Origin of the sequence: Mycobacterium sp. 852002-51163_SCH5372311, from assembly GCF_001667115.1 — a bacterium.
In the GTDB taxonomy this organism is placed as follows: domain Bacteria; phylum Actinomycetota; class Actinomycetes; order Mycobacteriales; family Mycobacteriaceae; genus Mycobacterium.
In genome coordinates this window covers 1-57,671 of record NZ_LZIJ01000183.1, presented here as the reverse complement: position 1 = coordinate 57,671, position 57,671 = coordinate 1, and the positions used below count along the sequence as shown (strand labels likewise).

The 57,671-nt window shown below is 67.1% G+C and carries 54 protein-coding genes (1 of these 54 running past the window's edge); 19 read left to right on the top strand and 35 right to left on the bottom strand.

Going from position 1 to position 57,671, the window contains the following annotated elements; genetic code table 11:
- Window positions 1-1,344, top strand: the 3' portion of a protein-coding gene (locus A5791_RS21540; protein WP_067241177.1) for a glycoside hydrolase family 65 protein. Its footprint begins 1,017 nt before the window's first position; 1,344 of the gene's 2,361 nt are visible here — the last part of the coding sequence; its start codon lies beyond the left edge, outside the window; its stop codon occupies window positions 1,342-1,344.
- A gap of 145 nt (window positions 1,345-1,489) precedes the next feature.
- On the opposite strand, the gene A5791_RS21535 is transcribed toward A5791_RS21540, so the two are convergent.
- Window positions 1,490-2,056, bottom strand: coding sequence for a TetR/AcrR family transcriptional regulator (locus A5791_RS21535; protein WP_067241174.1), 567 nt, complete (start codon window positions 2,054-2,056; stop codon window positions 1,490-1,492).
- Between the two features lie 58 nt (window positions 2,057-2,114).
- On the opposite strand from A5791_RS21535, the gene A5791_RS21530 reads away from it, so the two are divergent.
- Window positions 2,115-3,017: a TauD/TfdA family dioxygenase gene (locus A5791_RS21530; RefSeq protein WP_067241172.1), complete on the top strand. Its 903-nt coding sequence runs from the start codon at window positions 2,115-2,117 to the stop codon at window positions 3,015-3,017.
- A 1-nt stretch (window position 3,018) separates the two neighbouring features.
- Here the strand turns inward: A5791_RS21530 and A5791_RS21525 are convergent, their stop codons facing one another.
- From A5791_RS21525 to guaB, 3 genes are all read right to left on the bottom strand, one after another.
- Window positions 3,019-4,755 (bottom strand): GMC oxidoreductase, encoded by a 1,737-nt coding sequence (locus A5791_RS21525; RefSeq protein WP_067241170.1) that lies wholly within the window; start codon window positions 4,753-4,755, stop codon window positions 3,019-3,021.
- A gap of 82 nt (window positions 4,756-4,837) precedes the next feature.
- Window positions 4,838-5,965 (bottom strand): GuaB3 family IMP dehydrogenase-related protein, encoded by a 1,128-nt coding sequence (locus A5791_RS21520; protein ID WP_067241167.1) that lies wholly within the window; start codon window positions 5,963-5,965, stop codon window positions 4,838-4,840.
- Between the two features lie 3 nt (window positions 5,966-5,968).
- Entirely contained in the window at window positions 5,969-7,576 is a 1,608-nt protein-coding gene (guaB, locus tag A5791_RS21515) for an IMP dehydrogenase (RefSeq protein WP_067241164.1), read from the bottom strand.
- Between the two features lie 211 nt (window positions 7,577-7,787).
- Between guaB and A5791_RS21510 the strand changes: the two genes are divergently transcribed.
- The gene (locus A5791_RS21510; RefSeq protein ID WP_067241274.1) at window positions 7,788-8,198 is read left to right on the top strand and encodes a DUF5319 domain-containing protein; all 411 of its coding nucleotides are present in this window, start codon (window positions 7,788-7,790) and stop codon (window positions 8,196-8,198) included.
- 6 nt (window positions 8,199-8,204) lie between these two features.
- On the opposite strand, the gene A5791_RS21505 is transcribed toward A5791_RS21510, so the two are convergent.
- From A5791_RS21505 to A5791_RS21495, 3 genes are all read right to left on the bottom strand, one after another.
- A complete protein-coding gene (locus A5791_RS21505; protein WP_067241162.1) occupies window positions 8,205-9,098 on the bottom strand; it encodes an anti-sigma-D factor RsdA in 894 nt (297 codons plus the stop codon).
- Entirely contained in the window at window positions 9,091-9,666 is a 576-nt protein-coding gene (gene sigD / locus A5791_RS21500) for an ECF RNA polymerase sigma factor SigD (protein WP_067241159.1), read from the bottom strand. The genes A5791_RS21505 and sigD overlap by 8 nt, the downstream gene beginning before the upstream one ends.
- A gap of 82 nt (window positions 9,667-9,748) precedes the next feature.
- A complete protein-coding gene (locus A5791_RS21495) occupies window positions 9,749-10,579 on the bottom strand; it encodes a hypothetical protein (protein WP_156661538.1) in 831 nt (276 codons plus the stop codon).
- Window positions 10,580-10,962: 383 nt separating this feature from the next.
- Here A5791_RS21495 and A5791_RS21490 point away from each other — a divergent pair, with 383 nt between their 5' ends.
- Window positions 10,963-11,259 (top strand): WhiB family transcriptional regulator, encoded by a 297-nt coding sequence (locus A5791_RS21490; protein ID WP_067241157.1) that lies wholly within the window; start codon window positions 10,963-10,965, stop codon window positions 11,257-11,259.
- A gap of 63 nt (window positions 11,260-11,322) precedes the next feature.
- Here the strand turns inward: A5791_RS21490 and A5791_RS21485 are convergent, their stop codons facing one another.
- Entirely contained in the window at window positions 11,323-11,943 is a 621-nt protein-coding gene (locus A5791_RS21485; protein WP_067241155.1) for a TetR/AcrR family transcriptional regulator, read from the bottom strand.
- A gap of 85 nt (window positions 11,944-12,028) precedes the next feature.
- Between A5791_RS21485 and A5791_RS21480 the strand changes: the two genes are divergently transcribed.
- The 3 genes from A5791_RS21480 to A5791_RS21470 all read left to right on the top strand — a co-directional run bounded on the left by A5791_RS21480 (window position 12,029) and on the right by A5791_RS21470 (window position 13,341).
- Window positions 12,029-12,712, top strand: coding sequence for a hypothetical protein (locus A5791_RS21480; RefSeq protein ID WP_067241153.1), 684 nt, complete (start codon window positions 12,029-12,031; stop codon window positions 12,710-12,712).
- 90 nt (window positions 12,713-12,802) lie between these two features.
- Entirely contained in the window at window positions 12,803-13,030 is a 228-nt protein-coding gene (locus tag A5791_RS21475; protein WP_067241150.1) for a ribbon-helix-helix domain-containing protein, read from the top strand.
- Window positions 13,027-13,341, top strand: coding sequence for a toxin (locus A5791_RS21470; protein ID WP_067241148.1), 315 nt, complete (start codon window positions 13,027-13,029; stop codon window positions 13,339-13,341). Before A5791_RS21475 ends, A5791_RS21470 begins: the two co-directional genes overlap by 4 nt.
- Window positions 13,342-13,425: 84 nt before the next feature.
- On the opposite strand, the gene A5791_RS21465 is transcribed toward A5791_RS21470, so the two are convergent.
- From A5791_RS21465 to A5791_RS21455, 3 genes are all read right to left on the bottom strand, one after another.
- Window positions 13,426-19,923, bottom strand: coding sequence for an AAA family ATPase (locus tag A5791_RS21465; protein WP_067241146.1), 6,498 nt, complete (start codon window positions 19,921-19,923; stop codon window positions 13,426-13,428).
- Between the two features lie 2 nt (window positions 19,924-19,925).
- Complete coding sequence (locus tag A5791_RS21460) at window positions 19,926-20,993, bottom strand: phosphotransferase (RefSeq protein WP_067241144.1); 1,068 nt, start codon at window positions 20,991-20,993, stop codon at window positions 19,926-19,928.
- 68 nt (window positions 20,994-21,061) lie between these two features.
- Window positions 21,062-21,460 (bottom strand): nitroreductase family deazaflavin-dependent oxidoreductase, encoded by a 399-nt coding sequence (locus A5791_RS21455; protein WP_067241141.1) that lies wholly within the window; start codon window positions 21,458-21,460, stop codon window positions 21,062-21,064.
- Between the two features lie 87 nt (window positions 21,461-21,547).
- Here A5791_RS21455 and A5791_RS21450 point away from each other — a divergent pair, with 87 nt between their 5' ends.
- Both A5791_RS21450 and A5791_RS21445 read left to right on the top strand, forming a co-directional pair.
- Window positions 21,548-22,126 (top strand): TetR family transcriptional regulator, encoded by a 579-nt coding sequence (locus A5791_RS21450; protein WP_067241138.1) that lies wholly within the window; start codon window positions 21,548-21,550, stop codon window positions 22,124-22,126.
- Between the two features lie 24 nt (window positions 22,127-22,150).
- On the top strand, window positions 22,151-23,146 hold the full coding sequence (locus A5791_RS21445) for an LLM class flavin-dependent oxidoreductase (protein WP_067241135.1): 996 nt from the start codon (window positions 22,151-22,153) through the stop codon (window positions 23,144-23,146).
- A 15-nt stretch (window positions 23,147-23,161) separates the two neighbouring features.
- On the opposite strand, the gene A5791_RS21440 is transcribed toward A5791_RS21445, so the two are convergent.
- A complete protein-coding gene (locus A5791_RS21440; RefSeq protein WP_231995976.1) occupies window positions 23,162-23,539 on the bottom strand; it encodes a hypothetical protein in 378 nt (125 codons plus the stop codon).
- Between the two features lie 202 nt (window positions 23,540-23,741).
- Between A5791_RS21440 and A5791_RS21435 the strand changes: the two genes are divergently transcribed.
- Window positions 23,742-24,575: a mycofactocin-coupled SDR family oxidoreductase gene (locus A5791_RS21435; protein ID WP_067241129.1), complete on the top strand. Its 834-nt coding sequence runs from the start codon at window positions 23,742-23,744 to the stop codon at window positions 24,573-24,575.
- Between the two features lie 175 nt (window positions 24,576-24,750).
- Complete coding sequence (locus A5791_RS27785; RefSeq protein WP_082967061.1) at window positions 24,751-25,524, top strand: superoxide dismutase family protein; 774 nt, start codon at window positions 24,751-24,753, stop codon at window positions 25,522-25,524.
- 146 nt (window positions 25,525-25,670) lie between these two features.
- Here A5791_RS27785 and A5791_RS21425 read toward each other — a convergent pair whose 3' ends face one another.
- The 3 genes from A5791_RS21425 to groES form a co-directional block, all read right to left on the bottom strand.
- Complete coding sequence (locus A5791_RS21425; protein ID WP_067241124.1) at window positions 25,671-27,188, bottom strand: adenylate/guanylate cyclase domain-containing protein; 1,518 nt, start codon at window positions 27,186-27,188, stop codon at window positions 25,671-25,673.
- A 105-nt stretch (window positions 27,189-27,293) separates the two neighbouring features.
- Entirely contained in the window at window positions 27,294-28,913 is a 1,620-nt protein-coding gene (groL, locus tag A5791_RS21420) for a chaperonin GroEL (RefSeq protein WP_067241122.1), read from the bottom strand.
- A 187-nt stretch (window positions 28,914-29,100) separates the two neighbouring features.
- Window positions 29,101-29,403, bottom strand: a complete 303-nt coding sequence (gene groES, locus A5791_RS21415; protein ID WP_065156784.1) for a co-chaperone GroES — start codon at window positions 29,401-29,403, stop codon at window positions 29,101-29,103.
- A 276-nt stretch (window positions 29,404-29,679) separates the two neighbouring features.
- Here groES and A5791_RS21410 point away from each other — a divergent pair, with 276 nt between their 5' ends.
- The gene (locus tag A5791_RS21410; protein ID WP_067241119.1) at window positions 29,680-30,324 is read left to right on the top strand and encodes a C39 family peptidase; all 645 of its coding nucleotides are present in this window, start codon (window positions 29,680-29,682) and stop codon (window positions 30,322-30,324) included.
- 15 nt (window positions 30,325-30,339) lie between these two features.
- Here the strand turns inward: A5791_RS21410 and tsaD are convergent, their stop codons facing one another.
- The 11 genes from tsaD to glmS form a co-directional block, all read right to left on the bottom strand.
- The gene (gene tsaD / locus A5791_RS21405) at window positions 30,340-31,392 is read right to left on the bottom strand and encodes a tRNA (adenosine(37)-N6)-threonylcarbamoyltransferase complex transferase subunit TsaD (protein WP_067241117.1); all 1,053 of its coding nucleotides are present in this window, start codon (window positions 31,390-31,392) and stop codon (window positions 30,340-30,342) included.
- The gene (gene rimI / locus A5791_RS21400) at window positions 31,389-31,859 is read right to left on the bottom strand and encodes a ribosomal protein S18-alanine N-acetyltransferase (RefSeq protein ID WP_067241115.1); all 471 of its coding nucleotides are present in this window, start codon (window positions 31,857-31,859) and stop codon (window positions 31,389-31,391) included. Before rimI ends, tsaD begins: the two co-directional genes overlap by 4 nt.
- A complete protein-coding gene (tsaB, locus tag A5791_RS21395; RefSeq protein ID WP_231995978.1) occupies window positions 31,856-32,485 on the bottom strand; it encodes a tRNA (adenosine(37)-N6)-threonylcarbamoyltransferase complex dimerization subunit type 1 TsaB in 630 nt (209 codons plus the stop codon). The genes rimI and tsaB overlap by 4 nt, the downstream gene beginning before the upstream one ends.
- Before the next feature lie 77 nt (window positions 32,486-32,562).
- Window positions 32,563-33,027, bottom strand: coding sequence for a tRNA (adenosine(37)-N6)-threonylcarbamoyltransferase complex ATPase subunit type 1 TsaE (gene tsaE / locus A5791_RS21390; RefSeq protein ID WP_067241112.1), 465 nt, complete (start codon window positions 33,025-33,027; stop codon window positions 32,563-32,565).
- Window positions 33,020-34,072, bottom strand: coding sequence for an alpha/beta fold hydrolase (locus tag A5791_RS21385; protein ID WP_369828117.1), 1,053 nt, complete (start codon window positions 34,070-34,072; stop codon window positions 33,020-33,022). Before A5791_RS21385 ends, tsaE begins: the two co-directional genes overlap by 8 nt.
- 50 nt (window positions 34,073-34,122) lie before the next feature.
- Window positions 34,123-35,283, bottom strand: a complete 1,161-nt coding sequence (gene alr / locus A5791_RS21380; RefSeq protein WP_067241107.1) for an alanine racemase — start codon at window positions 35,281-35,283, stop codon at window positions 34,123-34,125.
- 105 nt (window positions 35,284-35,388) lie between these two features.
- Window positions 35,389-36,753, bottom strand: a complete 1,365-nt coding sequence (locus tag A5791_RS21375; protein WP_067241105.1) for a glutamate decarboxylase — start codon at window positions 36,751-36,753, stop codon at window positions 35,389-35,391.
- Between the two features lie 43 nt (window positions 36,754-36,796).
- Window positions 36,797-38,227 carry a bifunctional ADP-dependent NAD(P)H-hydrate dehydratase/NAD(P)H-hydrate epimerase gene (locus A5791_RS21370; protein ID WP_067241103.1) on the bottom strand — a complete coding sequence of 477 codons (1,431 nt, stop codon included), beginning with the start codon at window positions 38,225-38,227 and terminating at the stop codon, window positions 36,797-36,799.
- 34 nt (window positions 38,228-38,261) lie between these two features.
- Window positions 38,262-38,957, bottom strand: a complete 696-nt coding sequence (locus A5791_RS21365; protein WP_369828116.1) for a rhomboid-like protein — start codon at window positions 38,955-38,957, stop codon at window positions 38,262-38,264.
- 53 nt (window positions 38,958-39,010) lie between these two features.
- Window positions 39,011-39,901, bottom strand: coding sequence for a DUF4436 domain-containing protein (locus A5791_RS21360; protein WP_067241266.1), 891 nt, complete (start codon window positions 39,899-39,901; stop codon window positions 39,011-39,013).
- Window positions 39,902-39,985: 84 nt separating this feature from the next.
- Window positions 39,986-41,857, bottom strand: a complete 1,872-nt coding sequence (gene glmS, locus A5791_RS21355; RefSeq protein WP_067241098.1) for a glutamine--fructose-6-phosphate transaminase (isomerizing) — start codon at window positions 41,855-41,857, stop codon at window positions 39,986-39,988.
- Window positions 41,858-42,212: 355 nt separating this feature from the next.
- Here glmS and A5791_RS21350 point away from each other — a divergent pair, with 355 nt between their 5' ends.
- The 5 genes from A5791_RS21350 (at window position 42,213) to A5791_RS21330 (ending at window position 45,072) form a co-directional block, all read left to right on the top strand.
- Window positions 42,213-42,401 carry a hypothetical protein gene (locus A5791_RS21350; protein WP_067241097.1) on the top strand — a complete coding sequence of 63 codons (189 nt, stop codon included), beginning with the start codon at window positions 42,213-42,215 and terminating at the stop codon, window positions 42,399-42,401.
- Window positions 42,398-42,601: an Rv1535 family protein gene (locus tag A5791_RS27365; RefSeq protein WP_067241096.1), complete on the top strand. Its 204-nt coding sequence runs from the start codon at window positions 42,398-42,400 to the stop codon at window positions 42,599-42,601. The genes A5791_RS21350 and A5791_RS27365 overlap by 4 nt, the downstream gene beginning before the upstream one ends.
- Window positions 42,602-42,758: 157 nt before the next feature.
- Window positions 42,759-43,133, top strand: a complete 375-nt coding sequence (locus A5791_RS21340) for a DUF2510 domain-containing protein (RefSeq protein ID WP_231995977.1) — start codon at window positions 42,759-42,761, stop codon at window positions 43,131-43,133.
- 9 nt (window positions 43,134-43,142) lie between these two features.
- Entirely contained in the window at window positions 43,143-43,982 is an 840-nt protein-coding gene (locus A5791_RS21335; protein WP_067241092.1) for a dienelactone hydrolase family protein, read from the top strand.
- A 46-nt stretch (window positions 43,983-44,028) separates the two neighbouring features.
- Complete coding sequence (locus A5791_RS21330; RefSeq protein ID WP_067241089.1) at window positions 44,029-45,072, top strand: LLM class F420-dependent oxidoreductase; 1,044 nt, start codon at window positions 44,029-44,031, stop codon at window positions 45,070-45,072.
- Window positions 45,073-45,075: 3 nt separating this feature from the next.
- On the opposite strand, the gene A5791_RS21325 is transcribed toward A5791_RS21330, so the two are convergent.
- From A5791_RS21325 to eccCa, 9 genes are all read right to left on the bottom strand, one after another.
- Window positions 45,076-46,461 carry a hypothetical protein gene (locus A5791_RS21325; RefSeq protein WP_067241085.1) on the bottom strand — a complete coding sequence of 462 codons (1,386 nt, stop codon included), beginning with the start codon at window positions 46,459-46,461 and terminating at the stop codon, window positions 45,076-45,078.
- Between the two features lie 2 nt (window positions 46,462-46,463).
- Window positions 46,464-46,781, bottom strand: a complete 318-nt coding sequence (locus tag A5791_RS21320) for a type VII secretion target (RefSeq protein ID WP_067241083.1) — start codon at window positions 46,779-46,781, stop codon at window positions 46,464-46,466.
- A 47-nt stretch (window positions 46,782-46,828) separates the two neighbouring features.
- On the bottom strand, window positions 46,829-48,166 hold the full coding sequence (gene glmM, locus A5791_RS21315; protein ID WP_067241081.1) for a phosphoglucosamine mutase: 1,338 nt from the start codon (window positions 48,164-48,166) through the stop codon (window positions 46,829-46,831).
- Window positions 48,167-48,290: 124 nt separating this feature from the next.
- The gene (rpsI, locus tag A5791_RS21310) at window positions 48,291-48,779 is read right to left on the bottom strand and encodes a 30S ribosomal protein S9 (RefSeq protein ID WP_082967060.1); all 489 of its coding nucleotides are present in this window, start codon (window positions 48,777-48,779) and stop codon (window positions 48,291-48,293) included.
- The gene (gene rplM / locus A5791_RS21305) at window positions 48,776-49,219 is read right to left on the bottom strand and encodes a 50S ribosomal protein L13 (RefSeq protein WP_067241079.1); all 444 of its coding nucleotides are present in this window, start codon (window positions 49,217-49,219) and stop codon (window positions 48,776-48,778) included. Before rplM ends, rpsI begins: the two co-directional genes overlap by 4 nt.
- Before the next feature lie 259 nt (window positions 49,220-49,478).
- Window positions 49,479-49,775: a WXG100 family type VII secretion target gene (locus A5791_RS21300; RefSeq protein ID WP_067241077.1), complete on the bottom strand. Its 297-nt coding sequence runs from the start codon at window positions 49,773-49,775 to the stop codon at window positions 49,479-49,481.
- A gap of 11 nt (window positions 49,776-49,786) precedes the next feature.
- Window positions 49,787-50,113 (bottom strand): WXG100 family type VII secretion target, encoded by a 327-nt coding sequence (locus tag A5791_RS21295; RefSeq protein ID WP_156661535.1) that lies wholly within the window; start codon window positions 50,111-50,113, stop codon window positions 49,787-49,789.
- Between the two features lie 62 nt (window positions 50,114-50,175).
- Entirely contained in the window at window positions 50,176-51,462 is a 1,287-nt protein-coding gene (locus tag A5791_RS21290; RefSeq protein ID WP_067241259.1) for a type VII secretion-associated protein, read from the bottom strand.
- A complete protein-coding gene (gene eccCa, locus A5791_RS21285) occupies window positions 51,459-55,121 on the bottom strand; it encodes a type VII secretion protein EccCa (protein ID WP_067241075.1) in 3,663 nt (1,220 codons plus the stop codon). Before eccCa ends, A5791_RS21290 begins: the two co-directional genes overlap by 4 nt.
- A gap of 140 nt (window positions 55,122-55,261) precedes the next feature.
- Here eccCa and eccD point away from each other — a divergent pair, with 140 nt between their 5' ends.
- Complete coding sequence (gene eccD / locus A5791_RS21280) at window positions 55,262-56,617, top strand: type VII secretion integral membrane protein EccD (RefSeq protein ID WP_067241073.1); 1,356 nt, start codon at window positions 55,262-55,264, stop codon at window positions 56,615-56,617.
- On the top strand, window positions 56,617-57,671 hold a 1,055-nt coding region (gene mycP, locus A5791_RS21275; RefSeq protein WP_067241070.1), incomplete at its 3' end, for a type VII secretion-associated serine protease mycosin. The genes eccD and mycP, both read left to right, overlap by 1 nt.

The following is a 57,671-nucleotide window of genomic DNA, read 5'->3' as shown; positions in this document are numbered from 1 at the left end:
GCCGAGCGCCGCGCGATCCCCAGCAAGGGGCTCACCGGAACCGGTTATGACGGGCACGCCTTCTGGGACACCGAAGGCTTTGTGCTGCCGGTGCTGACCTACACCCTGCCGCACGCCGTCGCCGACGCGCTGCGCTGGCGCGCGTCGACGTTGGACCTGGCGAAGGAGCGGGCGGCCGAGCTCGGCCTTGACGGTGCCTCGTTTCCGTGGCGAACCATCCGCGGTCAGGAATGCTCGGCGTACTGGCCGGCCGGAACCGCCGCCTGGCACATCAACGCCGACATCGCGATGGCCTTCGAGCGCTACCGCGTGGTCACCGGCGACGAGTCGCTGGAGGCGGAGTGCGGTCTGGCCGTGCTGATCGAGACCGCGCGGCTGTGGATGTCGCTCGGGCACCACGATCGCCACGGTGTGTGGCACCTCGACGGCGTCACCGGTCCCGACGAGTACACGGCGATCGTCCGCGACAACGTGTTCACAAATTTGATGGCGGCACACAACCTGATCACCGCGGCCGACGCCTGCGCCCGCCACCCCGATGCGTCCGGAGCAGTGGGTGTCACCACCGAGGAAATGGCGGCCTGGCGCAATGCGGCCAACGCCGCCCACATTCCCTACGACGACGAGCTCGGTGTGCACCAGCAGTGTGAAGGTTTCACCACCCTGACGGAGTGGAAATTCGATACTGACACCACCTACCCGTTGCTGTTGCACGAGGCTTACGTGCGGCTCTACCCCGCGCAGGTGATCAAGCAGGCCGACCTGGTGCTGGCGATGCAGTGGCAGAGCCACGCGTTCACGCCCGAGCAGAAGGCGCGCAACGTCGACTACTACGAACGGCGCATGGTGCGCGACTCGTCGCTGTCGGCGTGTACCCAGGCGGTCATGTGCGCCGAGGTCGGGCATCTGGAGCTGGCCCACGACTACGCCTACGAGGCCGGCCTGATCGATCTGCGCGACCTGCACCAGAACACCCGCGACGGGTTGCACATGGCCTCGCTGGCCGGCGCGTGGACCGCGCTGGTCGCCGGCTTCGGCGGGCTGCGCGACGACGAGGGCGTCCTGTCCATCGATCCCCATCTGCCCGACGGCATCTCTCGTCTGACGTTCCGGCTGCGCTGGCGCGAGTTCCGGCTGACCGTCGACGTCAACCACACTGACGTGACCTATACGCTGCGCGACGGGCCGGGCTCCGAGCTCACGATCCGGCACGCCGGCGAAGACCTCGAGCTGAACACCGAAGCGCCGACGACCATCGCGGTGCGCAAACGCAAGCCGCTGCTGCCTGCGCCGCCGCAGCCGCCGGGGCGTGAGCCCGTACATCGCCGGGGACTGATCGGCTGACTCAGCGCGGTTCGACGCCGTCGGGCGTGCATCCACGGATTTGGGTGTGTATCCAGGGCGTACCTCGGGCGATTTTCACCGCCCGGTGTTCACAACCGAAGCCCCCAATACACACTCGATGCTGCGTCGGAGGGGCCAACGCGACTCAGCGCGGTTCGACCATCCGCGCGGCCTCGTCGAGCACGGCCTGCCGCAGGTCGGCATCCGTGAGCTCGTCGAGACCCGTCGCCGAGCGCAAGATCGGCGCGAACAGCCGCCAACCGAATTGCAGCGCAAGGGCATTGGCGACGGCCAGCCGTGCGCTGGCGTCGTCGTCGTGGCTCGGGCGCACCCGCTCGAGCAGCTCTGCGACGTTGGGGAAGCGCTTCTGCAGCTGGCCGGCCGGGTAGCCGTCGAGCACCGTGCGGGCCATGACCCGCATCTGCCGATCCAGCGCCCGTTCGACGACGTCGGCGGGCGCCTGCGATTCCAACAGGTCGGTCAAATTCGCGCCGAGGTGATCGAGCACGGCGCCGACCAGTTGTTCCTTCGTGCCGAAGTGGCGAAATACCAGTCCGTGGTTCACCTTCGACCGAGCGGCGATGTCGCGGATCGACGTCGCGGCCGGCCCTCGCTCCGCGAACAGGTCGGTGGCGGCGTCCAGGATCGCCGCGGCCACCTCTTCGCGTCCGGTGGGAATCTTGCGGCGGCCACTTGCCGAAGATGTAGTCATGTGACTACACTAGCCGATGTAGTCAACTGACTACACCAATTCTTCCAAGGAAACAGCGATGACAAACTCGATCACCGTCACCAAGCTGGGCAGTCGAATCGGCGCCCGCGTCGACGGGGTCCGCCTCAGCGGTGACCTCGATGCGCCCGCGGCCGAAGAGATCCACCAGGCGCTGCTTGCCCACAAGGTGATCTTCTTCCGCGACCAGCACCACCTGGACGACGCGCAGCAACTCGCGTTCGCCGCTCTGCTGGGCACGCCGATCGGCCACCCGGCCGCGGCGGTGCTGTCCGCCAAGAACGCGCCGATCATCACGCCGATCAACTCCGAATACGGCTCGGCCAACCGCTGGCACACCGACGTCACCTTCGCCGCGAACTACCCGGCGGCCTCGATCCTGCGCGCGGTCACGCTGCCCAGGTATGGCGGATCGACGTTGTGGGCGTCCACCGCGGCGGCCTACGAGCGGCTACCCGATCCGCTCAAGTGCCTCGTGGAGAATCTGTGGGCGCTGCACACCAACCGCTACGACTACGTGAGCCCTCAAGCCCAGGCCTCGATGACCGACGCGCAGCGGGCGTTCCGCCAGGTGTTCGAGAAGGCCGATTTCCGGACCGAGCACCCCGTGGTGCGAGTACACCCGGAGACCGGCGAACGCACGTTGGTGGCCGGCGATTTCGTGCGCAACTTCGTCGGCCTGGACAGCCACGAGTCGACCGTGCTGCTGGAATTGCTGCAGCGGCGAATCACCATGCCGGAGAACACTGTTCGCTGGAACTGGGAGCCTGGCGACGTTGCCATCTGGGACAACCGGGCCACCCAGCACCGGGCGATCGACGACTACGACGGCCAGCCCCGGCTCATGCACCGGGTCACCCTGATGGGCGATGTGCCCGTCAACGTGCACGGGGAGCGCAGCCGCGTGGTCAGCGGCGCACCCCTTGAGGTGATCGCGAGCTGAGTCAGCCCGCGTTGCTTACGGGTTCGATCGGCAGCCACCGCAGCGCACCGGGAGCTTCAGCGGGAACCACCGGATGCTCCGGCGGGATCGGGTCCAGCCGGCGGTAATTGTCGCCCTGCAGCGGCCGCTGGTCGTTCTCGCCCTTGTTCGGCCACAGCGACGCGGCCCGCTCGGCTTGCGCGGTGATCGACAGCGACGGGTTGACACCCAGGTTCGCCGAGATCGCGGCGCCGTCGACCACGTACATGGTCGGGTAGCCGTAGACCCGGTGGTAGGGGTCGATGACACCGTTTTCGGGGCTGTCCCCGATCACCGCACCACCGAGGAAGTGCGCGGTCAGCGGGATGTTGAACAGCTCACCCCACGTGCCGCCGGCCACACCGTCGATCTTGGCCGCGATGCGCCGGGTGACCTCGTTGCCGACCGGGATCCAGCTGGGGTTCGGCTCGCCGTGACCCTGCTTGCTGGAGTACCAGCGGATGCCCAGTTTGCCGCGCTTGGTGTACGTGGTGATCGAGTTGTCCAGGTGCTGCATCACCAGGGCGATCATGGTGCGTTCGCTCCACTGACGCGGGTTGAGCAGCCGCAGCATGCGGCGCGGATCATCCCTCGCCTGCTCCAGCAGCTGTTTCCACCGCGGCACGTCGGTGCCCTCGGGACCCGAGCCGTCGGTCATCAGGGTCTGCAGCAGCCCCATCGCGTTGGAGCCCTTGCCGTAGCGGACGGGTTCGATATGAGTGTCCGGTGTCGGATGTATCGACGACGTGATGGCGACCCCGTGGGTCAGGTCCAGGTCGGGTGACACCTCCAGCCGTCCGGCGCCGACGATCGACTCGGAGTTGGTGCGGGTCAACACGCCCAATCGCTTCGACAGACGCGGCAGCTTGCCCTTGTCTCGCATGTTGAACAGCAGGTGCTGGGTGCCCCAGGTGCCGGCGGCCAGGATCAGGTAGGTGGCGGTGAAGGTGCGCCGATCGCGGCGCAGCCAACTGCCGGTGCGGACCGTGCGAACCTCCCACAGCCCGTCGGAACGCTGCTCGAAACCCTTCACCGTCGTCATCGGAATCACTTGTGCCCCTGCGGATTCCGCGAGCCCCAGGTAGTTCTTCACCAAGGTGTTCTTGGCGCCGTAGCGGCAGCCCGTCATGCAACAGCCACACTCCATGCAGCCGGTGCGCGCAGGACCCGCGCCCCCGAAATACGGGTCGGGCACGGTCACGCCCGGGGCCTGGGTACCGTCGGGGCCGAAGAACACCCCGACCGGAGTAGGTACGAACGTGTCACCGCAGCCCATCTCGTCGGCGACCTCCTTGACGATGCGGTCCGCGTCGGTGAACGTCGGGTTGAACACCACGCCGAGCATCCGCTGCGCCTGGTCGTAGTGCGGCCCGAGCTCGCTGCCCCAGTCGGTGATGTGCTTCCACTGCGGGTCGTTGAAGAACGGCTCAGGCGGCACGTACAACGTGTTGGCGTAGTTCAGCGAACCGCCGCCCACTCCGGCGCCGGCCAGGATCATCACGTTTTTCAGCGGGTGGATCCGCTGGATGCCGTAGCAGCCGAGCCTCGGCGCCCACAGGAACTTACGCAGGTTCCAGGACGTCTTGGCGAACTCGTCGTCGGCGAACCGGCGGCCGGCCTCCAACACCCCTACCCGATAGCCCTTTTCGGTGAGCCGCAGTGCGCTGACGCTACCCCCGAAACCCGAACCGATGATCAGTACGTCGTAATCCGGCTTCATCGGCCCAGCCTACGGCGAGCAGACGCAGAATCGCACAATTCGGAGCACGGGAGTGCGATTCCACGTCTGCTCGCGCGTGAGCTCAGCTGCCGACGGTCAGGCCGACCTTCTGGAATTCCTTGAGGTCGCAGTAACCGGCCTTGGCCATTGACCGTCGCAGACCACCGACCAGGTTCAGGGTGCCGAACGGGTCGTCGGACGGACCGTTGAGAACCTGATCGAGCGGCGGCCGCTCGCCGACGGCAATCTGCAACAGCGCGCCCCGCGGCAACGACGGGTGCGCCGCCGCGGCGGGCCAGAACCATCCTTGCCCGAGTGCCTCGGCGCTTTCGGCCAGCGGCGTGCCGAGCATCACCGCGTCGGCTCCGCAGGCGATGGCCTTGGCCAGCTCGCCGGAGGTGTGGATGTCGCCGTCGGCCAGCACGTGGACGTAGCGGCCGCCGGTCTCGTCGAGGTACTCCCGCCGGGCAGCGGCGGCGTCGGCGATCGCGGTGGCCATCGGCACGCTGATGCCCAGCACCTCGTCGGTGGTCGTCACCCCGTGGGTCGAGCCGTAACCGACGATGACGCCCGCCGCGCCGGTGCGCATCAGATGCAGGGCGGTGCGATGGTCCTGCACGCCACCGGCGACAACGGGGATGTCCAGCTCGGCGATGAACGTCTTCAGGTTGAGCGGCTCGCCATCACTGGCCACCCGCTCGGCGGACACGATGGTGCCCTGGATGACCAGCAGGTCAATACCGGCCGAGACCAGCACCGGCGTCAGCGCCTGGGCATTTTGCGGGCTGACCCGCACCGCGGTGGTGACACCGGCCTCGCGGATGCGGGCCACCGCGGCGCCCAGCAGGTCAGGGTTCAGCGGGGCCGCGTGCAGCTCTTGCAGCAGCCGGATCGCCGCCGACGGTTCGGGCTCCTTGCGGCCGGCCTCGACCAGCTGCGCGATCTTGGCTTCGACGTCGGCGTGCCGGCCGATCAGCCCCTCGCCGTTGAGCACCGCCAGCCCGCCGAGCCGGCCCAGTTCGATCGCGAACTCCGGCGACACCAGGGCATCGGTCGGGTGGGCGATGACGGGAATCTCGAACCGGTAGGCGTCGAGCTGCCAAGCCGTCGACACGTCCTGCGACGAGCGGGTGCGCCGCGACGGCACGATGCCGATCTCGCTGAGTTCGTAGGTGCGACGGGCCACGCGGCCCATCCCGATCTCGACCATGGATTATCGGACGTAGTAGTTGGGCGCTTCGACGGTCATCGCGACGTCGTGCGGATGGCTCTCTTTCAGCCCGGCCGGGGTGATCCGGACGAACTGCGCCTGCTGCAGCACCTCGATGGTGGGCGAACCGGTGTAGCCCATCGCGGCGCGCAGCCCTCCGGTCAGCTGATGGATCACCGACGAAAGCGGGCCGCGGAACGGCACCCTGCCCTCGATGCCCTCGGGCACCAGCTTGTCCTCGGAGAGCGCGTCGTCGGCGAAGTAGCGGTCCTTGGAGTAGGACTTGCCCGATGTTCCGGCGCCCCGGCCTGCCATGGCGCCCAGCGAGCCCATGCCGCGGTAGCTCTTGTATTGCTTGCCGTTCACGAAGATCAGGTCGCCGGGCGCCTCGGCGGTGCCGGCCAGCAGCGAACCCAGCATGGTCGTCGACGCACCGGCGGCCAGCGCCTTGGCGATGTCGCCCGAGTACTGCAGTCCCCCGTCCGCGATCACCGGCACACCCCTCGGGGCGCACGCCGCGACGGCTTCCAGAATCGCCGTGATCTGCGGAGCGCCGACCCCGGCCACCACCCGGGTGGTGCAGATGGAGCCGGGACCCACGCCGACCTTGACCGCGTCGGCGCCGGCCTCGACCAGCGCGGTGGCGGCCGACCTGGTCGCCACATTGCCGCCGATCACCTGGACCCGATCGCCGACTTCGGCTTTGAGCTGGGCGACCATGTCAAGCACCAACCGGTTGTGGGCATGGGCGGTGTCGACCACCAGCACGTCGGACCCGGCGTCGACGAGCATCATCGCGCGGACCCACGCGTCCCCGCCGACACCGACGGCAGCGCCCACCAGCAGCCGCCCGTCACTGTCTTTCGTGGCCAGCGGATGCTGCTCGGTCTTGACGAAGTCTTTGACCGTGATCAGCCCGGTGAGCCTGCCGTGGCCGTCGACGATGGGCAGCTTCTCGATCTTGTTGCGTCGCAGCAGGCCCAGCGCTGCGTCGGCGCTCACGCCTTCCTGCGCCGTGATCAGTGGCGCCTTGGTCATCACCTCGGCGACCTGCCTGGACTGGTCGACCTCGAACCGCATGTCGCGGTTGGTGATGATGCCGACCAGCGCGCCGGAGTCGTCGACCACGGGCAGCCCCGAGATCCGGAACTTGGCACACATCGCGTCTACCTGAGCCAGCGTGTTGTCCGGCCGGCAGGTGACGGGATCGGTGACCATGCCGGCTTCGGACCGCTTCACCATCTCCACCTGGCTGGCCTGTTCGGCGACCGGCAAATTGCGGTGCAGCACACCCATGCCGCCGGCCCGTGCCATCGCAATGGCCATCCGCGCCTCGGTGACGGTGTCCATAGCCGAGCTGACCAACGGCACCTTGAGCCTGATCTTCTTGGTGAGCTGGCTGGACGTGTCAGCAGTGGCCGGCACCACGTCGGACGCTGCCGGCAGCAGCAGGACGTCGTCGAACGTCAGACCCAGCATCGCGATCTTGTTCGGGTTGTCGCCCCCGGTCGGCACCGGTTCGGGGGCCAGGCCGCCGAGGGAAGCGTCGCGCACGTACGGACTGGCAACCAGGTCAGAGCTGTCTTCGAGGCCGGACATGCCACGGGACATCGGCGGGCCTTCCTTAACCATGCTTTGCGGTGAAGAATCCATCCTATCGGCTCACCTGCCCCCGGTGACGATGCGCGGCGCGGAGCGGCGCGATGAGGAACCGGACAATCGAATCGGAGCCGACTCGCAGCTCTTGGGCGCGCCGACGATGAGGTTGCGCACTGGACCGGCCGCTAGCGTTATGGCGGCCCGCCTGCGTACGCTAGTAGGCGTGCGCGACCACCTCCCCCCGGGTTTGCCGCCCGACCCTTTTGCCGACGACCCCTATGACCCGTCGGCAGCCCTGGATGCAGTCGAGCCGGGCCAGCCTTTGGATCAGCAGGAGCGGATGGCGGTCGAGGCCGACTTGGCCGATCTCGCCGTCTACGAAGCCCTGTTGGCGCACAAGGGAATTCGCGGGCTGGTGGTGTGTTGCGACGAGTGCCAGCAGGACCACTATCACGACTGGGACATGTTGCGCGCCAACCTGCTGCAGCTGTTGATCGACGGCACCGTTCGCCCGCACGAGCCGGCCTACGACCCCGAGCCGGATTCCTATGTCACGTGGGACTACTGCCGCGGCTATGCGGACGCCTCACTCAACGAAGCGACATCCGACGCCGACGGATACCACCGCCACTGACCCATTTCAGGGTGCTGTCGGCTCCACCGAAGTAGTGGTTGTCGAACCGTGATGATGCTTGTGCTTGGTCGACGACGGAGTTGCCGACGCAGTTGGTGACGGCGTCGGGGATTCACTCGCGGACGGATTCGGCGGCGGGGAAGTCGTGCCGGCCACGGTCGACGGTGTGGTGGTCGTCGGTGCCGACGGGGTCGTCGACCTGGCTGGGGCGGTCTTCGACTGCGGGGCCGGGGTCGCCGGCGAATTCACCGTCGGCGGGGCGGCCGGCGGCAGCGTCGCGTTGGGGTCGCGGCTCTCCACCTTCGTGTTGAGCAGGTTCAGCTGGTTGATCAGGTCCTGCCGGCGGCTGGGGTCGTTCATGGCCTGCACCGTGCTGCTGACCTCGGCCAGCTGGTTCTGGGCCTGAGCCCACTGGCCCTGGGCGATCATCTGCTGGACCTTCGCCAGATCGGCCTTGGCGGACAGCACGACCTGATCGTCGTTGACCCGCCGCTCGTCGAAGAACATCGCGTGCAGGCCGTATAGCGCGTCGCCCGGACGGGCGTCGGCAACCACCGCCCCGAAGCCGCTCAGCATCAACAGCGAGGCAGCCACCGAACCGACCGCCGCGAGACCGTGCCGTGCGCGCCGGCGCTCATCGATTCCGGTGCGCAGCGCCTCCACCGCCTCGTCCGGGGAGACCAGCGCGCTGGCCGGGGGCCACCGCAGATCGTCGCGCCACTGCCCCAGCAGGGCGGCCAGCGCTTTGTCTTCCAGGCCGTCGGGATCGTCGAAGTCGATGTCGGAACGGTCGGCGAGCGCGTCGAGCATCACATCGGTGCGGGCCAGCTCGTCCAATCCCGCGTCGAAAGCCGACGCATCGTCCCCGGTAAATCCCAAATCGGAACCTAGGTCACGCATAATCACCTGCCGCGACAATCTCGTCTTTCAACCGTTGAAGTGCGCGATGCTGGGCCACCCGGACCGCTCCCGTGGTACTGCCGACGGCGGCGGCGGTTTCCTCGGCGGACAGGCCGACGACGACCCGCAGGATCAGGATCTCGCGTTGCTTGGCCGGCAGGATCTCGAGCAACTCGTTCATCCTGGTGACCGAATCGGCTTCGATGGCCAGCTGCTCCGGGCCCGCGTCGGCCGACCAGCGCTCCGGCACGGATTCCGCGGGATAGGCGAGATCACGGCCGGCGGCCCGATGGGCGTCGGCCACCTTGTGGGCCGCGATGCCGTAGAGGAAGGCCAGGAACGGCCGCCCCCTATCTCGGTATCGCGGCAACGCCGTGATGGTGGCCAAGCACACCTCCTGAGCCACGTCGTCTGCTGACAGGCCGCCCCGCTCGGCCGTCCCAACGCGCGCGCGGCAGTATCGGACGACGATCGGGCGGATGGTCTCCAGCACCTCCCGAAGCGCATTTCGGTCTCCTGCTACGGCCTCTGCAACCACAGCGTCGAGACTTTCTCCTCGAATTGTCATCGACGGCGGTATCTCCAACGTTACGAACTGGACACATCCCGGGGCTAACTCGTGAGAATGACAATAACGGTCGAAAGCGATTTCACCCGGTACGCCAGGTCCCACCGGCGCGTCGTACCTGACCTGCGCAGATATCGCGAATTTCGGGTAAATCCCGTGCTGAAAATGTGACGCTTCCGATATCGATCAGCAAGCAAGCCAATGCCCAGCGAAGTGGTATGAGCGCGAATTCTCCGGCGGCTTCCAGCGCTTTTTCGGCGACTTTGCGGGCGCGCTCGGTGGACCCGGCGCTGCACAGCGCCGCGGCCAGCACCACGTCGCTCTTGACGCGGTGCCGGGCCGATGGAACGGCCATGGCCTGAGCCAGTTCGACCCCTTCGGAGGCGTGGCGCACCGCGGTGGCCCCGTCGCCGGACGCCATCGCCAGCTCGGCGGCCACCCAGCGCCTGCGCACCCGCAGCCGATCGGCGACCCGCTCTGGCAACTCGGCCGCCTCGGTCGCGGTGTCCGCGCGCGCCAACAGCGTCGCCGCAGCGGCCAACCGGCCGACGCCGAGCGCGTCGGCCGCCAGCCCGACCAGCGCGTCGGCCCGGGCTTCGGGATCGCTGCCGGCCAGCGCCAGGGCACGCCCGTCCCAGCCGCGCGCCAGCGTGTGCCAGCCGAGCTGACGCAGGAAAGATCCCTGCGTGCTGTGCGCCAGTGAGACCAGCGGGCCGCTCGCGGCGCCGCCGCGCAGCGCCGCCAGATCACGGTAGGCGCTGCCGTAGCGGCCTTGCCCCCCGGAAGCGATTGCACGCAGCCACAATTCGTAGGGCGTCGTCGCCGTGGGCAGCGGCCAACTTTCGGGCCGGTTCCCAAAGGCGGCAGCGGCCAGCGTGCGCTCAATCATCGACGTCTGCGGAGTTTCGCTCACGGTGATAGCGGAGTGTCGTTCGGTAAACAGTTTGTGGTTTCTGCGTTACCGAGATATTACTCACGAGCGGCAGTGTGCTAATTGCTTTGGGTTGCTCGCACGGCCGTGAGCTGGGAAATCTCTGTCTCGGTCGCACTGCTGTTAGCACACCTAGGGTTCTCCGAATGCATAACACATGAACGCAGAGTTAATTCTCTTGCAACGCATAGGAATTAGATCACTCCGTGCGGTCATTGACGGAAATTTGGCGCCCCGTTTAGCGTCTACTCTAAGCGGCAGGTTGTCATCGGTGACGCCACTCTTAGTCGCACAAGTTCTTAGTCGGACAACGCTTCGCAAACCCTGACCTCACTTGGGCGTGCTGTGTAGAAAGGGCAAACGCTATGCCACAACCGGAGCAGCTACCTGGACCGAACGCCGATATCTGGAACTGGCAACTGCAAGGCCTGTGCCGCGGCGTCGACTCGTCGATGTTCTTCCATCCCGACGGCGAACGCGGCCGGGCCCGGATGCAACGCGAGCAGCGCGCCAAGGAGATGTGCCGGCGTTGCCCGGTGATCGAGCAGTGCCGTTCGCATGCCCTCGAAGTGGGTGAGCCCTACGGCGTCTGGGGCGGGCTTTCCGAAGCCGAGCGCGACATGCTGCTCAAGGGCGCCCTCGGCCGCCGACGCACCGCCTAGTCCGGCGAGCAGACGCAAAAGCCCACGAAATCCATTGCTATTGGGAGCTTTTGCGTCTGCTCACTACGAATTAGCGATGCCCTCGAACATCAACCGGACGGCTGCGTTGACGGTGCTTGCTCGCTCGTCGTCGTCTAGAGCGGGGTTAAGGTTCATCATCGCAAGGCCGAAGATCATGCCGATCACGGCGCGTGACGTGGCAGTTGTGTCCAGGTCAGCCCGCAGATAGCCGTGCTGCCGACCATGCTCGTAGAAGTCGGCATTCATCTGGACGGCTAGGTCGAACAAGTCGTCAACACGTTTGCGCAGGTCGGCGTCGACGCTGGCGGGCTCGATGAGCAGCAACCGGACTACCCGAACGTCGCTGCTGATATCTGCCAGGGCCGCGCCGATGCGGGCGGCCTGACCCCGGTATTCGTCGAGCGTGCTCGCGGCTTCGGGCGCGTTCTCGGCGGCGATCGCCGCCATTGCCCGCTCGATGACGGTGTTGACGACCTCATCGAGGATGGCGCGTTTGTTCTCGAAGTGCCGGTAGAAGGTGGAATGCCCGATGCCGACGCGCTTTGCGATATCGGCTACACCGGCCTCGTGATAGCCCGATTCGGCGAACACGTCGATGGCCGCGTCAATGATTTCCTCGCGCAGCTGCAGCTTGCGGCGTTCGGCATACGAGGGTCGGGTCACCTGGACAGGATATTTGATTCCTGGGTGGAATCGTGATTCCGTTATGGGTAGACATATCCCATTCAATATCCGAGGAGCGCGACGGATGACGGCACTTGCAGGCACGAATTCCCTGGTTGATGACCGAATATCGCGATTGGAGGCGGTCGCAAAAATCGATCCGCAGGCCGCCCAGGATGCGGCCTGGGCGTGGATCTCCCGCTTGGGCGCAGGCCTACCCGGCGACGACGCAGAGACTGAGCTGGACCGGCTGTTCGCCGCGGGCACGCCCGCGGACGTGGACGGCCAGACCCACGGGATGCTGGTCGGCTGGACGACGCCTGATGCCGACCTCGACCCAACCGGACGGGTACTGCACGCCGCTGCGAAAGCTGTGACCAGTCAGCTGGGGCTGATGCCGTGGCTGGGAAAGAAATTCGACCGCCGGGCTCAGCGCGGAACCAACTCGGTCACCATCACGGCCACGATCCTCACCAAGCTGCTGGCCCCGAGCTATCGGATGCGCCGCATCGGCGACCATTGGGAAGGCTTCGACATGCTCAACCGCGTCGAGGCCAGCGTCGTCGCACCGGACACGCGCGTGCTGGTACTCGACTACGAGACCATCGGCACCAACCCGTGGCCGATCAACCGCATCCGTGACGAAGCCGTGCAGATCGTGCCGGGCATCTACCTGGGGGCCAAACTGTGGCACCAGGGCCGTGGAAATCGGGGGTACCGCAAGCTCGCCTACTGGGCTGCCAAGTCGCCGATAGAGGTCTGCCCGTGACTTCCATCCAACTCGACGGTGCCGAGGTGGCGGTGCGCTGAACCTCTTTTTGCCCTACCCCGAGGTAGGATGATCGGTAGGATAATCGGTATGGCGAAAGAGAAGATTTCCGTAACAGTGGACGCCGGCGTTCTCGCCACTGCCGACATCGACGCCAAGGCCGCTGGTTTGAATCGGTCGGAGCTCATCGAGCAGGCCTTGCGCAATGAGCATCTACGAATTGCGTTGCACGACTACACAACACGGACCGTGCCGGCGCTCGACATCGATGCCTATGCCGAGAAGGTGTACCGAGCCAACCGGACCGCGGAGTTGTGATCAACCCGGGTGACATCTCGCCGCGCCGCGATAGCGACCAGGAGCTTTACGTGGCGGTGCTGTCCAACACTCTGCACCTCGCCGCGGATACCGGACGTGTCATCACCTGTCCATTCATTCCTGGCCGGTTGCCTGACAGCGCAATGGCGATGGTCGTCGCTGTCGAGCAGCCGCAGGGCACTCTGCTGCCGGAGCTTGTGCAATGGCTGCCGAGAGCCGCTCTGGACGAACCGATCGGCGCCATTGATGCTGCCGCGCTTCGCCAAACGTCGGCGATCGTCGCGTCACTTATCTCAGAGCCTTCGCACTAGCCGCGCCGGTTGCGCGAGCAGACGCAAAAGCACCTGAAATGAAGGGATTTCGCGAGCTTTGCGTCTGCTCGCGCTACTACGGCGCTACTTCGCTCGCTGCTCGGCCAAGGCAAACGCAGCCGCTTCGTCGTCGGGCTCGAACACGTAGAGCGAACCAAGGCGGCCGTCGCGGATCTCAAACACGAGGAGTCGCGTCCACGCGTACTGCTCACCTTCTGGACCGACGGCCTCACGTTCCAGGCGGGTGACGCTCCAATTCGGCGACACCCAGCACACCGCCGAAAGCCACGTCCGTACCGAGACCATCATCGAGTTCAGCTCGCCCAAGCTGGCGCGAAGGTCGTTGGCCGAACGGTCCGGAAAAGCCGACCGCGTCCGAGTCTCGACACGCAGGTCCGGCACGCTGAGCTCGCCGAGCAGCCGGTCGAAGTCGCGGTTGTTCACCGCGGCGATCGAGTCGACGACGATGACTCCCGACTCCGCGTATGGCGCACCCTCGCCGGCGTAGTAGCGGCGTTCGAGCTCGCAGTAGGCGCCCTCGAAGTCGTCTTCGTCGAATTGGCCCGTATAGGTGATCCGCTGGTCGTCGCTGACCTCGAGCACACGCAGATGAGTTGTTTCATTCCCGGCCGCATCGAACCAGCGCCCCCGGCACAGCTGCACGCGCTCACCGCGCACAGCCAGAATGCTTACTTCGAATTGCGTGTATTGAGCGAAGACTCGTTCACCAGCGGCGAGCAACCCTTCACGGTCGTCGATCGGGACGCCCCTGCTGAGTCGGCGCTGATCATCGAAGATGAATACGTCCGCGTAAAACTCGGCGGCGGCCGCGGCATCGTGTGCCCGCATGGCCGCGTAAATGCCGTGCACTGTCTGGGTGGCCCAGTTGCCGACCGCCAGCCGGCTGGGTCTGGACCGCATACGCTCCTCGGCAAGGGCGAACGCGGCTTCCTCGTCATCCGGGTCAAACTCGCACAGGAATCTGAGGTGCCCATCGCCGAACTCATATACATACAACCAAGTCCACGTGTACGGTTCGCCGTTTAGTCCGACAGCCTCGCGCTGCTGGCGAATCACCGCGCAGGTCGGCGACAGCCAGCGCACTGCCGCGTGCCATGTCCTGACCGAGGCAACCATCGAGTTCAGCTTCTCGACGCTGGCGCGGAATTCCGCTGCCGACCGGTCCGGGAAGACGGAGTGGGTGGCCCGGTTTTCCAGGCGCATGTCGAGGGCAGTGAGCTCGCCGAATACCCGGTCGAAGTCCGCTCGGTTGAAGGAGGTCATGAAATCAACCGCGATGGCGCCCGACTCGGCATACGGCGCACCCTCACCGGCGTAGTAGCGGCGTTCCAGCTCTCGGTAAGCGCCCTCGAAGTCGTCCTCGTCGAAGCGTGCGTCATATGTGATCCGCCCGGAATCGTCGATCTCGACCAGGTGCAGGGGCGTCGTTTCGTTGCCGGCTTCATCGGACCAGCGGGCCCAGGACAGCTGCAGCCGTTCACCGCGCACGGCCAGCGTGCGCACCTCGAACTCCGAATAATGATCGAGGATTTGTTCAATTGCGGCGAGCAGCGTCGCACGACCGTCGATCGGTTCGCCGCTGAGTCGGCGTCGATCATCAAATGCGAACCGTTCGGCGTAGGACTCGACGGCGGCGGTGGCGTTTCGTGCCCGTATCGCGTCGACGAGGCCGGCTACCGCCAGGGTGGCGCGGTTGCTGACCGCGAGCCTGCTGGGGCTGGCTCGCATCCGCTCCTCGGCAAGAGCGAAGGCCGCCTCCTCGTCGTCGGCTTCGAACTCGCACATCGACGCGATTCGACCGTCGCAGACTTCACTTACCATCAGGCGCGTCCATGCGTACGGCTCACCGTCGGATCCGACGGCCTCGCGGTCCAGTCGGGCAACCAGCCAGGTCGTCGACAGCCAGCACACGGCTGAGAGCCACATCCGCAACGCGGCGACCATGTCGTTCAGCTGCCCGGAGGTGGCGCGCAGGTCGCTGGCAGAACGTTCCGGGAAAGGCGAGCGTGACCGGTTCTCGATGCGCAACCCAGGTGCCATGAATTCGCCGAACGACCGGTCGTAGTCGCCCTGATTGAAGGCGATCATGCTGTTTGCCGTGACGGCACCCCCCTCGGCGTACGCTGCACCTTCGCCGGCGTAATAACGGCGCTCCAGCTCCCGGTACGCGCCCTCGAAGTCGTCGACGTCGAAGCGTGCCTCGTAGGTGATTCGCCCGTCATCGCCGACCTCGATCACAGCGAGTTGAGTTGTTTCATTCCCCGAGTCATCGGACCAACGGGTCCAGGACAGCTGCAAGTGTTCACCGCGCACGGCCAGAGTGCGCATCTCGAATCGCGTGTATTGAGCGAGGATTCGTTCAGCAGTCTCGAGCAGCGTCGCAGGATCGTCAATCGGGTCGCCGCTGAGTCGGCGCCGATCATCGTAGGTGAATCCCGCCGTGTAGTGCTCGACCGCGCCGGTTGTGTTGCCCGCGCGCATCGCATTGTAAAGGCGTTCCTGAGCCTGGCTGGCGCGGTTGCTGACCGCTAGCCGGCTGGGCGTCGCTCGGATCCGCTGCTCAACGGCTGCGAACGCCTGCTCTTCATCGTCTGCGTCGAATCGGCACATCCAGTCGAGGCGACCGTCACGGAACTCGAAGCCCATGACCATCGTCCACGCGTAGCGTTCGCCGTCCAACCCGACAGCCTCACGCTGCGTGCGCGCTACCCCGCAGGTCGGCGACAACCAGTACATCGCCGAGTGCCATGTGCGCACCGAGGCGACCATCGAGTCAAGCTCCTCGACGCCGGCGCGAAATTCCGCGATCGAAAGATCCGGGAAGACGGCCTGGGACCGATTTTCCGCGCGCATCTCAGGGGTACTGAACTCGCTGACCAACCGGTCGAAGTCGGCTTCGTTCAAGGCAATCATGAATTCGACGACAGCCCCCGCCTCGGTGAACGGTGCGCCTTCGCCCGCGTAATAACGGCGCTCCAACTCGCGGTAGGCGCCGATGAAGTCGTCGTCGTCGAAGCGGCCGTGGTAGGCCATCCGCCCGTCATTGTCGGCCTCGATCACATGGAGACCGATGGTCTCGTTCCCGGCGTCATCCCACCAGCGCGTCCATGACAGCGCCAAGCGCTCACCTCGAACTGCGAGTGTGCGTACCTCGAAATCTGCGTAGGTCTCCAAGACGCGCTCAAGGCCTGCTCGCATCTCAGCCCGGTCCTGGATCGGGTCACCGCTCCACCGCCGTCGATCGTCGTAGACAAAACCATCTGGAAAGATCGCGACGGCACTGTCGACGTCGTGGGCCTGCAATGCCAGTCGCAGGGCCTCGGCACTCTTGCTGGCCCGGTTGGCGACGGCCAGGCGTGATTGCGTAGCGCCCGTCACCGGCACGACATGTTCGACCGCACGCCCGCCCTCCACTTCTTTCGCCGCATGCAGCGCCTGGGCGTCGCGTCGCGACTCCTCCGCTCCCCGCGAATCACCGGCGGCCGCAAGCACCCGACCGAGCGCGAGGCAGGCCTCGGCGTGATCGAGCACCAAATCGGTGTCAGCCGCGACCGCGACGCCCTCCCGAGCCATGACAATGGCTTCGTCGTACCGGCTCTGAGCCGCCAGGATCTCGGCGCGCACCGCCCGCCACGCGATGGCCGTCTTCAAGTTGTGCCCGGCCAGGTGCTCGCTTTCGGTGGCGTAGCGGTCGGCTTCGTCGACGCGTCCCTGCGCGAGCACCGACCGCGCCAGCAGGGCGGCGGCCTGGCCCGCGTCGGCGCCGACGCCCAAGGCGTCCAGCCCCTCCAGGGCGGTCCGGAAGTGCGGTTCGGCCGCGACCGGGTCGGCGGCCATCAGCTCGATGATTCCGGCGAACAGCTCGGTCTCCATCAACCCGTGGCGAAGGCCGAGATCGGCGACCACCTCGCGGGCGTCGGCGAGCATCGAGCGGGCCTTGTCGGGGCGCCCGCGCAGCAGCTCGAGCACCGCCAGGCAGCGCAACGAGGTCGCCTCGAGCGAGGGCGCTGCCGTGGTCATGCGCTGCATCCGTACCACGTCCAGGCACCGCCCGCCGGCCTTCGGCACCGGACTGGGTCCCCACAGCGCTGCGGCAGGGGCCGCGCCAAGCGCGGCGGTGATCTGCCGGTGGTCCCCAGCCTGACGCGCCGCGACCAGCGCCTCGAAAAGGTCCACCTCGCAGTCGCCGATCCGTCCGAGCCGGGCCCGCGCACCCGCGCGCACGCGGTACGCCTTGGCCAGCCCGGCCGCATCTCCTCGTCGGGTGAACTCGTCGATTGCGCCCTGCAGGCGGGTTTCGGCCTCCAGCAACCGATCCGGATCGGTGTAGACGACGAACTGGCACCGGTAGCAGGTCGCCCATGGCGCCAGCGCCTCACCGGCGAGGCGCTCAAGGTCGTCGACGAGAGGGGCACCCGCGGCGACGTCGCCGGCCGAGAGGAAGGCTTCGCAGCCGACCAGTAGTAGTTCGGCATCCAGCGCCTCGTCGGCGGCGGCCAGCGCCGCACCGCGGGCGGCCTGGGTTCCCGCTGAGACAAGTTGGTCACGGTCGAGCGCGCGGCGCGCCGATGCCAAGTAGCACCGTGCCGACCGGACGGCGAGATCGTCGGTGTGCTCGTCGCGCATGCCCAGATCGCGTCGGTATCGGTGAGCGGAGTCCAGATGCCGGGCAATCATTTCGTCGGTGTCGAAGGCAACGTTCGCGCCACCAGCTGCCACCCACTCGGCGAGTCCCTCGTGCAGTTCCGCCCGGTCCGACTTCAACAGCCGGCGGTAGGCGACGTCGCGGATCAGTACGTGATGGAACCGCCAGACCGGTTCGTCGCCGATGTAGACGCCGGTCGGCTGCGCGAGTTCGAGACGACGCAGGCGGTCCAGGGATCTCTTGAGATCGGGCGCATTCCGTTTCTCCAGCGCGCACACTGCGGCCAGCGAGAAGTCTGTGCCGACCACCGACGCGACCTCGAGCACGCGCCGGTCCACGGCGTCCAGGCGCTCCAGCCGGGACGCCAGCAGGGCTTGGATCGTGGGTGGGATGGCGATGGCGTCGGCATCGATAGTCAGCCGCCAGCCGGACGGCTCCGCCACCAAAACCCCGTCGTGGACCAGCATCCCGACCAGCTCCCGGACGAAGAGCGGATTACCTCCGGTCGACTCTGGGAGGCGGCTCGCCAGCTCTTCGGGCAGCCGGGAGCCGCCCAGGACGCCCGCAGCCAGCTCGGCCGTCGCATCCGGGCCAAGACCGCCGAGGTGAAACGTCTCCGACACCCACTCGACGAGATCTGGCCGGTTCTCCCGGAGCTCGGGGCGGGCCAGGGCCACGACCAGGAGCGGCACCTCCTTCACCCACTCCGCCAGGTGCTCGACGAAGTCGACGAGCAGGGTATCGGCCCAGTGCAGGTCGTCGAGGATGATGACCAGCGGCTCCTCGGATGCCAGCACCTCGACGTACCGGCGCAGCGCCCAGAAGGTCTCCTCCACCGAGCCCGGGACGCCGGCCGCCAGGCCGTTGAGGTCGCTCAGCATGCGATCCCGCTCGGGGACGTCGCCCGGAATGTCGGCGTCGAGGTCGCGGGCGCGTAGCACCTCGACGATCGGTGCCAGCGCGACGGTCTGCTCGGCGTCGCACCGGGCCGCAACGACGCGGATGCCTGGCCGGGGCTCGACGAACTCCGCCGCCAGCCGGCTCTTGCCGACGCCGGGATCGCCGATGACGGTAACCAACCGCGCAGCCCGTGCGGCGACCGTGTCGTCGAGCGCGACCTGCAGCCTTCGCAGCTCGTCGGCCCTGCCGACGAAGACCGCTGAGTCAGCGGCCTCCGATTGGCGGCCCTGCCACTGGTACACCGACACGGGGGCGGTCCGGCCCTTCACCTGCACCTGGCCCAGCGCGTCGTAGCGATGCCGGCCGCGCGTCGACCGCCACGTCTCCTCGCCGACGACGACGTGACCGCGCGGGCATTCGGCCTCCAGCCGGGCCGCGACGTTCAGCGCGTCGCCCACCAGGTCGGCGTCACCGGCGCCGACCACCACCTCACCGGTGTTCACTGCCACCCGCAGGGCTAGCTCAACCCCGTGCGTCTGCGATACGCCCGCGGCGACCTCGACGAAGCGCTCCTGCAGCTCGACCGCGGCTTCGACAGCGTGATCGGCGTCGTCGGGGCCCATCGCGGGAACGCCCCACACGGCCATGAACCCGTCGCCGATGTACTTCGTGACACCGGCCCGATGGCGCTCGGCGGTCGAGCGCAGCAGGTCGTGGTAGCCGGCGATGACCTCGCGAGCCGTCTCGGCGTCGACCTGCTCCTCGAAGCTGGTCGAACCGGCCAGGTCGGCGAACATCACGGTCACGGTCTTGCGCACCGCGGGCGTGTGGACGGCCGGGCGGACCTGCTCCTGCAGCGGCGCGCCGCACGCGCGGCAGAAACGCGCGGTAGCACTGGCCTCTACGCCGCAGGTTTGGCAGACCCGGCCGAGTGACCCGCCGCAGCCTTCGCAGAAGCGGGCGTCCTCTTCGTTCGCGGTGCCGCACGACGCGCAGGCGCGGCGTTGTTCAGCCATCGTCAGTCGGGCCTCAGCGACAGGGCGTCGTGGTCCTCGATCGCAATGCCCGCGCGGTTGGACATTGTCCGAAGCAGTTGCAACTGGCGGTCGTTGGCCAGGTCGAGCCGCCCGGCCGCAATCACCGGGTAGGCGAAACACCAGGCCGTGGTGAGCCGGTAGTCGCGCCATAGCTCCGGAAGGGGATAGTCGATTCCCTGCTGGGCGAGTTCTTCGGCGTACCGCTCGACGAGCTGGCGTTCACAACTTCGGCGCGTCTCGGTGGCAAGGCTCTGGCTCACGAAATACGCGACGTCGTAGGCAGCCCGGCCCTTTGAGGTGACCTGCCAGTCAAGCGCCGTCACCGATGGATCGTCCGCAGCGACCCCGAAGAACAGCTGGTCGAGTCGTAGGTCACCGTGCAGGAAGGTGTGTGGTGGGCGGCCGAGCTCTTGCCAGAACCACGGTATGAGGGCCGCAAATCGCTCGCCGAAGCTACGCATGGCCGCCGACAGGTTCGCGCCCACACCGTCGAGGAAGCGCGGCCAGGCGGCCTCGAAATTCTCGGCGAAGGCCGCCGGGAACGGCGGCGTATTGAACGACTTCAACCAGGGCAACGCCGTGAAGCGCCGGCTTTCCCACCAGCAGCGGTGGTGGCGGGCGATCGCATCGATCACCGTTTCGGCATCGGCAGTGCTGCACCCCACGATCTGGTCGGCGACCCGGAGGCGGCCAAGATCTTCGAGCACGAGCAGGAAGTCGTGCGTCGTTTCGTCGAAGCCCGAAAAGTAGGCGCGCGCCGGCCGCAGCGGGTTGGCCAGGCCGATCTCCTGATAGAACCGCACCTCACGCAGGTAGAACTCGAGGTCTTCGCACACGGACGACCGGACTGCGCTGGGGGCGAGCGGCACCTTCACCACCACCGACCGGGGGACGTCAGGAGCGCCGTCGAGGTGGGCACGGTAGAGGCGGCCGAGTAGCCCGACCCCGATCGCGATCTGTTCGAGCCGACAGTTCCGCACGTCAGCGCAAAGCACCTCGCTGAGCCATTCCGCGGTTACGGACGAGGGATCAGTGGGGAACCCTGCCATCGGCCCGCCCTCCGTCTGAATGACGCAATTTTACGAAATCCTGCGGATACGGCGGGCCTTTCGGCGTATCAGGCAGCCGAGCGTTCGCGTATCACGTCGACCCGCAGAAAGTCGGGCGCGTTGATCACCCAGCGCAGCATGAATCGGATCAACAACGGCATGTCGCTGGCTTTTTCGTCGCGGTAGACGATGGGATTGCCGACTTGATAGTGCTGGCCCCGGGCGTCGATCTCGCAACCTCCGGCGGCGAGCACATTTCGTACCCAATCCGCGCCGCGCCCGTAGGTCAGTGCGATCACGAAGCCGTTGCCGCGGCGAAATGCCCACAGCGGAGTCCGGAAGGTCCGGCCCGATTTGCGGCCGCGATGGACGATTACCGCCCATCCCGGAGCCCATGGCGCGATGAATCTGGTCAGCTGGTTGAGCCCGACCTTGTTGAGGTGGGCAACCCATCGAGGCGTCGGCATGAGAAAAACTCCTCACTTGTGGAATTCTCACTATGACGCTAATCCTGAAACCCGGCAGAAGTCAACGACTGTAGAATTCTTGGCACTATGCCCAAGACTGGACGGCGGCCAGGAAACGCCGACACCCGCCGACTGCTGTTGGAGACCGCAGCACACCGGTTCGCCGAAGCGGGCTACGACAAGACTTCGGTGCGCGACATCGCGGGCGCCGCGGGGGTCGATCCGGCGCTGATCCGACACTATTTCGGCAACAAGGCAGGGTTGTTTCGGGCCACCATGGGGTGGCCCTTCGATCCGGCGCAGATCGCCGCGCAGATCACCGGCGGGGACCGCAGCGCGCTCGCGGAGCGGCTGAGCGGGGTTTTCTTCGACGCCTGGGAGCAGCCTCAATCGCGTGCCGCGCTGCTGGCCATCCTGCGCGGCGCCGCCACCCATGACGAGTCCGCCGCCCTGGTCCGGCAATTCATCAGTGGGCAGCTCTATCCGCTGATCGCCGAGGCGGTGCAAGATCCGGATGGTGAATTACGGGTCGATCTGGCGATGGCTCAACTATTGGGCATTGCCCTGCTGCGCTACATCATCAAGGTGGAACCGATCGCGTCGCGGCCCGCCGACGAGCTCAAAACCCGTGTCGCCCCAGTGATCAGCGTCCACCTGAACCGTTGACCGCGCCCCCGTAGGGTCTGAATTATGGACATCTCATGCGCGTTCGCAACCTCGTCGAACACCCCGGCCCACGTGGAGTTGGCCGAATCCCTCGGCTACCGGCGTGCATGGCTTTACGACTCGCCGGCGCTGTATCCGGACGTGTGGATGATCCTGAACCGATGCGCCGAGCGCACGTCGCGGATCGGCCTCGGGCCAGGTGTGCTGGTTCCGAGCCTGCGTCATCCGATGGTCAACGCCGCAGCGATCGCCGAGCTGGTTAACGAGGCGCCTGGGCGGGTCGTCGTGGCCATCGGCTCAGGCTTCACCGGCCGAATGGCGCTGGGCCAGCGCGCGATGCCATGGCGGAAGGTCGCCGAGTACGTGCGCTGCCTGCGGGCGCTTCTCGCCGGCGAAACCGCCGAGTGGGACGGAGCCAAGACCCGTATGCTCCATCTGCCCGGATTCGGCGCCCAGCGACCGATCGATGTGCCGATACTGATCGGCGCCGACGGCCCGAAAGGACTGGCTGTCGCGGCCGAGCTCGGCGACGGCGTTTTCTCCGCCGCCGTCCCACAGCCCGATGCCGCGAAAGTTTCCGACTGGCGCGCGTTGCTCTGCTTCGGCACGGTGCTCGACGAAAGCGAGGACTTGACGTCGCCGCGTGCCCTGGACGCAGCGGCGCCCGGTGCGGTGGTGCTCTATCACGCCATGTATGAGCGCGGCGGCGCCGCGGCGGTCGACGCGCTGCCGGGCGGGCGAAGCTGGCGGGAGGCGATCGAAGCCTACCCGCCCGATGAGCGGCACCTCGCGATCCATGCGGGGCATCTGGTCAAGGCCAACCGAAGCGACGAGCCGCACGTTGCTGACCTGATCCCGTTCGCCAGCTCGGCGGCGTTGACCGGCAGGGCGGACCAGATAGCCGAGAAAATCGCGGGATTCGCCACGCTGGGAGTGACCGAAATCGTCTATCAGCCAGCAGGTTACGGCATCGAGCGCGAGCTCAGCGCGTTCGCGTCCGCCGCTGGCCTGACGGGCTAGCCGGCGCGAAATCGCTCAGGCCGCAGCAGCCAGCGCCCGTGCGTAATTCACCTGTTGGTTGACGCTCATCAGGGACATGGGCCCCACTACTGGAATCAACGTCGAATGGTGAAACCCGCTGCCCTGCACTGTGACCTGGATGTAGCCCCCGTACCGGCGGTCCTTCATCGGCAGGAAGAGCAGTCCCAGCAGACAAAACCAGACGAAGATTACCGCCAGCACGATACCCACGGTGGAGATGCTTTCCGAATAGTGCGACATGTCTGTCACGGTCCACACGGAGCCGCGGATGGGATGCGTGCCGGTCGGCGTCGCCACCCAGCGCTGCGAGACGGCGATGTCGCCGATCGTCGTCAGCCACTGCTCGGGCTCGCCGCCTCGGTAGTCAGTCAATTGCTCCACCGGGCGATTAAAGCACGGACCCTTGGCTGTCAGAACCGAATCCGCGCCGATTAGGGCTCTAGCGCGAAGAGTCAACCGCGGCAAGAGAAACCGCGGACGCACGCGGGCGCCGGAATCTTCATTCGAGACGACGAAAGAAATTGACTACTCGATTACCTCGATCCAGTTGGGGTTATTGGCGGATACTCGACCCATGGCAGGACAATTCGACGGCAAAGTCGCGTTCATCACTGGCGCCGCGCGCGGTCAGGGCCGGTCACATGCCGTTCGGTTCGCCGAGGAGGGCGCCGACATCATCGCCGTCGATCTCTGCGATCAGATCGCCAGTGTCGCCTATCCGATGACGACCCGCGAGGATCTCGACGAGACGGTCAACCTGGTCGAGAAGACCGGCCGCCGTATCGTCGCCGAGCAGGGCGACGTCCGGGACTTCGAGAGGCTGAAAGCCGTTGTAGCCGAGGGAGTTTCCGAATTGGGCAGGCTCGACTTCGTGCTCGCGAACGCGGGAATCCTGCCGGCGGTCGGCGAAGAGCGCCATGAGATGGCTGCCTACGTCGATTCGGTCGACGTACTGCTCAACGGTGTCTACTACACGATCGAGGCCGCATTGCCAGCGCTGTTGGACCACGACGAGGGCGGAGCCATCGTGATCACCAGCTCGACGGCCGGACTCAACAGTCTTTGCCCCGCATTCAGCGGTCGAAGCCACGGCCTGGCCGGCTACCACGCCGGCAAGCATGGCGTCGTCGGCCTGATGCGGTATTATGCAACCTCGTTGGCGGAGAAGAACATTCGGGTCAACACCGTGCATCCGACCGGCGTCGCGACGCCAATGATCGTCAACGAGCCGTTTGCGCAATTGATGGCCGAATATCCCGAAGGTGCATCCGCCTTACAGGCGCCGTTGCCGGTGGAGCTCATCGAGGCCGCCGACGTGAGCGAGGCGATGGTTTACCTCTGCGGGCGGTCGGGGCGCTACATCACCGGGATCACCCTGCCGGTGGATGGCGGGATCTCGGTCAAATAACCAGCTCGCCGAGGTGGCAAGTCGACAGCGTCCACCACGACACGTAAATCGCTGCGAAGACTCGCCGAGAACGCTCGCAGTGGCTTAAGTCTGGCGGGAGCAAACCGATCTCAATTTCCATTCGAAGACCATTCGCAATCGTTTCGACCTGGGTAAATACGGGTAGGCACGGCCTATGAAAAAGGGTGTTTGCTTCGCGGTCGCGGCGCTTACCGCAGCCATGGCACCGTTAGGCGCTTGCTCAAACCAGGGCGGTAACCAGTCCACTACGTCGCCGTCCTCGGGCGCACCGCCCGGCACGGAGCGGATGACCACACAGTTGAAGGGCGCCGACGGCAGTCAAGTAGGCACCGCCACAATCGATTTCACGAACGGCTACGCCACCGTGACCGTAGAAGCCGGACCCAATCATGTCTTGAGCCCCGGCTTCCATGGGCTCCGGATCCACTCCGTCGGCAGATGCGAGGCCAGTTCGGCTGCGACGGGAGGGTCGACCGGGGACTTCAATTCCGCTGGAAGCGTCTACCAGGCGTCGGGTCACACCGGCTACCCCGCCAGCGGCGACCTGACTGCATTGCAAGTACGGCCCGACGGTTCGGCGAAATTGGTCACTACCACTAGCTCGTTTACCGCCGCGGACCTGAGAAATAGCTCGGGTACTGCCCTCGTCATTCAACAAGACGTGGATTACCTCAGCAATGGCGCTGCAAGTGATTCGGGTAAGCGGTTGGCCTGCGGCGTGATTGCCGCGGCGAGCGCGACGACCACCTCGTCGACCACGCCGACGACCACCGTCACCGAGACGATTGTCACCACGACGGTAGTGCCGCCGGCGTCCACGAGCACGAGCACCAGCACCAGCACAGTCACCCTCACCAGTGGCCCGACCACCACATACCCGTCGACAACCTCGCCGACCACGACCGTAACGACTCGCCCCGGCGGCTGACGCCCACGTCTGAATAGCACCGAAAGCCGGCGATACCGACTGACGGGTCACGCGTTCCTAGTGGTGGTGGCCATGGTGGTGGCCGTGTCGGCCTCCTCAGCCGGCTTGTCCACCACGGCCGTCTCGGTTGTGGGAGACAAGCCAGGTCAGCCGAGGGGACTCAGCGCCGGATCGACGCTGAAAATCGTGACAGCGGCTGACTTTCCTTTCATCGCGTGCGATCCACGGTCGATCAGCCCGGCCGGTCGAGATTCCAGAGCGTCAACGGTCTGCTGCGTGGCCAGAATCGTGTCGCCGGTGACCTTGGTGAGCTGCTCGACACGGGCCGCGACGTTGACGGTGTCTCCGATCAAGGTGAACTCGAGCTTGGCTCCACCGCCGATCGTGCCGGCGATGACCGGACCGGTATTGATCCCGATACCGATCCGAAGCTCGCCGTCGAAGCGCGCAGCAACGAGCCGCTGAATCAGAACGGCGGTCTGCACCGCAGCACCGGCATGCCCAGCGAGGGCGTTGGGCGCACCAAAAACGACCAGTGCGCCATCGCCGAGGAACTTGTTGACGTGCCCTCCCGCGTCGACCACGGCGGCCACCACGATTTCGAACAGAGCGTTCAAGCGTGCCACGATGTCTTCTGCGGCGTTCGACTCGGCGAACGGCGTGAAATCGCGCACGTCGACGAACATGACCGTCACCTCACGGCGCTCGCCGGTGAACACATCGTCGCCCTGCTCGAGCAGTCGGGCCGCCAGCCCCGGGTCGACGTAAGTGCCGAAAGCCGCCTGAAGCCGTTGTCGCTCAGTTAATCCCGCCTGCATCCGATTGAATGACGCCGCCAGGGCGCCGAGATCGTCATCCTGGACTACTGGCACGCGTCGGGTGTAATCGCCTGCCGCAACGCGTTCAGTGCCTTCGGCGAGGTCGCGGATCGGACGCAGTGCCGGCGAGACGATGGCACCGACGGTGACCGGCGCCGCGAGCACCGCCGTCGCTATGCAGGCGATCACGAGCGGCAGCACCGGGGAATCGCTGACTCGGCCTAGCAGGACCCCCACCATCACGGCCCCAGTGGTGAAGTTGCACAGGGCGCTGAGCATCGAGACTTCCAACCACCGGGCAAACGTCGGACGGGAGCGTGGAAGGGCGTCGCCGATCCCCGAATCCCCGGCCAGCGCTGCTCTCACCGGGCGCAATGATCCCTCCATGAATGTGTGGAAGCTGATGAGTGTCGTGACGATTCCCATGACGCCACCCACGATCGCGTACTGGACGACCCGCATCCCATGAGCTCCGGCGAGCACACTGACAATCGCGAAAAATGTTGCAGCCCAGATGGGTACGAACCACAACTGTCTAATGCCCGCTGCCCGACCCCACACGTACGTTTCGTTGAGCGCTTGAAATCGATCGACCTCGTCACCGGCCGACACCGGCCGCATCAAGCGAAATCGTCGTCGACCAGGTAGCACGACAAACGACTGCAATACGACCGCGATAGCGGTTACGACGACCGCTTCGAGATAGCGACTCGATCTCTCGTAACAAATGATGATTAAAGACCAAAGGGCGTAGGTCACGAGCATCGATGTGAACCCGAATGCCCAGATCACCCACGGATACTTGGCGCCGTGCCGATCCCACACCCACTGCCAGATGCGATCCATGCCGAGAGACTAAGCGCCCGAGGCCGTGGAACTGCGGAAATTTGCAGGTTCAGCCCTGAGAACCGAAACACCCCGCCCATGGACGGGGTGTTTTCGGTACTACTTCTAGTGAGCGTGGCCGTGATGGCCGTGCCCGTGATCCTCTTCCTCGGCCGGCTTGTCGACGACGGCCGTCTCGGTGGTGAGCACCATCCGCGCCACCGAGGCCGCGTTGAGCACCGCCGACCTGGTGACCTTGACCGGGTCGATCACGCCGTCCGAGGCCAAGTCGCCGTAGCTCAGCGTGTCAGCGTTCAGGCCCTGCCCGGCAGGCAGCTCGCTGACCTTGTTGACCGCAACCGCGCCGTCCAGCCCCGCATTGGAAGCGATCCAGTACAGCGGCGCGCTCAGTGCGTCGGAGAACACGTCGACGCCAAGGGCCTCGTCACCGGACAGTGAGGCACGCAGTTCCTGCAGTCCCTTGCCGGCCTGGATGAGCGCCGATCCCCCGCCGGTGACGATGCCCTCCTCGACGGCGGCCTTGGCTGCCGCGACGGCATCCTCGACGCTTTCCTTGCGCTCTTTGAGCGCGGTCTCGGTAGCGGCACCCACTTTGATGACGGCCACCCCGCCGGCCAGCTTGGCCAGCCGCTCGGTGAGCTTCTCGCGATCCCACTCCGAGTCACTGGCCTCGATCTCGGCCCGCAACTGCTTGATGCGGTTGGCCACCGCGTCCGCCGAACCGCCCCCGTCGACGATGATGGTGTCGTCCTTGGTGACCACCACGCGCCGCGCCGAACCCAGCACCTCCAGGCCGACCTCTCGCAGCAGCAGGCCGGTGTCGGGATTGACCACCTCGCCGCCGGTCACCACCGCAAGGTCCTGCATGAACGCCTTGCGCCGGTCGCCGAAGTAAGGGGACTTGACCGCAACGGCTTTCAGCGTCTTGCGGATCGAGTTGACCACCAAGGTCGCCAGCGCCTCGCCCTCCACGTCCTCGGCGATGATCAGCAGCGGCTTGCCCGACTCCGCGATCTTCTCCAGCAGCGGCAGCAGGTCGGGTAGCGAGCTGATCTTGTCCTGGTGCAACAGGATCAGCGGGTCGTCGAGCACGGCCTCCTGGGCGTCGAAGTCGGTCACGAAGTACGCCGACAGGAACCCTTTGTCGAAGCCGACGCCTTCGGTGAACTCCAACTCGGTGCCCAGCGTCGATGATTCCTCGACGCTGACGACGCCGTCGTGGCCGACCTTGCTCATCGCCTCACCGACCAGCTCACCGATCTGGGGGTCGCGCGACGAGACCGTCGCCACCTGGGCGATCGCGTTCTTGTCGGAGACCGGAGTGGCCGACGAGAGCAGCGCCTCGGACACCGCGTCGGCGGCCTTGCCGATGCCCGACCCGAGGGCGATGGGGTTCGCGCCGGCCGCTACCAGGCGCAGGCCGGCCTTCACCAGCGCCTGCGCCAGCACGGTCGCGGTGGTGGTGCCGTCGCCGGCAACGTCGTTGGTTTTGGTGGCCACCGACTTCACCAGCTGGGCGCCCAGGTTCTCGAACGGGTCTTCCAGGTCGATCTCACGCGCGACGGTGACGCCGTCATTGGTCACCGTGGGGCCACCGAATGACTTGGCCAGCACCACATGCCGGCCGCGTGGGCCCAGCGTCACCCGGACCGCGTCGGCGAGCTTGTCCACGCCGGCCTCCATGGCGCGACGCGCGGTTTCGTCGAACTCAATGATCTTGCTCATAACGCTCCCTGGTTATTGGTGGCGACCCGCTTCGCCCGGCTCCCGCCGCGCTTGCGATCGCCACTGTCACTTCGGTGGCGACCCGCTTCGCCCGGCTCCCGCCGCGCTTGCGATCGCCACGAACGCATGCCGCCCCGGAAATCGCCCGCGGTGCAACGCGGGGATCGCCGGGGCGGAACACGGTGTCTTACTTGTTGACGACAGCCAGCACGTCGCGTGCCGACAGGATCAGGTACTCCTCACCGCCGTACTTGATCTCGGTACCGCCGTACTTGCTGTAGATGACGGTGTCGCCCTCGGCGACGTCCAGCGGGATCCGCTTCTCGCCGTCCTCGTCCCACCGGCCGGGGCCGACTGCGACGACGGTGCCCTCCTGGGGCTTCTCCTTGGCGGTGTCAGGAATGACCAGACCGGACGCGGTCGTGGTCTCGGCCTCGTTGGCCTGTACGAGAATCTTGTCCTCGAGTGGCTTGATGTTCACCTTCGCCACGATTGGAGCCCTCCACTAGTTCGTTCGGGTTCGGGGCATCCACCCCGACCAGAGTTGGCGGTCGGTCGGGGGCTTGCCCCCGAACCGTCCGAATTACCAGGTGATTCGGCATCCGTCCGGGTCCAAGCGCCGTCGTCGCGGGTGCCGGCGCAGGGCTCGTCCGATTGCCACCTAGCACTCTATACACGAGAGTGCTAGCACTCAAGGCCGGCCCGGTGCTTCCTGGTCGAGGTGCTCTTTCAGCAATCCGTCAGGGGCGAGGCGAATAATGCGCGCATGTTCACGGGCATCCTCCATCCGAACCGCATCCTCGCCCTGGCCACGGTCATTATCGCCGCTACCATCGGATTGGCCGGCCTCGCGTGTGCCGACCCCAACGGCCAGATGTATGGCGACCCCGGAGCTGCCGCCCCCTACTGGCGGTATCAGCACCAGCAAGATTGCGGCCTGATGGCCGTCGCCGACGTCGTCGGCCAGCTCACCGGAAGGGAACCCTCCCAGATCGGCATCGAGCTACGCGGCGTGTTCACTAAAAGCGAAGTGCACCACGGCAGCATCTACCGCTTCGACGGCACCTCGCCCCAAGATCTGGTCGTGCTGCTCGGCAAATACGGCATCCAATCCGACCTCACGACCGGCAACACCGTGGAGGGGTTGGAGCAGGACCTGGCCACCGGCCACAAGGTGATCGCCGCGGTCAATGCCGAAACCATCTGGAACTACCCGGCGGGCAAGGGGCAGCGGACCGAGGTCGACCACGCCGTGGTCGTCACCGGAGTCGACACCCGCAGCGACATCGTCCATCTCAACGACAGTGGCACCCCCACCGGCCGCGACGAGCAGATCCCGATGGCCACCTTCACCCAAGCCTGGTCGACCGGCAACAACCTGCTCATCGTCACCCGGCAAACCGGCCGCTGACCCACTCACCGACCGTCAGGGCAGCTGCCCTTTGACGACCGTCAGGCCGGGGTCGCTGGGCACGTCCAGCGGCGACGGTTGCGCCCCCGCGGCGACGAGGTGCGCGGCGAACGACGCGATCATCGCGCCGTTGTCTGTGCACAGCCGCGGCCTCGGTATCCGCAGCGTCAACCCGGCTGCGGCACAACGCTCTTCGGCCAGCTCGCGCAGCCGGGAATTCGCGGCTACGCCCCCTGCGATCAGCAGGGTCGACACACCCAGCTCCGTGGCGGCACGCACGGCCTTCTTGGTCAGCACATCGGCGACGGCCTCCTGGAAGCCGGCCGCAACATCGGCGGTCCGGAAGTCGGGGTGACTCTCCACATAGCGGGCCACCGCGGTCTTGAGTCCGGAGAAGCTGAACGCATACCGGTCGTCGGCCGGGCCGGTCATGCCGCGCGGGAAGACGGGGATCTCTGCGGCCTCCCGGCCGCAGGTGCGGGCCAGATCGTCGAGCACCTTGCCGCCCGGATAGCCCAGCCCCAGCAGCCGCGCCACCTTGTCGTACGCCTCGCCGGCGGCGTCGTCGACGGTGCTGCCCAGCTCGACGATCGGCTCGCCGAGCGACCGCACATGCAAGAGGTGGGTATGACCTCCGGACACCAGCAACGCCACGCATTCGGGCAGCGGCCCGTGTTCGTAGACGTCGGCGGCCAGGTGCCCGCCCAAGTGGTTCACCGCGTAAAACGGCACACCCCAGGCGGCCGAATACGCTTTGGCCGCAGCAACTCCCACCAGCAAGGCGCCGGCCAGCCCGGGCCCGACGGTGGCTGCGACGATATCGGGCCGGCTCAAACCCGCCGTGTGCAGCGCGCGCCGCATCGCGGGACCGAGGGCTTCCAGGTGCGCCCGGGAGGCGATCTCGGGTACCACGCCACCGAACCGGACATGCTCGTCGACGCTGGAAGCCACCTCGTCGGCCAACAGCGTCACGGTGCCGTCGGAGTCGAGCCGCGCGATGCCCACACCGGTTTCGTCGCACGAGGTCTCGATGGCCAGGATGGTCCTCCCGTTCGCGCTATCCGTCACCGCGCTTCCCTCCGCATTGTGTAAGCGTCGGCGCCGCTGACGCGGTAGTAGCGCCGGCGCAAGCCGACCTGGTCGAACCCAACGCTGCGATACAGGGCGATGGCCGCCTCGTTGTCGGTGCGGACTTCCAGGTAGACCACCCCGCCGCAGGCGAATTCCAGCAGTTCGTTGAGGAGTCGGCGGCCGATGCCCTGTCCCTGGTAGGTCGGATCCACACCGATGGTGTGCACTTCGTACTCGAAGGGCGGCTTGCGGCCCAACCGCGAGATGCCGGCGTAACCAACCAGGGTGCCTTCGGCGGTGCGTGCGCACACATAGTGATTGTGGGTGCTGGCCAGTTCGCGGTTGAACGCCACCGCCGGCCACGGGTCGTCGCCGTCGAACAACTGGGCTTCCAACTCAGCGCAGCGCTCGGCGTCGGCGGGCGTGAGCGCACCGATGGTCACGGGCTCGATATGGGCTGTCACGGTCGAGCCGCCAAAGGCTTGGCGTCCGGCCGACGCAGGTACAACGGCACTAGCGGCGCCGGCTCGGCGTACCAGTCCGTAACCGCGGCCACCAAACCCGCAGGCGTCGGCGAGGCCGGCCCCGATACCGGCAGACCGAACAGCGCTGCGTGCTCGGGCGAGCCGGCAACCGCGCGCGCGGGGCCCGGATCGACGTCGGCGGGGGCGTCGACGGCGGGCCCGTGAGTCCGGATCCCGTCGCGGTAGCGCGCCCAATACACCTCGCGCCGTCGGGCATCGGTGACCACCAGCGTGTCGCCGGTGGTGTGCACGCCGATGGCGTCCAGGCTGCACACTCCGTGGACCGTGATGCCCAGCGCATGGCCGTACGCGGCCGCCGTGGCCATGCCGGCCCGCAAACCGGTGAACGGGCCAGGACCGCAGCCCACGACCACCGCGTCGAGATCCGCCATCGTCAGCGCGGCATCGGCGAGGGCGGCCAGCACGTTCGGCGTCAGCCGCTCGGCATGCGCCCGCGCATCGACGGTCACCCGCTCAGCCAGCACAGCAGCGTCCTCGAGCCTGACGATGCCCGCCGTCACCGCCGCCGTGGCGGTGTCGAGGGCCAAGACTGTGCTTATGCGCACCGCTCTCCCCCTCGCCGCTTCGCGGCTGGGAGGTGCCCCCACCTCATCGCTGCGCTCTGCATCGTCGCCGGTGCGGGTCACGAGCGGCTCCATTCCCAGGTCGCGATCCGAACGTCGGAATGGCTGACGCGTTCCAGGCGGATGTCGAGGTGCCGATCGGACAACCGCTCCGCGAGGCCCTCGCCCCACTCCACGACGACGACCGCATCGTCGAGTTCGGCGTCGAGGTCCAGCGAGTCGAGCTCGGCCAGCAGATCGGCGCCGCGATGATCCAACAGCCGATAGACGTCGACGTGGATCATCGCCGGACCGTCCGGCCGCCGCGCCGGGTGTACGCGGGCCAGCACGAACGTCGGCGAGGTGACCGGGCCGTCGACATCCATGGCTGCGGCAATACCCTTGGCCAACACCGTTTTTCCGGCACCCAACGGCCCCGAGAGCACCACGACGTCACCCGCGCGCAGCTGCTCGCCCAGCCGGGCCCCCAGTGCCACGGTGTCCTCCACGTGCTCCAAAGTCGCCGTGCCCGATCCGTCACGCACGGCGCCGCAACCTTTCCCGGAATCTGCGGTACCGCAGCGCCATCTTGCCGGGCGTGACCCGATCGACCAGCCGGATGAGTCCGTCGTTGATCGGATCGGGCTTCTCCAGCAACGCCAAATGGCTGGCCCCGGTGACGATGACAAGTTCGGACTGCGGCATGCAGCCGGCGATCTTGCGGGAGTATTCGTCCGGGGTGAGCAGGTCGTGGTCGCCGCACGCGACCAGGGTCGGGATTTTCAGCAGCGTCCACAGCCCAGCGGTTTCGTCGTGAACCTCCAGCGCGTGCAGGAACCCGACCAGGGTGGCGATCGGGGTGCCGTTCATCATCCGCTGAGAGAACTCATCCAGGCTGCGACTGACGCGCAGGTCGCTGTACGACGCGGCGCGCAGGATCGGGCCGATCAGCGACCGCGAGGCGGTGCGCCCGCGGTGCATCAACTTCGGTGCGGACCGAGCCGTGAACCGCACCGCTTCCAGCGCAGGGTTTTTCAAGAACTCGCCCAACGGAGATCTGGAAACTCCTTCGGCGGCAGACGAAATCAACGCAGTGCCGACGACCCGGCGGCCATAGTGCTCGGGATACTGCCGGGCATGCGACAGCACCGTCATGCCGCCCATCGAATGACCGACCAACACGATCGGCCCGCGGGGAACCACCGCCTGCAGCACGGTTTCCAAGTCCTGACCGAGTTGGGTCAGGGTGTAGGTGCCGGGGTCGGCCTCGCCGGACAGCCCGTGCCCGCGATGGTCATAGAAAACCATCCGCACGCTTGGGCCCCACCGCTGCCCGAGCCGCGTCCGCTGAAAGTGGAAAGCGCCCATGCGCAGACAGAATCCGTGCACGAAGACCACCGTCAGCGGGGCGTCCACCGGACCGGCTTCGCGCACGGCCAGGCGCACCCCGTCGGGCGTCGTCACTACCCGGGCACGGTCGCTGTCGAACCGGTCGAAATCCTCGTCGGCCCAGGGGTCTTCGCGGTCGGCAGCCCGTTCGGCCAGCGAGCGCCGCGCTGAAGCCCCCAGGATCGTGGCGACCGCGGTCAGCCCGGCACCTCCCGCAAGCCAGGCGCTGCGCTTGCGAGTTTGCTCATCGCTCAACGTTTCTCGGCCTCGCGGTAGGTTCTGGTGATACGCCCGCGCGGGCTGGTGACCACTTCGTAATGGATGGTGTCGAGCAGATCCGCCCAGTCCTGCGCGGTGGGTTCGCCTGAGCCGCCGGGCCCGAACAGGACGGCTTCGTCGCCCTCGGCGACATCCACTCGGCCGGGGCCCAGGTCTACGACGAACTGGTCCATGCAAATCCGCCCGACGCCGGGGTACCGCCTGCCGTTGATCTGTACCTCCAGACGCCCGCCCAACGATCGGAAGACGCCGTCGGCGTAGCCGACAGGCAGCAGCGCCAAAGTGGTATCACGCTTCGCGACCCACGTGTGCGCATACGACACGCCTTCACCGGCGCGGATCGGCTTCACCAGCGACACAGCGCATTTCACCGTCATCGCCGGAATAAGCCCCATATCGCCGAGGTGCGGCACCGGGCTCAGGCCGTACACCGCGATGCCCGGTCGCACCAGATCGAAGGCCAGGTCGGGTCGCGACAGGGTGGCCGACGAGTTCGACAGATGCGCCACCTCGAACCGCACGCCAACGTCGCGGGCATGCTCCAACATGTTGGTAAACCGTTGAGCCTGAACGTCATTGATGGGGTTGTCGGGCTGGTCGGCGTAGACCATGTGCGACATCAGCCCGCGCATCCGGACGGCCTCCTCGGCGACGGCCTGACGCAACGCGGTCAGCACCGCCGGGAATTGCGCCGCAGCCACACCGTTTCGGTTCAGCCCGGTGTCCACCTTCACCGTCACCGTCGCCGTCCGGCCGGTCCGGCGAACCGCGTCCAGCAGCTCGTCGACCTGGCGTACCGACGACACGGCGATCTCGACGTTGCCCATCAGCGCGGGCCCGAAGTCCATGCCCGGTGGATGCAGCCAGGCCAGCACCGGCGCGGTGATGCCGTCGGCACGCAGCGCCAGTGCCTCTTCGACGGTGGCGACACCGAGCTCGGCCGCACCGGCAGCCAGCGCGGCGTGGGCGACGCGGACCGCACCGTGGCCATAGCCGTCGGCCTTGACGACGGCCATGACCTGCGCCGCGCCGGCGTGCTCGCGCAACACCCGCACGTTGTGCTCGATGGCACCCAGGTCGACGACAGCCTCAGCCAGCAGGCCCGGCGTCAGGGAGATCGGCGTAACGGCCACGGCCGCTATTGTCCCAGAACCGCACAGTGGCCGCGAAAGTGCAGCTATCGGCGCCGCTACCCGTCGAATGCGTTGCCAGTGGCACTTTCGCGGTTAAATACCGGCCTAGTGCGCGAAGTGCTGCGCGTCGTAGTGCCCGCCCGGCCTGATCTTGTCCAGCGAGGCCAGGGCCTTGGCGGCGTCGTCGTGCAGCGCGCGGGCCAGGTCGGCAGAGAGTCCCTCGCGCACCACGATGCGCAACACAGATACGTCGGTGGCGTTGTCGGGCATGGTGTAGGCGGGCACCTGCCATCCGTAAGTCCGCAGCTCGTGGGAGACATCGAATTCGGTGTAGCCGCGGTCCTTGGCCAGCCGGAAGGCGACCACCGGGATCGCCGAACCGTCGGATATCAGCTCGCAGTGTTCCCCGCTGCGCAGTTGCTCGCCCAGCCAGCGCGCCGTCGACGACAGGGCCTGCATCACCTTGGTGTAGCCGTCGCGGCCCAGCCGCAGGAAGTTGTAGTACTGGCCGACGACCTGATTGCCGGGACGGGAGAAGTTCAGCGTGAACGTCGGCATGTCGCCGCCCAGATAGTTGACGCGGAAGACCAGATCCTCGGGCAGGTACTCCGCACTGCGCCACACCACGAACCCGACGCCGGGGTAGGTCAGCCCGTACTTGTGTCCGCTGACGTTGATCGACACCACCCGGGGCAGCCGGAAATCCCACTCCAGGTCCGGGTGCAGGAACGGCACCACGAAACCGCCGCTTGCGGCGTCGACATGCACGGGAACGTCCACACCGCCGCCAGCGGCCAGCTTGTCCAGCGCCGCGCAGATCCGCGCGACGGGCTCGAGTTCACCGGTATAGGTGGTGCCCAGGATCGCGACCACGCCGATGGTGTTCTCGTCCACGGCATCCACGACCTGTTCGGGGGTGATGACGTAACGCCCCTCCTCCATCGGCAGATATCGCGGTTCGACGTCGAAATAGCGGCAGAACTTCTCCCAAACCACCTGCACGTTGGAGCCCATCACCAGGTTGGGCGTGCGGCCCTTCCAGTCTTTGCCGACCTTCGCTCGCCAGCGCCATTTCATCGCCAGCCCGCCCAGCATCACCGCCTCGCTGGAGCCGATGGTGGACACCCCGCACGCGCCGGACGGGTCCTGGTCGCTGAGGTTCTCGGCGTGGAACAGGTCGGCAACCATGCACACGCAGCGCTGCTCGATGGCTGCGGTCGCTGGGTATTCGTCCTTGTCGATCATGTTCTTGTCAAAGGTCTCGGCCATCAGTTTCCCGGCCTCCGGGTCCATCCAGGTGGTGACGAAGGTGGCCAGGTTCAGCCGCGAACTGCCGTCCAGCATCAGCTCGTCATGGATGAAGCGGTACGCCGCCTCCGGATCCATCGACTCGTCGGGCATCCGCAGTGCCGGTACCGGCGCGGTGAACAGGCGACCGGTGTAGGCGGGGGCGATCGAATGCAAGGCCATCAACTGGCGACTGTGGGACACGGGGGAATCCTTTCGGTGCTGTTTATAAGGAGGCCAGGGCGGCGCGGATGTGGTGCAGAATTCGCGACGCCGACGTCGGCGCGTCGCCGGGTCCAGGGTCGGCCGCCGAGGCCGCCGCGGCGCGGGCGTGCACGAAGGCGGCGGCAGCGGCCGCCTCACCGGCCGGCAGACCGGAGGCCAAAAGGGCGCCGATCATCCCGGACAGCACGTCGCCGGACCCGGCGGTGGCCGCCCAGGACTGACCGGCCGGGTTCAGGTAGACCGGCCCGCCCGGATCGGCGATGACAGTGACGTTGCCTTTGAGCAACACCGTGGCCCCGAACGCGTCGGCCAGCTTGCGGCACGCGCCGACGCGGTCCTCCCCCGGCGGTGCGCCGGCCAGCCGGGCGAACTCGCCGGCGTGCGGGGTCAGCACCGTCGGCGCGTTCCGGTTGACCACCAAATCGGGGTGGGCGGCCAGGATGGTGAGCCCGTCGGCGTCGACGATCACGGGCAGGTCGGTCTCGAGCGCGAACCACAGCGCGGCGGCGCCGGCGGCTTCGGCGTCCGAGGTGCCCAGCCCCGGTCCGACGACCCAGGCCTGCACCCGCCCTGCCGCCGCCGGGGTGGGCGATGCGATGACCTCGGGCCACTGCGCAAGGACCTCGCGGTGTGCGCTTCCCGCGTAGCGGACCATGCCGGAGGTGGCTGCGACCGCAGCACCGGTACACAGCACGGCAGCACCCGGATACGTCGACGATCCGGCCATCACCCCGGTGACGCCCTGCGTGTACTTGTCGTCGCGGGGACCGGGCACGGGCCACCGGGCGAGCACGTCGGCCGCCTCGAAACCCAGCATGCCCGTCGGCGGCAGGTCCAGCCCGATGTCGATCAGCGTGACGCGGCCGCACTCGGCGAGCGCGTGTACGGGTTTGAGCCCGCCGAAGGTCACCGTCAGCGCGGCGTGCACCGCGGGACCGGTGACGGCCCCGGTCGCGACGTCGATTCCGCTCGGGATGTCGACGGCCACCACCGGGATCCCGTCGGCAGCGACACCCTCGAACACCTCGGCCGCGTCCGGCCTCAGCGGACCGGAGCCGGATATGCCCACCACCCCGTCGATGACGAGATCGGTTGTCGCCGAGACACTTTTCACGACGCGACCGCCGGCTTTGGTGAACGCCGCCAGCGCCTTGCGGTGCGTGCGGTCGGGCTTGAGCAGCACCGCGTCGGCGGCCGCCCCCCGACGACGCAGAAAGGTCGCCGCCCACAGCGCATCACCGCCGTTGTCGCCCGAGCCCACCACCGCGCACAGCCGGCGCCCGGTGACCCCGCCGGTGCGGGCGGTCAGCTCGCGGATGATCTCGGCGGCCAGCCCGTAGGCCGCGCGCCTCATCAGCGCCCCGTCGGGCAGGCTGGCCAGCAGCGGCGCTTCGGCCTCGCGGATTTGGTCTGCTGAGTAGTAATGCCGCATCTGATTCAGGATTCCATGCTCGCGTCCAAGCCGGTCATGCTGACTGCTTGCGTGTACCGGATCGCCGGGACCGCAGCAGGCTTGCCGGATTCCATGGCAGGCTCTTGCGTTCCTTGGTCATTGGATAAAACGCGAGGCCGACGAGGATCGCAGCGAAGTGACCGATCGCGGTGAAGTTCAACTCGATCCGGTCCATGGTGAGCAGCGGAAAGCCGTAGATGAGCAGCAGCACCCCCAAATAGCCCCAGCGCCACGGTCGCGCGATGTGGTAGGTCAGTACGGCCACGATGCCTACCAGGAAGTAGCTCACCCCGACATCCGTGGCGTGCACAAACCTTTCCGCCGCGTCACGTCGCTCGATGGCAAAGTAAAGAGCGCCTTCGCTGACATACGTGGCCAGAATGTGGGAGCCCAATCCCACAGCGAGCCAACGCAGCTGCCCCAACCAGTGTTCGGCCGGCGCCAGAAACAGGGTGAACAGCAACAAGTACGGTTCCAGGCTCTTCCCGTCGATCCACAGCAGACTGCCGAACAGCACCTTGAGCGGATCGGTCGCCAGTTCGTGAAGGTTGGTGGAACGGTGCAACAGCCAGAAGTACACCTGCTTGCCGGCGAACAGGTTCTGCATGATCGTGGTGATCACCAGGCACAACAGCCAGGTGTACGTCAACGGGGCGGTGCTGACGAACTGCCACACCGCAAGGCCCACGCTGCGAAGTCGTGCCGTCACCGGTTCCGCCACAACGTCAACCTTTGCAAACCTATGCATGCTTTTGGCGCGGTTCAGCTGTCTGACGGCGCCGCGACCGGTTCTTCCGGCTCCTCGACGTGCGGTTTCAAATGCCGCCACCAGCAGGCGACGTAGAGCAGCATCGAGACCACCAACACCACCAGCACCCAGACGACGAGGGTGATGTCGACCCAGCCGCCGAACGGCGGCGAGCCGGGAAGTGCGTTTCGCAGCGGTACCACCGCAAACAGCATCGCCGCGTACCACGTCGTCATCGGCGGCTGAAACGGTCGCCGGTCACGCAGCGTCTGAATCGCGACGAACAGGCCCAGGCCGGCGATGGCGACCAGCACGGCGAGGATGACCAGTCCGAACGCCGCTGCGCTGAGCGAGCGCTGCAAGGTCACGCGATAGGGGCCGACCCCGCTGTCCTCACTGACGAAGACGTTCCAACCGGGCAGTTGGGCGACGAACGTCACCGGGACGCGCTCGACGACGGCGTCGCCGGCGCCGTGATGCAGTTCGACCTCGATCGGCCCGGAACGGTAGCGATCGAAGGGCCAGTCCTCGATCTCGCCTGCGATGGTGAGCTGAACGGCGATGACACCGGGAAGCATGCCCCTCGTCCAGGTGATGCGGGTGGGCATCGCCGCGGACCTGACTCGGAGGGTGACGTCCTGGTTGAGGTGCTGGGTTTGCGGATCCAACAGTGCGGGGCCGGGCGAGATCGTCAGGTTCGCCGACACGACCCGGTAGTTGGATTGGATGTCTTCCACCGCCAGCCTGGCCGTGGTTCGGTCGCCCGCGGCCGGGGCTTCCGGCGGCTGCCTGAGCGTTCCGCCTTGGGCATACAACACAACCGCCGCGATGTATGCCCCGACGAGGATGACGATCAAGCCCACGACGCCGAATTTCAAACCATACCCCCCGCTACCGCGGCGCATGTTCACCGGCTGAAATGCGTTTCTGCTGACGACATTTAGCACAACGAGGGCATGCCCGTCGGCGATATGGCCAAAGCGGCCAAGCTATTCGACGGTGACCGACTTGGCCAGGTTTCGCGGCTTGTCCACGTCGTAGCCGCGGGCCTGGGCCACCGACGCGGCGAACACCTGCAGCGGGATGGTCGACAGTAGCGGCTGCAGAAGTGTTGACACCGAAGGGATTTCGATCAGGTGATCGGCGTAGGGACGCACGGTGTCGTCGCCCTCCTCGGCGATCACGATGGTTATCGCGCCGCGGCTCTGGATTTCGCGGATGTTGGACAAAAGCTTGGCGTGCAGGGTGGCCGATCCCTTGGGCGAGGGCATCACCACGATTACCGGCAGGTCGTCCTCGATCAGCGCGATCGGGCCGTGCTTGAGCTCGCCGGCGGCGAACCCCTCGGCGTGCATGTAGGCCAATTCCTTGAGTTTCAGCGCGCCTTCGAGCGCCACCGGATAACCGACGTGGCGACCCAGAAACAGCACGGCCGACGACTGGGCGAACCGGTAGGCCAGCTCGGCCACCGGTTGGACGGCCCCGATCACCTGCGCCACCAGGTCGGGCATCGCTTCCAGCTCGCGGTATTCCCGCTCGACCTCGTCGGGGTACTTGGTGCCGCGCGCCTGCGCCAGGGCCAGCCCGAGCAGGTAGTTGGCGGCTATCTGGGCCAGGAAGGTCTTGGTCGACGCCACCCCGATCTCCGGACCGGCGCGGGTGTACAGCACCGCGTCGCACTCGCGCGGGATCTGCGAGCCGTTGGTGTTGCAGATCGCCAGCACCTTGGCTTTCTGCTCCTTGGCGTGCCGAACCGCTTCCAGCGTGTCGGCGGTTTCACCGGACTGCGAAATGGCCACCACCAGCGTGCTACGGTCCAGCACGGGGTCGCGGTAGCGGAATTCGCTGGCCAGCTCCACCTCCACAGGCAGCCGGGTCCAATGCTCGATGGCGTATTTCGCGAGCAGCCCGGAGTGATACGCGGTGCCACAGGCGACGACGAACACTTTGTCGATCTCACGCAGTTCCTGGTCGGACAGCCGCTGTTCGTCGAGCACGATCCGGCCGTTCACGAAATGCCCGAGCAGCGTATCGCCCACCGCGGTGGGCTGCTCAGCGATCTCCTTGAGCATGAAGTACTCGTAGCCGCCCTTTTCGGCGGCGGCCAGGTCCCAGTCGATATGAAACTCGCGGTACTCGACATCGGTGTTGCCGTCGAAGTCGCTGATCCGGTAGCCGTCGGCGGTGATCACCACAGCCTGGTCCTGGCCGAGTTCGACTGCGCGCCGGGTGTGCGGGATGAATGCGGCCACGTCCGAGCCGACGAACATCTCGCCGTCGCCGACGCCCAGGACCAGCGGGGTCGACCGGCGTGCGGCAACGATGGTGCCCGGGTCGTCGGCGTTGGCGAACACCAGGGTGAAGTGGCCCTCCAGCCGGCGCAACACTGCCAGCACCGAGCAGACGAAATCCCCGGCCGTCTCGCCGTGGTGGTACTCGTGGGCCACCAGGTGCACCGCCACCTCGGTGTCGGTGTCGCTGGCGAACTCCACACCGGTGGTCTCCAGCTCGTGGCGCAGCGTCGCGAAGTTCTCGATGATGCCGTTGTGGACCACAGCGATCTTGCCGGCCGCGTCCCGGTGCGGATGAGCGTTGCGGTCGGTCGGGCGGCCGTGGGTGGCCCACCGGGTGTGGCCCAGGCCGGCGGTCGCGGTCAGTGACGCCTTGGACGATTCGGCCATTTCGGTCACTGCCGCCTCGAGATTGGCCAGCCGGCCGGCGCGGCGCCGCACGGTGAGCTTGCCGTCACGGACCAGGGCGATACCCGACGAGTCGTAGCCCCGGTACTCCATCCGGGCCAGTGCGTCCATCACGACCTGGCAGGCAGGACGCTGCCCGACGTAGCCGACGATTCCGCACATAGCAGACCAGGGTAGTGCAGCGCTGGTGTCACTACGGCCTGACAGCGCTGTGGCCGGGCCCGGCGGTGGGCGGCAGGTGATCGGGTACCACCCCTCAGCACAACACGGATATCGACTGCAGCGGCGTCGATGCATTTCAATTCATAGAAGATTCCTATTCGGGAAAAGTGCTTCACCTGATGTATTTCTGACGTTTTCGACGACGTCATTGGTGCGTCGGTGCTGACATTTAAAATCGAGGCGTAGTCATCGCTGGCAACGACTGAGGGGTCAATTGATCCGCGATATGAGAGACGGTCGCGCCGCGGTTGCGACCTATCTACCTGGGGCAGCCGTGCGGGAGCCACTTGATGGCATGCTGCAGGACAGCGCGCCGACGAAGGAAATACACCCCGCCTGGCAAATGTATACAACGGGTGACAAGGCGATGTCCACGGCGAAAATCAGCGATTACCGTGGCCCGATTCGAATATCGGCAATGCCGATCAAGCGCACCGGCGGCGAAATCTGGAAAGACCCGCATGCAATTGAAGGGGAATTATGACTGCTGTCCCGTACGTCGACGAGCCGGCCGTACCGTCAGCGACCAAGCTCACGTTGGCGCCCTCGCCCAGGCGGAGTCCACAACCGCCGATCGGCGCCGGTGACCCGATGGTCGACGCGGCAGCTCGTCTGCTGAGCATCCCGCTGCGCCACATGTACGCGGCGCTCTGGCGCGTCGGAATGATCGAGATCACCGCCTAGCGCGGGACTAGTGGGCCTTCGGGGCTGGGCATTTTTGCTTGGGCGGCCGGTATCGTTTTTAGCTGCCCAACCGCCCGAAAGGCCCGCCTTGTCCTACCCGCAGCACCAGACCGGCCCTGGCCCCGGCTACCAGAATCCGCAGAACGACAGGTACTACATCAGGCTGATCAAGCACACCGGAGCGCTGATCCTGTGGCACCAGCAGAGCTATACGGTCACCGGCACCCTGCAGGAATGCGAAGCCGCATACCGCTCGGCGCAGACTTACAACCTGGCCCTCGGCTGGTGGAGCATGTTCTCCCTGCTGCTGATGAACTGGATCGCGCTGTTTTCCAACATGAGCGCGATCCGGAAGGTGCGCACGATGGCCCGCGGGGGCACGGGCGGCTATGCCCAGCCCGTCGCGCCCCTGCAATCCGGCCCACCCTCAGCGCCGCCTCCGGGCTGGTATCCCAACCCCACCGGACCGGGACAGCGCTACTGGGACGGGGGCGGATGGACCCAGTGGACCAATCCGCCCGGTCACAGCTAACGTCGACGGGTGCCCCGCATCCGCAAGCTCTTCGCCGCCCTGCGTCGCCGCGGCCCGCACCGGGTTCTGCGTGGTGACCTGGCCTTTGCCGGTCTGCCCGGAGTGGTTTACGCCCCGGAAGCCGGGATGAACCTGCCCGCCGTTGCGTTCGGCCACGACTGGCTTACCGGCGCCGCCCGCTATTCCGGCCTGCTGGAGCATCTGGCGTCGTGGGGCATCGTGGCGGCCGCGCCGGAGACTCAGCGGGGCCTGGCGCCCTCGGTGCTCAATCTGGCGTTCGATCTGGGTACAGCGCTGGACATCGCGGCTGGTGTGCGGCTGGGACCCGGCAAGATCAGCGTGCATCCCGCCAAGCTCGGCCTGGCCGGTCATGGCTTCGGCGGCTCGGCGGCTGTGTTCGCCGCCGCCGGCATGCCCAACAAGCTCGCCTCGGTGGTGCCGATATTTCCGACCGTGACCAGTCCGCCGGCGGAGCAGCCGGCGGCGTCGCTGAAGGTTCCGGGCCTGATCTTGACCGCACCGGGCGATCCGAAAACGCTGAACTCAAACGCCCTAGGGCTTTCCCGGGTCTGGGAAACGGCCACGCTGCGCGTCGTCAGCAAAGCCGAATCCGGTGGCCTGCCCGAGGGCAGACGGCTGGCGTCGGTGCTCGGGCTGCCCGGTTCACACCGTGCCACGCAAAGATCGGTGCGGGCGCTGGTGACCGGCTACCTGCTCTACACGCTCGGTGGCGACAAGACCTATCGCGACTTCGCCGATCCCGACGTGCAGCTGCCCAAGACCACCCCGCTCGACCCCGAGGCCGAGCCCGTCGCTCCCGAAGAGAAGATCGTCGCGCTGCTGAAGTGAGCCCAGCGGCGACGTGCCCGCGCGATCGCCGTGGTAAGCATCGTTGATGCGAATCGGAATCGCCCTGGACTACTCCGGTGGCTTTCACGAGGCCGTCGACCGCGTCGTCGAACTCGAGAAGTCCGGTATCGACATGGCCGTGGTGGCAGAGGCGTATTCATACGACGCGATCAGCCAGCTCGGATATCTGGCCGCCAAGACAACCAGCGTCGAATTGGCCTCGGGCGTGCTTCCCATTTACATCCGCACGCCGTCGCTGCTGGCGATGACTGCGGCCGGTTTGGACTACGTGTCCGGTGGTCGGTTCAACCTCGGGATCGGCACATCGGGGCCGCAGGTGATCGAGGGGTTCCACGGCGTGGAGTTCGACGCACCGTTGGGGCGCACTCGCGAAGTCGTGGAGATCTGCCGGCAGGTGTGGCGGCGGGAACGCGTCCAATACGCCGGCAACCATTATCAGGTGCCGCTGCCCGCGGATCGCGGGACGGGTTTGGGCAAGCCGCTTCAGCTCATCAATCACCCTGTGCGCGAACGCATTCCGATATCTATCGCGGCGCTGGGCCCGAAGAACGTCGAGCTCACCGCCGAGATCGCCGAAGGCTGGCAGCCGGCCTTCTTCTATCCGGACAAGGCCCACCTGGTGTGGGGTGAGGCATTGGCCGCGGGCGCCGCCAAGCGGGATCCTGCTCTGGGGCCGCTTGACGTGATGGTGGGGACGTCGCTGGCCATCGGCGACGACGTCGACGATCGGCTGGCCGCGACCAAGCCGACACTGGGGCTCTACATCGGCGGAATGGGCGCCAAGGAGCGCAACTTCTACCACAAGCTCGCGACTCGTTACGGCTTCGGCGAGGTCGCCGACCGGATTCAGGAGTTGTACCTTTCCGGCCGCAAGCGGGAAGCCATCGACGCGGTACCTGACGAGTTGGCACGCGGGATCTCGCTGATCGGTCCGCGCGGCTTCATCGCCGAACGGCTGGCCGCCTTCGCCGAGGCAGGCGTCAGCACGCTCTTGGTGCGGCCGGTGAGCACCGACCCCGCCGAAGCTGTCCGCTACGTCGAGGAGCTGCTGGAGATGCGTCCCGCCTGATCGTCACTGCCCCGCCTGCGGCAATTCGTCGGCGGCGATCTCACACGGGGTTGAGCCGCCGGAAGGGCCGGGAGGTGGCCCCTTCGCCGGGGACGGCGCGGCCGCGGGCGGCGCGGGTGGCGCAGCCGCCGGCGGTGCGGGCGGTACCTCGCCGCCGGGCGGCTGACCAGCTGGCGGCGATTGGGCCGCGGCTAACGGCTCGGCCGCCGGCGGCAGGTCTGCTTGTGGAGTCCCGTCGGCCGGCGGCGCCGTGGTCCCCGCGGCGTTGGTACCGCGATGCTTTCCGGCCTCGTCGACCTGTTCGGGCCCGTCTTCGCCGAAAGGCTCTTCCGGGTCCAGAGGATCGTCCAACGTCGACGGTCCGGACGATTGATCAGCTGCCGAACCCAGCAGGCCACCCATCGCCTCGACGATCCGGTTGGCCAGTCCGGCCAGTCCGCCACCGTCAGCAAGGCCATCGAGTCCCCCGAGCCCGTCAAGTCCGCCGCCACCGGCTGGGGGCATGGCCGCGCCCTCACCAGGCAAAGCCCCCAATGGCGGCGCGGGTTGAGGCAACTCTCCGGCCGGCGCCAGCGGTGTCGCGGGCGGTGCCGGATCCCCCGCAGGGGTGCGAAGGGAAGCGACGGGTGCGACCGCCGCGGCAGCCGGTGTTGGCGGGGAGCTCGGTGTGGCCGGCTGGAACGGTTGGCCGCGCGGACCGAGGTCGCCGGGGATGTCGAAGGATGCCGTCGGCGCGGCAGCAAACCGGTCGGTGACCATGTCGTACGACGCCGCCACCCCGGCCTGTGTCGAACGCATCGCGGTCAACCACTCGACGCGAATGTCGCTGTCGACGTACGGAATTATCTGCTGGCGAACCAGCTCTTCGGCCGTTGCGCGATCGCCTGCCCCGGTGGTGACTGCCTGTACAGCGGCCGACCACTGCGGGCGATGCCCCTGGGTACGGTCGTCGATGTCGATGACCGTCGTGACCTTGGCGTCGAGCAGGTGCCACAGGTTGTCACGCAGCGACTCGCACCGCTGCGCGGCCGCGCGGAGTTCGGCGGCCACCACGTTCGCCGCATCGCAATGACGCTGCAGAAACCCGACGGCAGAATCGCCTCCCGGTCCGGTCCACGCGGCATCCAATACGGCGACCTGGGCACGCTGTATCCGCAGTGCTTCGGTAACCGCGGACGCGGCCGCGCGTAGTTCGGCGCAGTCGCTGTCGAGCACGCGAAGATCCAGCCCGTCCTCGCTGCCGTACCAGTCACGCACCTGCGAGGGATGCGCGGTCAGGTCCGGATGCTGGTAGCCCAGCAGTTGACTGGCCCGCACGTATGCCTGGGTGTGCTCGACGGCAGGCCGGCCCTCGGCGAGGCGCTCGGCGACGTTCAACCGGTCGGCCACGATCAGGCAATCCGGGCCGCTGCGTACAGTTCCGCGTCGGCATAGCGGCCGGCGCCCACGCGCAGCGCGACGGCGATTTCGCCGGCCGCCCGCGACCATTGCGACAACTCGGCAGCGACGCGTTGCAGCCCAGCACGCAGCGCGTCACCACGAGCGACATGCGCCCGGCCCGCACTGGCGCCGTCGAAGGCCAGCCTCGCCAGATGGTCACCGGCGGCGCGATCAACCAGATCGGCGGCCGCGTCGAACTGGTCGGCCACCGCCCGTACCGCCGCCACGTCGATACCGGCGTGCCCATAGCTTTTGATGTCGGATCTCATACCTAATCCGACGCCGGACACCACGCCCGGGTTCCAGCATTCTCAGGTCAGCGCTGTGCGCTGACCGCATCGGCGACGCGCGTGGCCACCCGGCGTGCGATGTCTTCTTCGGCCGCTTCCACCATCACCCGGATCATCGGTTCAGTTCCGGAGGGGCGCAACAGAATTCGTCCGGAATCGCCCAGCTCGGCCTCGGCCTCAGCGACGGCGGCCTGCACCGAGGGCGCCGCGGCAGCCGTCGCCTTGTCGGCGACCCCGACATTGATCAGCACCTGTGGCAGCGTCTTCATCGCGGAAGCAAGGTCGGCCAGCGACCAACCCGTTTGCGCCATGCGCGTCATCAATCGCAAACCGGTGACAATGCCGTCACCGGTGGAGCCCAGGGCCGGCATGACGATATGGCCGGACTGCTCGCCGCCCAGGCTGTAGTCCCCGGCGCGCAACTCCTCCAGGACGTAACGGTCGCCGACGGCGGTCGTGCGCACGCTGACGCCGGCGGAACGCATCGCCAGGTGCAGCCCCAGGTTGCTCATCACTGTGGTTACCAGAGTGTTCGACGCCAACTCGCCGGCCTCCTGCATCGCCAGCGCCAGCACCACCATGATGGCGTCGCCGTCGACCAGTTGTCCCTCCGCGTCGACGGCCAGGCACCGGTCGGCATCGCCGTCGTGCGCCAGACCGAGATCGGCACGGTGGGCGATCACCGCCGACCGCAGCGCATCCAGGTGCGTCGAGCCGCACGCGTCATTGATGTTCAGCCCGTTGGGCTCGGCGTGGATCGCGATGACTCGGGCGCCGGCCGCGCGATAGGCGCGCGGTGCCGCGGACGACGCCGCGCCATGGGCGCAGTCGACCACCACGGTCAGGCCGTCGAGCCGAGTGCCGGCCGCCTTCCCTACTTGGCGCAGGTAACGCTCCATCGCGTCGTCGGCGTCGACGACACGGCCGATCCCCACGCCTACCGGGCGCAACCCCGGCCCCGCCGCGACTAGATCTTCGATCTCGTCTTCGGTGTCGTCGTCCAACTTGTGGCCGCCCGGGCCGAAGATCTTGATGCCGTTGTCCGGCATCGGGTTGTGTGACGCCGAGATCATCACTCCGAAGTCGGCGTCATAAGCACCGGTCAGATAGGCCACCGCGGGAGTGGGGAGCACCCCGACGCGCAGCGCGTCGACGCCCTGGCTGGTCAGGCCCGCGATCACGGCGGCTTCCAGCATCTCCCCGCTGGCCCGCGGATCGCGACCGACCACAGCGACGCGCCGGCCTGGTTCGCCTGAGCTCGCCAATCGCCCCGCCGCCGCGGCACCCAATGCCAGTGCCAGCTCGGCGGTCAACTCGCGATTGGCGACCCCGCGAACGCCGTCGGTGCCGAACAGTCGACCCATGCGGAAAAACCTCTCACAATCAGCGGTCGTGCATATACCCACTTTTGGCCGCGAGCGTGCGTGGCGGTACGCGGACACGCCGTCGAACGCGCACAAATATGCACGCTCGCAGCCAAAAAGTGATTCAGCGCTTGCTGTACTGCGGCGCCTTGCGGGCCTTCTTCAGGCCGTACTTCTTGCGCTCGGTGGCGCGCGGATCACGGGTGAGGAAGCCGGCCTTCTTCAGCGCGGGCCGGTCCTCGGGCGACGCCAGGATCAGCGCCCGGGCAATGCCCAGCCGCAGCGCGCCGGCCTGACCAGACGGACCGCCGCCGTGGAGGTGGGCGAAGATGTCGAAGCTTTCCACTCGGTCCACGGTGACCAGCGGGGCCTTGATGAGCTGCTGGTGCACCTTGTTGGGAAAGTAGTCCTCGAGGCTGCGGCCGTTCAGGTTGAACTGGCCGGTGCCGGGCACCAACCGCACCCGTACGACGGCCTCCTTGCGCCGCCCGACGGTCTGAATGGGCCGATCGAACACGAACGATTCGCGTGGCCGCGTCGGAGTCTCGGCCGGGGCCTCCGGCTTTTCGGTAGTTTCCGGGGCTCCGGTGGTTTCCAGGCTGGTCTCGGTCATTGCGCCACCTGCTTGATCTCGTACGGAACCGGCTGCTGAGCGGTGTGGGGGTGCTCCGGGCCGGCATAGACGCGAAGCTTGCGCTGGATCTGGCGGCTGAGCTTGTTCTTGGGCAGCATGCCGACGATCGCCTTCTCCACCACGCGGTCGGGGTGCTTTTCCATCAGCTCGCCGATCGTGCGTTTGTGCAGGCCGCCGGGATAACCCGAGTGGCGGTAAGCCATCTTGTGCTGCAGTTTGTCGCCGCTGATGGCGACCTTGTCGGCGTTGATGACAATCACGAAGTCACCGCCGTCGACATTGGGGGCGAACGTCGGCTTGTGCTTGCCGCGCAGCAGGTTGGCTGCCGCGACGGCAAGGCGGCCAAGCACCACGTCCGTGGCGTCGATGACGTACCACGACCTCGTGGTGTCACCCGCCTTGGGCGCATATGTAGGCACAGCGCTTACCACTCTCTCTTCGAGCCCGTTGTCGGGCAGGGATCCCGGTGCTAACCGGGTGCCGGTCAGGCGTCAACGACGGGGTTGGTCTCGGCGACCGACATTGACCCGAGGCCCCGTGTACCCGTACGCCAACCGAGCAGCTTACCGAGGCGCATCCCCGCAGGTCAAAATGACTGTGTGGTCCCGACGGCTCTCCTCCGTCGGGACCACACAGAGCTCTTGGGCGCGGCTACCGCCGCGCAGTGTCTGTTAGCAGCTATCGTGCCCAGGTGCCGGCCGCCCGGCGGTCCGCGTCCGCCACGTCGTCGGCGCCGTCACGTACCGCGTTGCCGAGGTCGACCAGGATCTCGTTGAGCGCGGTCGCCGCCTGGTGCCACTTGAGCTGCTCTACCTGGTATGCGGCGGCCGCTTCCCGGGTCCACTGCTGCTGCAGCGGCGCAATCTGTGAGCTGAGCTCCTGCAGCGCGGCATTGAGCCGGGCCGAGGTGTGATGGATCTCCTGGCGAACGGAGTATTCGATTTCGCCGAAGTTGTACGACAACACTGGGTCCACAGGTCATCCCCTCACAGGTTTCCGCCGACGGCGGCGATGTGGTGCGCGTGGTGGTGACCGGCTTCGCGCAGCACGGCCTCGTTGTGCCGAATGGTCTCGGCGATCGTGTGCAGTACGTGGTAGAGCCGCGTCGACTCGACGTTCCACCGATCTACCACGTCCTTGAAGCGGGCTGCTGCCGGCCCGCCCCACACCGATGCCGGTACCGAGCCCATCCTGCCGATGAACGCCTGCAGCATCGCCCGGATTTCCTCGTTGCGGGCATCGGTCGTGGCCGCGACGGACCTCATCAGGTCGAAATCGGTGCTCAGCGTGTTGGCGCCTGACGGTGTGCTCACCTGCTCCCCTTTCGTTCCGATATCAAGTAGGACCGCGTCGGCGCCGATTTGGTTCCACCGACTTAGCCGACCGCGTGGGCCGATCGCACCGCCTGATCGCATACACCACGAACAGCGTCCTCGTCGCCTGGCCGGCTCTGGCACCCGACACTGATCCGCACCGTTCCGTCCAGCAGCACCGTCCACCACACCTGATGTGCAGCACGCACCTCGCGGTAGGTGACCGCCGGCCGGCCGGCGCTGGACCCTGCCGGGTTGAAGTCGACGAATACACCCACGGGTTCGGCGTCGATGGCCTCTTTCAGCCGTTCTGCGGCCCGAGCCAGCGTCTCGCCCACGACCGGCGATTGAGTCACGTGCAGCGCCACCTCAGGATCCGCCGGTGACGTCACCTGGATCCGCGCCGAGCCGGGGCCGTCAACCACCCGCTGAGTGGGCCAGTCGGCCGGAACCTTCAGTGCCACCCGGCCTTCGACCAGATATGTGGCGGGAGCCTGCCCCGTGGACAGCACAGCGTGGCGGCGCACCGGTTCCGGCGCGGGCAGGGCCAGCACTAGCACGGACAGGACGGCACCGGCAGCTCCAACACCAGCAAGCTTTCGGCCGCGGAACCCAACGGGGGCGGCTGCCACGGGCCACGCCCCGGACTGCTCGGGCGGCGGCGTCGTTGCGGGCGGCCGGGCCAGTCCGGCCAGCCGGCGGCCGTCGATTTGCAATACCCGCCGGGCAGTGTCGCGCACCGCATCGGTAATCGCCTCCGCGAGCGCCGTCGCCGCGGCAATATGGCTCGGCGCATCGATCACCACCACCGGCGACGCGCCCCGCGTCATACCGGCGATGACATCGGCGACGTCCTTGGCGGCGTCCTGGGCGATGACATCGGCGACGTCCTTGGCGACCAGCTGCGACTCCGACCGCCGGGGCACCGCCTGGATTCCCGCGCCGACCATCGCCACCAACCGTTCGCCGATTTCCACGATGACCATTTCCTCCGGAGCGGAACCGGGCGAGGCCCGACCCAGCAACCACGAGCGCGGTCGCACCTCTACGTCGTCGGCGTCGCGGACCGACGCCTTCGCCGCCGCCCTGACCAACCCCACACGTGCCGGCGGCCACCACGAAGGGTGCACCACGGTCACACCGGCAGAGCCACCGCAACACACCGATCGCAACACGGACCGCCACAGCGAGTCGACGGCAACCGGACGCGCGTCCACCAGCGCCACCGGATCGTCCATCGCACTCAGCGCCGCTGCGCTCATCGCAACATCGGCGAGCACCTCTGTGCCGCAACACAATCGGCGGACGATTCCCGGTCCCGCCTCGATCACCGCGCGGTGTGGACTCATCGCGGCGGACTCCATGCTATCTGTACCATTCGTTCGTCACCGGCGCCGGCGATCAGAACGCCGCGACCCGGTGGCAGCACTTCCGGACGGCCGGACCCCAACAACGCGCCCTCATCAGGGTTTCCGCTCATCCTCAATCCCGTGCACCCGAGTTCTCGCAATGCGGCCAGCAGGGGCTCGAACATGGCGCGTGCCGCTCCCCCACTGCGCCGCGCCACGATCAAGTGCAAACCGAGATCGGTTGCATGCGGCAAGTATTCGAGCAATTCCAGCAACGGGTTGCCCGCCGTCGCGACCAGGTCGTAGTCGTCGACCACGAGGTAGATATCCGGCCCGGACCACCAGGCCCTGGCCAGCAGTTGGGCATGGCTCAGGTCCGGCGGAGGCATCCGCTCCCGCAGCGACTCGACCAGATCAGGGAACCAGGCCCGCAGGGCGGCCGGCGACATGGCGTGGGCGTCAACATGTTCCGAATCAACGGCGCCGAGCAGGGTGCGCCGATAGTCGACGATGAGCAGTCGCGCTTGTGCGGCGGTCCTGGTGCGGACGATTTCGCGGCACAGCAACCGCAGCGCGGCGGTCTTCCCACAATCGTTGTCCCCCAAGATCAACAGATGCGGGCTACGCTCGAAATCGACTGCGACCGGTCGTAATCGACACTCCTCGATGCCCAGCAGGATGGCCGCGCCGGATTCGCTACTGGCAACGAGGCCCGCATAATCCACCCGCGCGGGCAGGAGCGGTATCGGAGGGGCGACCAATCCGCCCTCGCGTCGCACTCCGACGTCCTCACCGGGCGACGCGATCAGCATGTGCAGCCCGTCGCGGGAAAGGCCGCGCCCCGGCCGGTCGTGCGGCACCTGCTGGGCTCGCTTGCGGTCCACGTCGGAATCGGCGGGATCGCCCAGCCGCAACTCGATACGGGTGCCGATCTGATCCTTCAACGACGGCCTGATCTCGGCCCACCGCGACGCCGACACCACGACATGCATCCCAAACGAAAGCCCTTGCACCGCCAGGGCAGCGATCGACTCTTCCAGTCTGTCGAACTCACGGCACAGACCGGCCCAGCCGTCGACGACCAGGAAGACATGGCCCCATCCTGAGATGCCGTGGCTGCGCAAGCGCTCCTCCCGCGATCGGAGCACCGAATGCAATTCGGCGACCATGCGCCCGACCAGCCGCGGCTCGGCTCTGCCGGCGACATCGCCCACCTGCGGTAAAGCGCGCAACGAGGCGAGCGTTCCACCGCCGAAGTCCAGACAATAGAACTGCACCTGACCCGCGTCGTGAGTGGCCGCGAGCGCCTTGATCAGCGTCCGTAACGCCGTCGATTTGCCCGTTTGCGGTGCGCCCACCACCGCGACATTGCCTGCGGCTCCCGATAAGTCGACCATCAGCGGGGTGCGGCACTGCTCGAAGGGATTGTCGACGACGCCGATCGGTACGCGCAGCACGTGTAGCTTGGAGCCAGCGCTGGATAGCACCGCGCTCAGTTCCCTCGTCGCCTCCAGTGGCGGCAGCCAAACCTGGTGTGCGGGCGGCCCGTGCCCAGACAGCCGGTCCAGCACCGCCTGCAGAACGGTGCGCGCCGGTCCTCCGCTCGATCGCATCGCGCCGGTCGCCGTGACCGCTCCGCTCGGCGCCGCGGTGAAGAGCTGCACCGCTGGCGGTTCCGTGCGCATCGGCATCTTCTCCGGCTCAATCGGCGTTGAGACGTATGCGGTCTGAAAGCGGACCAATTCGCCGGTCGCCGAGCGCAGCAGGCCCGCGCCAGGGGTATTGGGCAACTGATAGGCATCTAGTGTTCCCAGGACGGTCCGTGAATCGCTGGCGGACAACGTTTTCAGGCACAGCCGATACGACAGGTGGGCCTCCAGCCCGCGCAACCGGCCCTCGTCGAGACGTTGACTGGCGAGCAGCAGATGCATGCCCAGGGAGCGGCCGAGCCGGCCGATGGCCACGAACATGTCGGCGAAATCGGGATGTTGGCTGAGCAGTTCGGAAAACTCGTCGACTACGATGAACAGCGTTGGCAACGGCGTCAGCCGAGCGCCGGCGCGGCGCGCCTCCTCGTATGCCGCCACGCTGACGAAGTTGCCTGCAGCGCGGAGCACATGCTGGCGACGGTTCATCTCGCCGGCCAATGCGTCGCGCATCCGCGCAACGAGGTGGGCTTCCTCGGCGAGATTGGTGATCACCGCGGCCACATGGGGCGCCCGGGCCAGGTCGAGAAACGTTGCGCCGCCTTTGAAATCGATCAGCAACAGGTTGAGCACCGTCGGCGAGTTGCGTGCCATCATGCCCAGTGCGACGGTGCGCAGCAGCTCCGACTTGCCCGAACCGGTGGCTCCCACGCAGAGTCCATGCGGCCCCATCCCGTTCTCGGCGGGCTCCTTGATGTCGAGCTCCAGCGGCATCCCGTCCGTCGTGGTTCCGATCGCGACGCAGAGCCGATCACGGCGATTCTGGCCGCGCCACAATATGATCGGGTCGAAAGAGCCGACGTCGCCGATGCCGACCAGATCCAGCCAGCCAGTATCCAGGACGCGGCCAGATGGTTCGCCCACCCGGTAGGCCGCCAGCCGGTGGGCACATATCAGCGCGTCTAGCAGCGTCATCTGGTCGGGACGCGTCAACTCCTCCGCTTCGCCGCGATGCCGGACCACCAGCGGCACCGCGTCGCCGGTGCTGCCCACAGTGATGACGCATGCGCCGGGGATCGAGCAGCCGACGGCGGGCTCGTCTGAATCGCAGACCACGACCACAAGCGGCGGTGCGGCAACTTCGGTGAGTGTCGCCTGGACCTCCGCCAGCGTCGAGTACACCAGGCGGGCCGAGCCGAGGGTGTCGGCGGTGTTCGGATGTTGGTTGTGCGGCAACCACTTCAGCCACTCCCACTCGGCGCGCCGCGGTGCGCCGATCGCACCGGCAATCAGCATCTGGTCCGGCGGGTGCAGCACGGCCAGTTGGCAGACCATGGCACGCATCAACGCCCGCGCCCCGACCGAATCACCGTCGATCACCACGGTCTCACCGGCGCGCAACGCGATCGCGACGGGTAGGTCCGCGACCATCGAATGTGCCCGCAGGAACCGGCGCAGCGCGGCAGTGGTGACCGGGTCCGACCGTTGCCCAGGCCGCGGCTCCGGCGCGACCAAGCGGCTGGCGAGCGGCCGTCCTCCCAGGCCGACACGGGCCACATAGAAGTCGGACCGCTCCCACATCCGTGGTCCGCCGATCAGCGTCCACAACGTATCCGGGTCGGGATGGTCTCGGCGCAACGAACACCGTTGTGCTGCGGCAATTTCGGTGACGGTCCGGCGCAGGCCGCTCAGGTAGCCGAGGTAGGCGACGCGGTCAGCCGCAATTCTGGCGCCTTGCCCGCGACCACGTCCCGTCAGCGCCGTCACCACCACCGACATCAGCAACACCATCGGTAAAGCCAAGAACGTCGGATTACGGCTGACACCCGATCCCGAGAAGAATGCCGCCGCCATCACCCCAAGGGTCGCGACGGACGTCAGTGCCGGCAGCAGCCGCATGAGCAGGCCCGATGCTGTCGGGTGCGCCACCTCGGGCGGCGCCGCGACCGCGATGTCGGCGCCATCGATTGTGGGCGGCGGACGCCGCGTAGCGGGCGCGAAACTCGTTGTCATGACCGCCTTCCTGAGAGCGTGACGACGCTAGGTGGCATCGGAGACCGATCGCAAGTCACTGTGGATCGACGGATACCGCGTCATCGCGATCCCGGTAGCGTGCCGATTCGGCACCGCCACTGCGAGCCTCCGAGGGGCCAATGTTCTCTGCATCCGATCCTGGGCTGCGCCGGGTCTGCGTTCATGCCGGCGAGTCCGCCGTCGACTTGGCCCTGCCCGCCGCGGTGCCGGTCGCAACGCTGATTCCGTCGATCATCGACATCCTGGACAGCCGAAGCGCCAATCACTTCCCGACGGGCACAGCTGCGCGGTACCAATTGTGCCGGCCCGGCTCATCCGCGTTCCCGATGTCGACGACATTGGCGCAAAACGGTATCCGCGACGGCGCCGTGCTGGTGTTGTATCCGGCCGCCGTGGATATTCCCGCGCCGGTTTGCGACGACTCGGCCGAATCGGTGTCGGAGGCGCTGGAAGCCGCCGACCCGGCCTGGAACCGGCAGGCGGCCGCCGCTGCGGCCGGCTGCATCACCGGGGTCGGCTGCCTCGTTCTCGCGCGTAACGCCTTGTACCACAATGCCTCTGGCATAACGGTTGTTGTGTCGCTGGCCGCCTTGGCGGCACTTGCGGCCGCCGCACTCGCGCATCGCGGGTATCAGGATCGCATCGCCGGTCTCACGCTCAGCGTCATCGCCATCGCTTTCGCGGCGGTTGCCGGCCTGTTGGCAATCCCCGGCCCGCCGGGTGCCGCCCATGTGCTGCTGGCCGCGATGACGGCGGTGGTCGCGTCCGTGTTGGCAATTCGCGTAACCGGCGGCGGCGCAATAACATTGACCGCGCTGTCGTGTTACGCGGTTGCCGTTGCTGCGGCGGCGCTGGCGGCAGTTCTCACCGCGGCCCCATTGCACGTCATCGGATCCGTATCCGCGCTCGTGTCGCTGGGTCTGCTGGAAGCGTCCGCGCGGCTGTCCTTGACATTGGCGGGATTGTCGCCGCATCTGACAAGCGGACAGGTCGAACCCGCTGCCGATTGCCCGAGCTCCAAAGCGATCCGCGCGGACGCCTGGCTGACCAGCCTGTTGGCCGCATTCTCGGCGTCGGCCGCCACCGGCGCCATCGCCATCGCGCTCGCCGGCCGAGGGGCATCGCGTATTGGCTGCATCGCACTGGCCGCCCTCACCGCTGCACTGCTGTTGCTGCGCATCAACGATGGGAGAAATATGATCGTGTATGTCGTGAGCGGAATCGCGACGGCAGGAACAACATTCGCGGTCGTCGCGGCCGGCATTCCGGCGTGCGGGGCATGGATTGCCGGGATGACCGCGTTGGCGGCGGCCGCCGCGATCTACCTGGGTTTCGTGGCTCCCGCAAGACCGCTTGCGCCCGCGGCGCGACGAGGCATCGAGGTGCTGGAATGTCTGGTGCTGGTGGCGATGGTGCCGTTGACCGGCTGGGTATGCGGCCTCTACAGCGCCGTTCGCAGCGTGGACCTGAGGTGATGCGAGCGGCACCACTGCCGGCGATAACAGCGCTCCTCTTCCTGTGTGGGGCGCCCACGGCGCAAGCGGTTTCGCCGCCGTCTGTCGATGACAAGTGGCTGCCGCAACCGGCATTGCCTTCGCCGCCGCAGCCGACCGTGCAGCTAGAGGTATGCGCGGCGCCGCCGGCCGACGACGGACCCGACCGGTCCCCGCGCCACGCCGGCACGCCCGCGCAGTTCGCAGACCTCGACCTGCCGGCGGTATGGCAACTCACGCGCGGTGCGGGACAACGGGTCGCGGTCATAGACACCGGCGTGGCTCGACACCGTCGGTTGCCCAAGGTGGTGGCCGGAGGCGACTACGTCTTCACCGGCGACGGTACCCAGGATTGCGACGCACACGGGACGCTGGTGGCCGGGATTATCGCTGCCACAACGGATTCCAAGGACGACGAATTCGGCGGGGTGGCTCCCGATGCCACGCTGATCAGCATCCGGCAGTCCAGTGCCAAGTTCGCTGCGGTGGCCAACCGGTCGAGTCGTGGGTTCGGTGACGTCGACACGATGGCGAAGGCCGTCCGGACAGCCGCCGACCTCGGCGCGTCGGTGATCAACATCTCCTCGGTTGCCTGCGTCGCCGCCGCATCGGCTCTCGACGACCGCGCGCTCGGCGCCGCGCTGGCCTACGCGGTCGACGTCAAGAACGCCGTCGTCGTCGCCGCGGCCGGCAATACCGGCGGCGCGGCGCAGTGTCCGCCTCAACGGCCCGGTGCGACGCGGGAGACCGTCACGGTTGTGGTCAGCCCCGCCTGGTACGACGACTACGTGTTGACCGTCGGTTCGGTGAACGCCGACGGCGCCCCGTCGGCCTTCAGTCTCGCGGGGCCATGGGTAGATGTGGCCGCGATCGGCGAGCAGGTGACCTCCCTCGGTTCGGCGCCACTGTCCGGAACCAGCTACGCAGCGCCGGTGGTCAGCGGGTTGGCCGCGCTGATCCGGGCCCGGTTTCCGGCGCTCACCGCGCGGCAGGTGATACAGCGCATCGAGTCCACTGCGCACCACCCGCCCGGCGG

Coding starts and splice junctions, on each gene's coding strand:
- A5791_RS21520 (WP_067241167.1), bottom strand. CDS start 5,965: ATGGTCGAGATCGGGATGGGCCGCGTGGCCCGTCGCACCTACGAACTC.
- guaB (WP_067241164.1), bottom strand. CDS start 7,576: ATGTCCCGTGGCATGTCCGGCCTCGAAGACAGCTCTGACCTGGTTGCC.
- rpsI (WP_082967060.1), bottom strand. CDS start 48,779: ATGACCGAGACCAGCCTGGAAACCACCGGAGCCCCGGAAACTACCGAA.
- A5791_RS21530 (WP_067241172.1), top strand. CDS start 2,115: ATGACAAACTCGATCACCGTCACCAAGCTGGGCAGTCGAATCGGCGCC.
- A5791_RS21450 (WP_067241138.1), top strand. CDS start 21,548: ATGCCCAAGACTGGACGGCGGCCAGGAAACGCCGACACCCGCCGACTG.
- A5791_RS21445 (WP_067241135.1), top strand. CDS start 22,151: ATGGACATCTCATGCGCGTTCGCAACCTCGTCGAACACCCCGGCCCAC.
- groL (WP_067241122.1), bottom strand. CDS start 28,913: ATGAGCAAGATCATTGAGTTCGACGAAACCGCGCGTCGCGCCATGGAG.
- A5791_RS21455 (WP_067241141.1), bottom strand. CDS start 21,460: ATGCCGACGCCTCGATGGGTTGCCCACCTCAACAAGGTCGGGCTCAAC.
- A5791_RS21465 (WP_067241146.1), bottom strand. CDS start 19,923: ATGGCTGAACAACGCCGCGCCTGCGCGTCGTGCGGCACCGCGAACGAA.
- A5791_RS21290 (WP_067241259.1), bottom strand. CDS start 51,462: ATGAGTCCACACCGCGCGGTGATCGAGGCGGGACCGGGAATCGTCCGC.
- A5791_RS27365 (WP_067241096.1), top strand. CDS start 42,398: ATGACTGCTGTCCCGTACGTCGACGAGCCGGCCGTACCGTCAGCGACC.
- A5791_RS21330 (WP_067241089.1), top strand. CDS start 44,029: ATGCGAATCGGAATCGCCCTGGACTACTCCGGTGGCTTTCACGAGGCC.
- A5791_RS21505 (WP_067241162.1), bottom strand. CDS start 9,098: ATGCGTGACCTAGGTTCCGATTTGGGATTTACCGGGGACGATGCGTCG.
- A5791_RS21360 (WP_067241266.1), bottom strand. CDS start 39,901: ATGCGCCGCGGTAGCGGGGGGTATGGTTTGAAATTCGGCGTCGTGGGC.
- sigD (WP_067241159.1), bottom strand. CDS start 9,666: ATGACAATTCGAGGAGAAAGTCTCGACGCTGTGGTTGCAGAGGCCGTA.
- A5791_RS27785 (WP_082967061.1), top strand. CDS start 24,751: ATGAAAAAGGGTGTTTGCTTCGCGGTCGCGGCGCTTACCGCAGCCATG.
- eccD (WP_067241073.1), top strand. CDS start 55,262: ATGTTCTCTGCATCCGATCCTGGGCTGCGCCGGGTCTGCGTTCATGCC.
- A5791_RS21320 (WP_067241083.1), bottom strand. CDS start 46,781: ATGAGATCCGACATCAAAAGCTATGGGCACGCCGGTATCGACGTGGCG.
- glmM (WP_067241081.1), bottom strand. CDS start 48,166: ATGGGTCGACTGTTCGGCACCGACGGCGTTCGCGGGGTCGCCAATCGC.
- eccCa (WP_067241075.1), bottom strand. CDS start 55,121: ATGACAACGAGTTTCGCGCCCGCTACGCGGCGTCCGCCGCCCACAATC.
- A5791_RS21370 (WP_067241103.1), bottom strand. CDS start 38,227: ATGCGGCATTACTACTCAGCAGACCAAATCCGCGAGGCCGAAGCGCCG.
- A5791_RS21535 (WP_067241174.1), bottom strand. CDS start 2,056: ATGACTACATCTTCGGCAAGTGGCCGCCGCAAGATTCCCACCGGACGC.
- A5791_RS21480 (WP_067241153.1), top strand. CDS start 12,029: ATGACGGCACTTGCAGGCACGAATTCCCTGGTTGATGACCGAATATCG.
- A5791_RS21525 (WP_067241170.1), bottom strand. CDS start 4,755: ATGAAGCCGGATTACGACGTACTGATCATCGGTTCGGGTTTCGGGGGT.
- A5791_RS21490 (WP_067241157.1), top strand. CDS start 10,963: ATGCCACAACCGGAGCAGCTACCTGGACCGAACGCCGATATCTGGAAC.
- A5791_RS21475 (WP_067241150.1), top strand. CDS start 12,803: ATGGCGAAAGAGAAGATTTCCGTAACAGTGGACGCCGGCGTTCTCGCC.
- A5791_RS21375 (WP_067241105.1), bottom strand. CDS start 36,753: ATGGCCTTGCATTCGATCGCCCCCGCCTACACCGGTCGCCTGTTCACC.
- A5791_RS21435 (WP_067241129.1), top strand. CDS start 23,742: ATGGCAGGACAATTCGACGGCAAAGTCGCGTTCATCACTGGCGCCGCG.
- A5791_RS21350 (WP_067241097.1), top strand. CDS start 42,213: ATGCTGCAGGACAGCGCGCCGACGAAGGAAATACACCCCGCCTGGCAA.
- A5791_RS21460 (WP_067241144.1), bottom strand. CDS start 20,993: ATGGCAGGGTTCCCCACTGATCCCTCGTCCGTAACCGCGGAATGGCTC.
- A5791_RS21425 (WP_067241124.1), bottom strand. CDS start 27,188: ATGGATCGCATCTGGCAGTGGGTGTGGGATCGGCACGGCGCCAAGTAT.
- A5791_RS21410 (WP_067241119.1), top strand. CDS start 29,680: ATGTTCACGGGCATCCTCCATCCGAACCGCATCCTCGCCCTGGCCACG.
- glmS (WP_067241098.1), bottom strand. CDS start 41,857: ATGTGCGGAATCGTCGGCTACGTCGGGCAGCGTCCTGCCTGCCAGGTC.